This is a genomic window from Cytobacillus oceanisediminis, from assembly GCF_007830235.1.
Lineage (GTDB): Bacteria > Bacillota > Bacilli > Bacillales > Cytobacillaceae > Cytobacillus > Cytobacillus oceanisediminis.
The window spans coordinates 53,853-111,523 of the sequence record NZ_VLKI01000011.1 but is presented as its reverse complement, the minus strand read 5'-3'; the positions used below and the strand labels follow the sequence as shown (position 1 = coordinate 111,523).

Annotated in this window: 50 protein-coding genes and 1 other annotated feature (1 of these 51 only partly in view); of the genes, 36 read left to right on the top strand and 14 right to left on the bottom strand. The window is 42.1% G+C overall.

The window, feature by feature from the left end; genetic code table 11:
• Positions 1–105, top strand: the 3' portion of a protein-coding gene (locus IQ19_RS17510) for a sporulation protein Cse60 (RefSeq protein WP_144543654.1). Its footprint begins 78 nt before the window's first position; 105 of the gene's 183 nt are visible here — the last part of the coding sequence; the start codon falls outside the window, past its left edge; the stop codon is at positions 103–105.
• Between the two features lie 31 nt (positions 106–136).
• Here IQ19_RS17510 and IQ19_RS17505 read toward each other — a convergent pair whose 3' ends face one another.
• On the bottom strand, positions 137–1,405 hold the full coding sequence (locus IQ19_RS17505; protein WP_144543653.1) for a BaiN/RdsA family NAD(P)/FAD-dependent oxidoreductase: 1,269 nt from the start codon (positions 1,403–1,405) through the stop codon (positions 137–139).
• 672 nt (positions 1,406–2,077) lie between these two features.
• Here IQ19_RS17505 and IQ19_RS17500 point away from each other — a divergent pair.
• On the top strand, positions 2,078–3,694 hold the full coding sequence (locus IQ19_RS17500; RefSeq protein ID WP_144543652.1) for a putative polysaccharide biosynthesis protein: 1,617 nt from the start codon (positions 2,078–2,080) through the stop codon (positions 3,692–3,694).
• Positions 3,695–3,734: 40 nt separating this feature from the next.
• On the opposite strand, the gene IQ19_RS17495 is transcribed toward IQ19_RS17500, so the two are convergent.
• Positions 3,735–3,953 (bottom strand): hypothetical protein, encoded by a 219-nt coding sequence (locus IQ19_RS17495; protein ID WP_110066356.1) that lies wholly within the window; start codon positions 3,951–3,953, stop codon positions 3,735–3,737.
• 117 nt (positions 3,954–4,070) lie between these two features.
• Here IQ19_RS17495 and IQ19_RS17490 point away from each other — a divergent pair, with 117 nt between their 5' ends.
• On the top strand, positions 4,071–4,790 hold the full coding sequence (locus IQ19_RS17490; RefSeq protein ID WP_144543651.1) for a pseudouridine synthase: 720 nt from the start codon (positions 4,071–4,073) through the stop codon (positions 4,788–4,790).
• 66 nt (positions 4,791–4,856) lie between these two features.
• Here IQ19_RS17490 and IQ19_RS17485 read toward each other — a convergent pair whose 3' ends face one another.
• Entirely contained in the window at positions 4,857–5,078 is a 222-nt protein-coding gene (locus tag IQ19_RS17485) for a DeoR family transcriptional regulator (RefSeq protein WP_026041817.1), read from the bottom strand.
• A gap of 464 nt (positions 5,079–5,542) precedes the next feature.
• Between IQ19_RS17485 and IQ19_RS17480 the strand changes: the two genes are divergently transcribed.
• The 6 genes from IQ19_RS17480 (at position 5,543) to dat (ending at position 12,560) form a co-directional block, all read left to right on the top strand.
• Positions 5,543–6,817, top strand: a complete 1,275-nt coding sequence (locus tag IQ19_RS17480) for a M48 family metallopeptidase (protein ID WP_144543650.1) — start codon at positions 5,543–5,545, stop codon at positions 6,815–6,817.
• A 370-nt stretch (positions 6,818–7,187) separates the two neighbouring features.
• A complete protein-coding gene (locus IQ19_RS17475) occupies positions 7,188–7,907 on the top strand; it encodes an ABC transporter ATP-binding protein (protein ID WP_144543649.1) in 720 nt (239 codons plus the stop codon).
• Positions 7,894–9,081: an ABC transporter permease gene (locus IQ19_RS17470; protein WP_144543648.1), complete on the top strand. Its 1,188-nt coding sequence runs from the start codon at positions 7,894–7,896 to the stop codon at positions 9,079–9,081. The genes IQ19_RS17475 and IQ19_RS17470 overlap by 14 nt, the downstream gene beginning before the upstream one ends.
• Before the next feature lie 46 nt (positions 9,082–9,127).
• Entirely contained in the window at positions 9,128–10,168 is a 1,041-nt protein-coding gene (locus tag IQ19_RS17465) for an ion channel (RefSeq protein ID WP_242021035.1), read from the top strand.
• 15 nt (positions 10,169–10,183) lie between these two features.
• Entirely contained in the window at positions 10,184–11,602 is a 1,419-nt protein-coding gene (gene pepV, locus IQ19_RS17460; RefSeq protein ID WP_144543647.1) for a dipeptidase PepV, read from the top strand.
• A gap of 88 nt (positions 11,603–11,690) precedes the next feature.
• Positions 11,691–12,560: a D-amino-acid transaminase gene (dat, locus tag IQ19_RS17455; protein ID WP_144543685.1), complete on the top strand. Its 870-nt coding sequence runs from the start codon at positions 11,691–11,693 to the stop codon at positions 12,558–12,560.
• 168 nt (positions 12,561–12,728) lie between these two features.
• Here dat and cysK read toward each other — a convergent pair whose 3' ends face one another.
• Positions 12,729–13,661, bottom strand: a complete 933-nt coding sequence (cysK, locus tag IQ19_RS17450; protein WP_144543646.1) for a cysteine synthase A — start codon at positions 13,659–13,661, stop codon at positions 12,729–12,731.
• Between the two features lie 288 nt (positions 13,662–13,949).
• Between cysK and thpR the strand changes: the two genes are divergently transcribed.
• From thpR to IQ19_RS17425, 6 genes are all read left to right on the top strand, one after another.
• Positions 13,950–14,525 carry an RNA 2',3'-cyclic phosphodiesterase gene (thpR, locus tag IQ19_RS17445; RefSeq protein ID WP_144543645.1) on the top strand — a complete coding sequence of 192 codons (576 nt, stop codon included), beginning with the start codon at positions 13,950–13,952 and terminating at the stop codon, positions 14,523–14,525.
• Between the two features lie 65 nt (positions 14,526–14,590).
• Positions 14,591–15,574 (top strand): nuclease-related domain-containing protein, encoded by a 984-nt coding sequence (locus tag IQ19_RS17440; protein ID WP_144543644.1) that lies wholly within the window; start codon positions 14,591–14,593, stop codon positions 15,572–15,574.
• Positions 15,575–15,603: 29 nt separating this feature from the next.
• Complete coding sequence (locus tag IQ19_RS17435; RefSeq protein WP_242021034.1) at positions 15,604–16,344, top strand: diacylglycerol/lipid kinase family protein; 741 nt, start codon at positions 15,604–15,606, stop codon at positions 16,342–16,344.
• Positions 16,345–16,348: 4 nt separating this feature from the next.
• Positions 16,349–16,570, top strand: a complete 222-nt coding sequence (locus IQ19_RS28600) for a hypothetical protein (protein WP_242021033.1) — start codon at positions 16,349–16,351, stop codon at positions 16,568–16,570.
• Positions 16,567–18,714, top strand: a complete 2,148-nt coding sequence (gene pulA / locus IQ19_RS17430) for a type I pullulanase (RefSeq protein ID WP_144543643.1) — start codon at positions 16,567–16,569, stop codon at positions 18,712–18,714. Before IQ19_RS28600 ends, pulA begins: the two co-directional genes overlap by 4 nt.
• Before the next feature lie 504 nt (positions 18,715–19,218).
• Positions 19,219–19,992: a phosphotransferase family protein gene (locus tag IQ19_RS17425; protein WP_144543642.1), complete on the top strand. Its 774-nt coding sequence runs from the start codon at positions 19,219–19,221 to the stop codon at positions 19,990–19,992.
• Between the two features lie 2 nt (positions 19,993–19,994).
• Here IQ19_RS17425 and IQ19_RS17420 read toward each other — a convergent pair whose 3' ends face one another.
• Complete coding sequence (locus IQ19_RS17420) at positions 19,995–20,273, bottom strand: YtzH-like family protein (protein WP_144543684.1); 279 nt, start codon at positions 20,271–20,273, stop codon at positions 19,995–19,997.
• Positions 20,274–20,642: 369 nt separating this feature from the next.
• On the opposite strand from IQ19_RS17420, the gene trmB reads away from it, so the two are divergent.
• A complete protein-coding gene (gene trmB, locus IQ19_RS17415) occupies positions 20,643–21,281 on the top strand; it encodes a tRNA (guanosine(46)-N7)-methyltransferase TrmB (protein WP_144543641.1) in 639 nt (212 codons plus the stop codon).
• Between the two features lie 118 nt (positions 21,282–21,399).
• Complete coding sequence (locus IQ19_RS17410; RefSeq protein WP_144543640.1) at positions 21,400–22,245, top strand: YtnP family quorum-quenching lactonase; 846 nt, start codon at positions 21,400–21,402, stop codon at positions 22,243–22,245.
• A gap of 21 nt (positions 22,246–22,266) precedes the next feature.
• On the opposite strand, the gene IQ19_RS17405 is transcribed toward IQ19_RS17410, so the two are convergent.
• A complete protein-coding gene (locus IQ19_RS17405) occupies positions 22,267–22,581 on the bottom strand; it encodes a PepSY domain-containing protein (RefSeq protein WP_144543639.1) in 315 nt (104 codons plus the stop codon).
• A gap of 372 nt (positions 22,582–22,953) precedes the next feature.
• Here IQ19_RS17405 and IQ19_RS17400 point away from each other — a divergent pair, with 372 nt between their 5' ends.
• Together IQ19_RS17400 and IQ19_RS17395 are read left to right on the top strand one after the other, a co-directional pair.
• On the top strand, positions 22,954–24,027 hold the full coding sequence (locus tag IQ19_RS17400) for a M42 family metallopeptidase (protein WP_144543638.1): 1,074 nt from the start codon (positions 22,954–22,956) through the stop codon (positions 24,025–24,027).
• A 199-nt stretch (positions 24,028–24,226) separates the two neighbouring features.
• On the top strand, positions 24,227–24,739 hold the full coding sequence (locus tag IQ19_RS17395; protein WP_144543637.1) for a DUF84 family protein: 513 nt from the start codon (positions 24,227–24,229) through the stop codon (positions 24,737–24,739).
• 23 nt (positions 24,740–24,762) lie between these two features.
• Here IQ19_RS17395 and IQ19_RS17390 read toward each other — a convergent pair whose 3' ends face one another.
• Entirely contained in the window at positions 24,763–25,209 is a 447-nt protein-coding gene (locus IQ19_RS17390) for a YtoQ family protein (RefSeq protein ID WP_144543636.1), read from the bottom strand.
• Between the two features lie 162 nt (positions 25,210–25,371).
• On the opposite strand from IQ19_RS17390, the gene IQ19_RS17385 reads away from it, so the two are divergent.
• The 4 genes from IQ19_RS17385 to IQ19_RS17370 all read left to right on the top strand — a co-directional run bounded on the left by IQ19_RS17385 (position 25,372) and on the right by IQ19_RS17370 (position 28,775).
• Complete coding sequence (locus IQ19_RS17385; protein WP_144543635.1) at positions 25,372–25,884, top strand: hypothetical protein; 513 nt, start codon at positions 25,372–25,374, stop codon at positions 25,882–25,884.
• Positions 25,885–26,325: 441 nt separating this feature from the next.
• A complete protein-coding gene (locus tag IQ19_RS17380) occupies positions 26,326–27,348 on the top strand; it encodes a PTS sugar transporter subunit IIC (protein WP_144543683.1) in 1,023 nt (340 codons plus the stop codon).
• Positions 27,345–27,662 (top strand): thioredoxin family protein, encoded by a 318-nt coding sequence (locus IQ19_RS17375; protein WP_144543634.1) that lies wholly within the window; start codon positions 27,345–27,347, stop codon positions 27,660–27,662. The genes IQ19_RS17380 and IQ19_RS17375 overlap by 4 nt, the downstream gene beginning before the upstream one ends.
• Before the next feature lie 312 nt (positions 27,663–27,974).
• Positions 27,975–28,775 (top strand): DUF1444 domain-containing protein, encoded by an 801-nt coding sequence (locus tag IQ19_RS17370; protein ID WP_144543633.1) that lies wholly within the window; start codon positions 27,975–27,977, stop codon positions 28,773–28,775.
• Between the two features lie 32 nt (positions 28,776–28,807).
• On the opposite strand, the gene IQ19_RS17365 is transcribed toward IQ19_RS17370, so the two are convergent.
• Positions 28,808–29,767 (bottom strand): nuclease-related domain-containing protein, encoded by a 960-nt coding sequence (locus IQ19_RS17365; RefSeq protein WP_158638846.1) that lies wholly within the window; start codon positions 29,765–29,767, stop codon positions 28,808–28,810.
• Positions 29,768–30,191: 424 nt separating this feature from the next.
• Here IQ19_RS17365 and IQ19_RS28595 point away from each other — a divergent pair, with 424 nt between their 5' ends.
• The 4 genes from IQ19_RS28595 to murC all read left to right on the top strand — a co-directional run bounded on the left by IQ19_RS28595 (position 30,192) and on the right by murC (position 37,078).
• Positions 30,192–33,584: a DNA translocase FtsK gene (locus IQ19_RS28595; protein WP_242021032.1), complete on the top strand. Its 3,393-nt coding sequence runs from the start codon at positions 30,192–30,194 to the stop codon at positions 33,582–33,584.
• A gap of 161 nt (positions 33,585–33,745) precedes the next feature.
• On the top strand, positions 33,746–34,843 hold the full coding sequence (locus IQ19_RS17355; RefSeq protein ID WP_144543631.1) for a nicotinate phosphoribosyltransferase: 1,098 nt from the start codon (positions 33,746–33,748) through the stop codon (positions 34,841–34,843).
• Between the two features lie 63 nt (positions 34,844–34,906).
• Positions 34,907–35,563, top strand: coding sequence for a hypothetical protein (locus tag IQ19_RS17350; protein ID WP_144543630.1), 657 nt, complete (start codon positions 34,907–34,909; stop codon positions 35,561–35,563).
• A gap of 219 nt (positions 35,564–35,782) precedes the next feature.
• Complete coding sequence (gene murC / locus IQ19_RS17345) at positions 35,783–37,078, top strand: UDP-N-acetylmuramate--L-alanine ligase (protein ID WP_144543629.1); 1,296 nt, start codon at positions 35,783–35,785, stop codon at positions 37,076–37,078.
• A 350-nt stretch (positions 37,079–37,428) separates the two neighbouring features.
• Here murC and IQ19_RS17340 read toward each other — a convergent pair whose 3' ends face one another.
• The gene (locus IQ19_RS17340; RefSeq protein WP_144543628.1) at positions 37,429–38,544 is read right to left on the bottom strand and encodes an aminopeptidase; all 1,116 of its coding nucleotides are present in this window, start codon (positions 38,542–38,544) and stop codon (positions 37,429–37,431) included.
• A gap of 227 nt (positions 38,545–38,771) precedes the next feature.
• On the opposite strand from IQ19_RS17340, the gene IQ19_RS17335 reads away from it, so the two are divergent.
• The 3 genes from IQ19_RS17335 (at position 38,772) to ytxJ (ending at position 40,203) form a co-directional block, all read left to right on the top strand.
• Complete coding sequence (locus IQ19_RS17335; protein ID WP_144543627.1) at positions 38,772–39,257, top strand: DUF948 domain-containing protein; 486 nt, start codon at positions 38,772–38,774, stop codon at positions 39,255–39,257.
• Positions 39,258–39,279: 22 nt separating this feature from the next.
• Positions 39,280–39,804 carry a YtxH domain-containing protein gene (locus tag IQ19_RS17330; protein WP_144543626.1) on the top strand — a complete coding sequence of 175 codons (525 nt, stop codon included), beginning with the start codon at positions 39,280–39,282 and terminating at the stop codon, positions 39,802–39,804.
• Positions 39,805–39,873: 69 nt separating this feature from the next.
• Entirely contained in the window at positions 39,874–40,203 is a 330-nt protein-coding gene (gene ytxJ / locus IQ19_RS17325; RefSeq protein WP_144543625.1) for a bacillithiol system redox-active protein YtxJ, read from the top strand.
• Positions 40,204–40,231: 28 nt separating this feature from the next.
• Here ytxJ and pilM read toward each other — a convergent pair whose 3' ends face one another.
• Positions 40,232–42,409: a pilus assembly protein PilM gene (pilM, locus tag IQ19_RS17320; RefSeq protein ID WP_144543624.1), complete on the bottom strand. Its 2,178-nt coding sequence runs from the start codon at positions 42,407–42,409 to the stop codon at positions 40,232–40,234.
• 270 nt (positions 42,410–42,679) lie between these two features.
• On the opposite strand from pilM, the gene IQ19_RS17315 reads away from it, so the two are divergent.
• From IQ19_RS17315 to motS, 4 genes are all read left to right on the top strand, one after another.
• Entirely contained in the window at positions 42,680–43,756 is a 1,077-nt protein-coding gene (locus IQ19_RS17315) for a bifunctional 3-deoxy-7-phosphoheptulonate synthase/chorismate mutase (RefSeq protein WP_144543623.1), read from the top strand.
• A 497-nt stretch (positions 43,757–44,253) separates the two neighbouring features.
• Entirely contained in the window at positions 44,254–45,252 is a 999-nt protein-coding gene (gene ccpA, locus IQ19_RS17310) for a catabolite control protein A (protein WP_144543622.1), read from the top strand.
• A 306-nt stretch (positions 45,253–45,558) separates the two neighbouring features.
• Positions 45,559–46,377 carry a flagellar motor protein MotP gene (motP, locus tag IQ19_RS17305; RefSeq protein ID WP_144543621.1) on the top strand — a complete coding sequence of 273 codons (819 nt, stop codon included), beginning with the start codon at positions 45,559–45,561 and terminating at the stop codon, positions 46,375–46,377.
• On the top strand, positions 46,367–47,101 hold the full coding sequence (motS, locus tag IQ19_RS17300) for a flagellar motor protein MotS (protein WP_144543620.1): 735 nt from the start codon (positions 46,367–46,369) through the stop codon (positions 47,099–47,101). The genes motP and motS overlap by 11 nt, the downstream gene beginning before the upstream one ends.
• A gap of 198 nt (positions 47,102–47,299) precedes the next feature.
• On the opposite strand, the gene IQ19_RS17295 is transcribed toward motS, so the two are convergent.
• From IQ19_RS17295 to IQ19_RS17285, 3 genes are all read right to left on the bottom strand, one after another.
• Positions 47,300–48,472 (bottom strand): acetoin utilization protein AcuC, encoded by a 1,173-nt coding sequence (locus tag IQ19_RS17295; RefSeq protein ID WP_144543619.1) that lies wholly within the window; start codon positions 48,470–48,472, stop codon positions 47,300–47,302.
• Positions 48,469–49,116, bottom strand: coding sequence for an acetoin utilization AcuB family protein (locus IQ19_RS17290; RefSeq protein WP_144543618.1), 648 nt, complete (start codon positions 49,114–49,116; stop codon positions 48,469–48,471). The genes IQ19_RS17295 and IQ19_RS17290 overlap by 4 nt, the downstream gene beginning before the upstream one ends.
• 319 nt (positions 49,117–49,435) lie before the next feature.
• Positions 49,436–50,068, bottom strand: a complete 633-nt coding sequence (locus IQ19_RS17285; RefSeq protein ID WP_144543617.1) for a GNAT family N-acetyltransferase — start codon at positions 50,066–50,068, stop codon at positions 49,436–49,438.
• 224 nt (positions 50,069–50,292) lie between these two features.
• Between IQ19_RS17285 and acsA the strand changes: the two genes are divergently transcribed.
• On the top strand, positions 50,293–52,011 hold the full coding sequence (gene acsA / locus IQ19_RS17280; RefSeq protein WP_144543616.1) for an acetate--CoA ligase: 1,719 nt from the start codon (positions 50,293–50,295) through the stop codon (positions 52,009–52,011).
• Between the two features lie 375 nt (positions 52,012–52,386).
• Here acsA and IQ19_RS17275 read toward each other — a convergent pair whose 3' ends face one another.
• Positions 52,387–55,281 carry a transglycosylase domain-containing protein gene (locus IQ19_RS17275; RefSeq protein ID WP_144543615.1) on the bottom strand — a complete coding sequence of 965 codons (2,895 nt, stop codon included), beginning with the start codon at positions 55,279–55,281 and terminating at the stop codon, positions 52,387–52,389.
• A 606-nt stretch (positions 55,282–55,887) separates the two neighbouring features.
• Positions 55,888–56,113 (top strand) — a binding site (T-box leader).
• Between the two features lie 104 nt (positions 56,114–56,217).
• Here IQ19_RS17275 and tyrS point away from each other — a divergent pair.
• Entirely contained in the window at positions 56,218–57,477 is a 1,260-nt protein-coding gene (gene tyrS, locus IQ19_RS17270; RefSeq protein WP_144543614.1) for a tyrosine--tRNA ligase, read from the top strand.
• Positions 57,478–57,671 lie beyond the last annotated feature (194 nt).

Below are 57,671 nucleotides of genomic sequence, written 5' to 3'. Positions count from 1 at the left end.
GAAGAGAAAAAGCTGCTGGATATAAAGTATAATGTGGCAGCAGTCCAGGAGGATGAAGACGAGCAGATTTACTGTTTTTCTGCAATGGTCATATATAGAGCCTGATGCATGGCAAGCATCAGGCTCTTATTTTTTCCTAAACGTTGTTTGCGGAGCCTGCAGCGTTAATCCCTGCAAGTCTGCCTGTCACGAGTGCGGATGTAATATTGTATCCGCCTGTATAGCCGTGTATATCAAGGATTTCTCCGCAGAAGAAAAGGCCATCCATCATTTTCGAAGCCATCGTTTGTGGTTCAACTTCTTTTACGGATACACCGCCGCCGGTAACAAAAGCTTTATCAAGCGGCAAAGTGCCGTTAACAGTAAACTGAAAGGATTTGCAGCCTTTTACAAAGCTTCTGACTTTTTCATTGGAGATATTGGCACCCTGTGCAGAAGGATCAATTCCATTTTGGTCAAGAAGAAACAGCAGGTATCTTTCGGGCACAAGCCCTTTCAAAAGATTCTTAATGCTTTTCTTCGGTTCATCCTTAATCATTTTTGAAACTTCCTGGAATAAAGGTTCTTCCTTTGTGTCTGGAACTGCATCCAAATTCATCGTAACTTCTGTCAGGTTCCATTTTTTCATTGCTTTCACTACATACTGGCTGCAGCGCAAAACGGCTGGGCCGCTAATGCCGAAATGGGTAAAAATCATATCCATCTGGTGGGTGATAAGCGCTTTTCCTTTAGGATTCAAAACACTAAGCGCCACACTTCTAAGCGATAATCCCTGCAGCGTTTTTTCTTTAATAAACCTTTCCGCAGAGGTTAATGGAACCTCCGTTGGGAAAAGATCGGTTATTGTATGACCAGCTTTTTCCGCCCATGCATAGCCATCACCGGTTGAACCTGTATGCGGAACTGATTTTCCTCCGACCGCTATGACCACAGCATCTGTATCATAAACATCGCCTGTTTTTAATTCTACTGATTTCACCCTGCCATTTTCATAATGGACATCACGGATTGGGCTATTGGTTTTAATATCCACCTTCAACTCATTTAGCCTTGTAATCAAGGCATCGACAACAGACTGGGCTTTATCTGTTACGGGGAACATCCTCCCATGGTCTTCTTCTTTTAGCTTAATGCCCAGATTTTCAAAGAACCTAATAATATCTTCATTGCTAAAAAGGGAGAAGGCGCTATACAAAAATCGGCCATTGCCTGGGATATGCTTAATGATTTCGTCTACTGGCAGCCTATTTGTGACATTGCATCGACCTCCGCCCGAAATCGCGAGCTTCCTGCCAAGCTTGTCCCCTTTATCGATTAAAAGCACCTTTGCTCTCTGTTCGGCTGCTCCAATGGCAGCCATTAATCCTGACGGCCCTCCGCCAATTACAATTACATCATATTTCATATTTTCACCAACTTATCTTGATTCGCTTTATCGCAGATTAACAGACAGTAATATCCCCATCTCAAGACTTTTAAGAAAGGCTCTGTTAACCTTGCCTGTTGATTTCCGCTCAAGAAGCTCAGCGAACCGCGGGCGGTCCGGGAGCCTCTTCAGCGCCTTGCGCCTACGGGGTCTCCCTTTGATCCGCACTCCCGCAGGACTTTGAATAAGCATCCTTGAGTGAACACCGCACGAAGAAAATGCGAATGCATTTTCGAGGATCTCCCGCCTTCCACTCCAATCAACAAAGTGCAAAAATTAACATTAAGCTTTAACACAGCCTTAATAGAACAAGTAAGGCTAAGGGATAAACTTCCAGTAAGTGCCCGATTGGTTCAACTAACCATCAGTGTGGGATGGAGAAAACCTATCTGATGGAAGTTTCACTTTATTAGCAATACCTCTATTATAATGCAATTGCCCCTTTTCTAAAAATAAAGCCGTTATATACAGGTTTTGTAAGTGGCATTTCTTCGTCAAGAAGAGTACACTACAAATAGTGTGTCTAAAAATATAGAAAAATGACGAAATCTAATATTATTTATGCTAAAATCATTGTCTCAATTAGCTTTTGCCTTAACATACAGTTTTCACATAGATTGCAAGCTGCAGTTTTTTTAAGGAAGGGATTATATGTCATCTAAGCTTCTAAAGGGAACCTTCATTTTAACGCTCGGGACGATTATTTCAAAGGTTCTTGGTTTGTTTTATGTTATTCCTTTTTACCATATTGTCGGGAAGGAAGGAACCGCGCTTTATTCCTTTTCGTATACACCTTATACGATCTTTATTAGTATTGCGACAGCGGGTGTGCCGCTGGCAGTTTCAAAGTTTATATCCAAGTATAACGCTATAGAGGAATACGCAGTCGGCAGAAAGCTTTTTAAATCAGGCTTGGTAATTATGCTGGCCAGCGGAATTCTTTCATTTTTAATCTTATTTATGATGGCTCCGGCAGTGGCCGAAATGACGCTTGCAGGAAAAGATGTAGAAGTCAGCGTCGAGGATGTGACCACCGTAATCCGTGCGGTTTCGTTTGCACTTATTATTATACCGTTCATGAGCTTGATAAGAGGTTTCTTCCAGGGCCATCAGTCGATGGGGCCTACAGCGGTTTCACAGGTTGTGGAACAAATTGTCCGGATCCTGTTTGTTCTTGCTGGCGCGTATATTGTCTTAAATGTAATGAAAGGCTCACTTACCACCGCTATCAGTGTTGCTACCTTTGCTGCGTTTATCGGAGGGCTTGGTAGCCTTGGAGTTCTATTGTGGTATTGGTATAAGCGCAAGCCTCATTTGGACAAACTGCTTGAGGATGATAAAGGAACGGTCGATATATCCCTTAAAGATATTTATAAAGAAATCATCCTTTATGCAGCTCCCTTTGTGTTTGTAGGTCTTGCAAACCCGCTTTTCCAGTTTATCGACCAGATTACCTTTATGAGAGCTATGTCATCTATCGGTGAGAAAGCAATTGCGGTAGCCGCATTCTCTGTCCTCAACTTCGAAACGCATAAGCTAGTCATTATTCCTGTTTCATTGGCAACAGCCTTTTCACTGACGCTTGTTCCGAGTGTAACAAAGGCTTTTATGGAAGAAGACAGGTCTGATTTAAACCGCCAGCTCAATCAGACGTTTCAGGTGCTTCTGTTTCTGACTCTTCCTGCCGTAGTCGGCTTATCCTTGCTGGCGGAACCGATCTTTACTTTATTTTACGAGCATAAAGAGCTGGGAACTGAAGTATTACGAACATATGCGCCAGTTGCAATCCTATTTGCCTATTTCTCAGTTACGGCAGCAATTTTGCAGGGAATCAATGAGCAGCGCTTTACGATTCTCAGCTTGCTCACAGGTTTGCTAGTAAAACTGTCCTTGAACATTCCGCTTATTAAGCTGTTTGAAACACAAGGAGCGGTTTTTGCAACGGCACTTGGCTATACTGTGGCAATCTTAATAAATCTTTATGTAATTAAAACCTATGCCAAATATCCGTTTAAGCTTATCTTAAGAAGAGGCATGCTGATTGTATTATTTACATTCTGTATGTTCATCGTAACAAGCATTGTTTATAAAATTTTAACAATCTTCTTATCGCCGGCAGCGGATTTACAGGCGATAATCATTGTCGCCATCTGTGCAGCCGCTGGAGCGGGCATCTATTTCTATTTGAGTTTCAGAACAAAGTTAATCTATATCCTGTTCGGGTCAAGAGTTGATAGAATGATGAAGAAGCTAAGGCTGAGGGCATAATAAGAAAGGTCTCCGTAAAATGGAGACCTTTTCGCTTAATTTAATACTGGCCATAGCCGCCATCACCGATGCCGAGACGCCTTTCAATCCGGTCAAGCCTGCGGTTCAGCCGGTCAACCTGCCGTTCAAGCCTTTGCACCTGGCGTTCCAGGCGATCAAGACGTCTATCTGTATTGCCGCCTCCCGGATAACCAGGATAACCTGGCGAAATACCGGGAAGAGGAATATATATGCCTTGCCCTTGCTGGCGAGGGTACATACTAATCATCTCCTCTTTCATATTGATTCGAACTTATGATATTAGTCTATGTATAGCGGGCGGATGTGACATGGACAAAAGCCCATGTAAATTGTTTATAGAATTGGAGGGTCAACTATGAGAATTGATAAAATGCTGGCCAATCTGGGCTACGGCAGCCGAAAAGATGTTAAAAAGCTTTTAAAGGATGGAGCTGTAACCGTTAACGATGAAAAAGTGAAAGACCCGAAGCACCATGTAAATCCTGAGGAGGACACCGTAGTCATAAATGGTGAGAGAGTTGAGTATAGGGAATTCATTTATTTAATGATGAACAAACCGCCTGGCGTAATCTCGGCAACCGAGGATTCCCAGTTTGAAACAGTCGTGGACCTGCTGGAAATGGAGGACCTTGTCTTTTCCCCGTTTCCCGTTGGGCGCCTCGATAAGGATACAGAGGGCCTTTTGCTGCTGACGAATGACGGCCAGCTCGCACATCGGCTGCTTTCTCCCAAGAAGCATGTTCCTAAAACCTACTTCGCGGTCATTGACAGTGAAGTAACAAATGATGATATTGCCGCATTTAAAAAAGGAGTCATCTTGGATGATGGCTATGAAACCAAGCCTGGAGTGCTGAAGATTTTAAAATCGGGCATAACCTCTGATATTGAATTAACCATTACAGAAGGAAAGTTTCATCAGGTGAAAAGAATGTTTGAGGCTGTCGGAAAAAGAGTCATTTATTTAAAAAGGCTTACGATGGGACCGCTTGAGCTAGATGATACATTGGAATTGGGTGAGTATCGGGAATTGACCGAAGAAGAGCTTCTAATGCTGCTCAATTATGAAGTGAAATGAAGACAAAAAAAATCGCCGTTACAGCGGGCGATTTTTTTCGATCTATTATGTTGGTTATCTTTTGTGTTAAGATGACATCTTTACTTTCTTTTGTGTAATCGTCCATTTGCCTCTGCTTGGGCTTTTAACCAAGTCATTATATGCAAGGACATTTAAATCTCTTTGTATGGTGCGAGGAGTAATACCAAATTCCTCTACAAGCTCCTGAGTTGTTACAGTTCCGCGCTTACTAATAAACATGTAGACGGATTTTACACGGTTTAACATCCGGTTAGTTGAAGGTTTCAAAAAACCACTCCCTATCCTTTTTTCAAACCCCATGGCAATTCCCTGCAACCGACAGCTACATTGAAGGAATAGTTCCTTCAAAACTATGTAGTTTTCTTTTCCCCAGACAACCCCTTTGTATTCTGTTTTTTTAAGTCTAGATGTCATACCTCTGACTATATTGTAACGCTATTATCTGATAATTTCTACTTTAAGGAAGCAACTTTACAAAATATTTATAATGCTTCCTGTTTTATAGTCTGTACATCCCCCTCCTTTTTAATGTATGTTCATTTCCCTTTATTTAGAGAGTTAAACATTCATTAAAGAAATGGCCTCTTACTATACCTTATGGTGCAGGAGGGTGTTCTTATGTACTGAAAATTCAAAAAACAGTAATTAATTTTCCTGTATCCTAAAATTTGTTTTTTGATTATAATCAATAGGTAATTTTGAAAAGGGCCATATGAAAGGGAGAGAGCGTTATGGAAGATCACTCGCTGAGGGATCGGCTGGTATATCCAAAGGAAAATGTTTATTTTGCTTTAGTTGTTTTATTTAGTATTCTGTCTTATATTCTTCTCGCATTCTCGGTAGTTGGGATTATTATTATTCTGTTATTAATCTTTGTTTCTGTCCTTCTTCATGGAATAATGATGGGCGGCATCAGGAGAAACGGAGTAAGAATAAGTGAAAAGCAATTTCCCGAGATTTATGAAAAAGCAGTATTAACCGCAAAGGAGATGGGTTTGGCAGAGCTGCCCGATATTTATGTAATAGAGTCCCAAGGGGTTTTAAATGCCTTTGCAGCTAGGTTTTTCAGAAAGAATATGGTTGTTTTATATTCAGGTATTTTTGAACTGATTGAGAGAGGGGCAGAAAAGGAAGTACTATTCGTCCTTGCCCATGAATTTGCCCATTTAAAAAGAAAGCATGTGCTCATAAGTATTCTTCTGCTTCCGGCCATGTGGATTCCCTTTTTGGGAAATGCCTATCTAAGAGCATGCGAATATACGTGTGATCGATACGCAGCCTATTTTATAAATTCGTTAGAGTCATCAAGAGATGCCTTGGCCATGCTCGCAATTGGGAAAGAGCTTTACCCTAAAGTCAATATACAGGTATATATGGAACAGCTTCAAACCGAGACCGGTTTTTTTGTCTGGCTAAATGAAAAGCTGTCTACTCATCCGCATCTCCCAAAAAGAATTTATGCTTTATCAACGTTCTTTGCTGAAGATGCCACATCAGAATTGAAGGAACCCAAGGGAAAGGTATGGCTCGGAATAGCAGGTTCTATCCTGACTGCTATGATTCTCACAGGCGGAATTTTTGCTGGCTTTAAAACACTTGAAAAGATGGAGTTATGGACTGAAACGGTTCTTGGAATCGAGGGTGCTACCCCACTGATGAATGCCGCAAGTGAAAATGATACTGAAATGATTCACACTCTGTTGGCTGAGGGCGCTGATGTGGAGGAAACCGATGCAGAGGGTTCTACTGTCCTTCATTGGGCTGTTTATAATGGTCACCTTGAAAGCGCCTCCCTGCTTCTTGAAAATGGTGCTAATCCCAATACGATAGATAGCTATGATTCATCTCCTTTAATGAGTGCTGTATTTAATGAAGATGTTGAAATGTCTCAGCTTCTCCTAGAATTTGGCGCAGATCCAGCTTTGAAGGATTCGGAGGGCTACACAGCTTATGATTACGCGAAAGACTACGGCAATAAAGAGTTAATGAAGTTGCTGCAGCCTTAACAAAACTGCTCCCGTTTACGGGGCAGTTTTTTTGTACAGTCAATTAAACATTTTAGCGGTGTTAAAGCTACTTGTTGATTAAACACTGTGTTGAATGGATCGTATGGTGCGAACTCCTCGAAAATGCATTCGCATTTTCTTCGTGCGGTGTTATTCAAAGGTGCCTTTTCAATGTCCTGCAGGAAAAGCGTACCCAAGGGAGGCCCCGCAGGCGTAAAACGCGAGGGGGCCCCCGGAAGCCCGCAGTTCGCTGAGTGCCTGTAGCAGAAATCAACACCTAAGGTTAACAGACCAAAATTCTTAAAAGAATATATGAAAAATAGTAAACCTTTTCCAATCTCATCCGTACAAATAGTCAGGAGGAGAGAAAATGAATTTATTAAATGTAGATATTGCCTCTGCAGGCTATGAAAATGAGAAACCCATCATAACTCAAATTCATTTTGATTTGAGGGAAGGCGAGCTGATCGGCCTGATCGGACCAAACGGAGCAGGCAAAAGTACGACGATTAAGGCCATCCTGGGATTGCTGGAGCATAAAAAGGGATTAGTGGAATTCAAGGAAGGGGTTAAATACTCTTATATTCCTGAACGGCCCGTCTTTTATGATGAATTGACACTCTGGGAGCACTTGGACTTTGCGGCTGCTGTAGAAAGAATTCCTGATAAAGAATACAAGAGCAGGGCAGCAAGCCTTTTGGAACAATATAAGCTGGCTGAGCATGCCCATAAGTTCCCCGGGACTTACTCAAAAGGAATGCAGCAAAAGGCTATGCTGATTCTCGCCATGATTGCTAAACCGGATGTATATATTATTGATGAACCGTTTATTGGCCTGGATCCCAATGCCATGAAACTGTTTCTTGAATCAATTGAAAAAGAGAGGAGAAGAGGCGCAGGGGTTCTTATGTCTACACATGTTCTTGATACGGCAGAAAAAGTTTGCAGCCGCTTTTTGATTGTACATGAAGGCCAGCTCAAAGCATCGGGTACCTTAAGTGAGATTAGGCAGCAATGCAATCTTCCGGCAGGCTCACTCTATGCTTGTTTCCATCAAATTGCAGAGGGATCCAGCAATGAAGAGCACTGATCTCTTTTTTAGAAGGCTAGTCAGCAGCTGGAAATATCAGTATGGCATTTTCCGTTCGATCGCAGATTGGACGATCTTGCTGTACATCATTATTCCGGGAGCAGCCATTTTAGCGATGATGTACCGTTCCTGGTGGGCTGAAACGCCTGATTGGATTGCAAACTTGCCCCTATTCCTGATCTTCTTTTTTCTTTATATATTTTCATGGATAGGAAATATCCGGCCTTTTGTTCAGGAAGCTGATAAAGTATTTCTTGTTAAAAATAGGAATCTCTATTTGGGAATGAGAAAATGGGGATTTGCTTATTCATTACTTTTCCAAACGGTTTGCACAGTAGCAATGATAGTTTTTCTATTGCCCTTTTTAATGAACAGATACCTTTTGGAATGGAGCCAAATAATTGCTCTGCTGATTTTTTTCATTGCACTGAAGTGGACGATTATGACAGTTTCCTATCATTTGAAGAGGATTGAAAAGAAATTAAAAAAATATGCTCTGGGCTTTTTGCTGTTTGTCTTATTTAGCTGGTTCAGCCAGCTCGTATATTCCCTTTGGGACCTCGGAGCAGTCATGCCTGTTTATATCACATCGGTGATTCTCCTGGCAGGTACGTTTGGGCGAACATACCAGCTATTAAATAGGGTTTCGACCATGGATTTTGAAGTTAAGCTGGAACAGGAGGAAAAAACAAAGTACATTCAATGGATCTTTATGATGGCTCCTGAAATCGAAAAGCCTGCTTTTTCAGTGCATACCAAACCGCTGCTTTTTCGAAAATCAAAACGGATCTTTAAAAAGAGGACACCCTTTACCGGACTGATTGAATTATTTCTAAAGATATTTATCAGGAACCCATCGTATATCTTCAGTTATTTTCAAATTATATCCATAAGCGCTGCCGGCATCATCATTATTCCGCCTATATGGATAAAAGCAATTGTTTTAGGCATATTCCTTTTTCTAGCCTACTCGTGGCTGTCCATTACCTGGGATAAGGCCATTATGTCCCATCCTTTTACAAAAAAATATAGTGAAAAGGAATTCTACTATTCTGCCAGGAAAAGGACTGTGTGGGCATTATTTATATTGGCCATTATGTTATTGGGGGTGGTGCTGGCATGTTGGCTAATCGTTTTATCAAACCTCGGTATTCTTGAAGGAATTGGAGCTTGAATTTTATTTTAGAGGAAATTACTATGGGGATTCCTTTATAATAATATTGTCAGATGAGGGGGGGGAATGGACCATTTTATTCAGAAGATTCCTTAAAAGGCTTTACACACTGAATAACTGGCTGATTTTTATTTCCAGCGGCTTTTTGATTATTTTTAGTGCCATTGTTATGACCATAATAGAACCGGAGACTTTTTCGAATTACTTTGATTCCTTTTGGTGGGTAATGACCACTGTAACGACTGTCGGGTATGGCGATTTCTATCCTGTATCCGTTGCCGGAAGAGTGTATGCTGTATTTTTATACTTGATTGGGATTGGCCTTATCGGGATTGTGATTGGAAAATTAGTCGAAGGCTTTGCTCAATTCCGTATAAAGCAAGAGGAGGGCAAAATGAGTTATAATGGGAAAAATCATATTGTAGTTGTCGGATGGTCTAAAAAAGCCGAGCACGCACTTGAGGAAATCAGGCTAGCAGACCCCAGCAAAGAAATTGTGCTGATTGCCATGCTGGAAAAGACGCCGGTCAAGCATGATAATGTCCACTTTGTCCATGGAGATGCAGCTGATGGAGCAGTACTGGAAATGGCCAATATTAAAGAGGCGAAAAGTGTTATCATATTTGCGGATGATTCAATTGAAGATAACCAGCTGACAGATGGGAAATCTTTATTGATTGCCACTGGAATCGAACGTCTCGCAGGCGACCTTCATATAACAGTGGAAATAAAGGTTGAGAAGCATATGGATCTATTCAAACATGTATCGGTTGATGAGTTTATCATTTCGGATGAAATGATCTCCAGAATGGCTGCGCAAGCGGTCCTTTCCAACGGAGCGACTACCATATATTCGCAGCTGATGAGCCGTAAAGTGGGGGAAGATTTATATCAAATTCCTGCATCGCCAAAATGGGTAACCTACAGGGATGCCTTTCATCGCTTGCTTGAAAAGGGGGCAACCTTAATCAGTTCGGGGCAGGATATGAATATTAACCGCCGGCTTGATGAGAAGATACCACAAGGAGCTATTTTATATATTATTTGTGATCAGGATACATACTCAAAATTGACAGCCGAAAAATGATAGGGAGGAAATTCGATGAACGTGCTGGATTGGAAAAAAGAAGTTGATAAGAGAAAAGACGCTTTAATTGAAGATGCTCAAAAATTGCTTAGAATTAAAAGTCTCCTGGATGAAGAAAAGGCCACAGACAATGCTCCACTTGGAGAAGGGGTAAAGGAAGCTTTGGATTTTATGCTGGAACTGGGTGAAAAGGATAGCTTCACAGTAAAAAATGTCGGCAATTTGGCAGGCCATTTGGAATTCGGTGAAGGCAAAGAGATCGTAGGAGTTTTATGCCATGTTGATGTTGTTCCTGAAGGAGACGGGTGGACAAGCGATCCATTTGGCGCAGAAATCCGGGATGGAAAGATTTTTGCCAGAGGAGCGATTGACGATAAAGGCCCGACAATGGCTGCTTACTATGCCATGAAAATAGTTAAAGAAATGGAGCTGCCGCTGAGCAAACGTGTCCGCATGATTATTGGAACAGATGAAGAAAGTGATTGGCGCTGTGTGGAACACTATTTTAAACATGAGGAAATGCCGTCAATGGGATTCGCTCCAGATGCAGACTTCCCAATCATATACGCGGAAAAGGGAATATCTGATTTTGACCTTGTTCAAATGGGCAAATACGATGGAACGGAAAGAGAGGTTTTAGCGGAAGTAATCTCTTTCCAGTCAGGCAGAAGGTACAACATGGTACCGGATTTTGCAAGGGCCAGCCTGGTTGTCCACTTCGAACAAACAGAAGTAGTACAGAGGTATATCGATTTTCTAAAAAAGTCGGAGCTCAAGGGGAAATATTACATTGATAATGGAGAATTGATTCTCGAGCTTCAGGGAGTATCCGCTCATGGAATGGAGCCAGACAATGGGAAAAATGCCGGTATTCTGATGGCATCATTCCTGGCCTCCCTTCAAATAGATGATAAGGCATGTCAATATTTTCAATTTGTATCCCGCTATTTATGCGATGATTCCAGAGGAAGAAAGCTGGGGATTGCCTGCTCAGATGAAATTACAGGCGATTTAACCGTTAATGTCGGCAAGCTTTCTTATACGCAGGAGAAAGGCGGCCGTCTAGGCTTTAATGTGCGCTATCCTGTTACAAATGATATGGCAGAAACAAAAGACAAGCTGCAGTCCCTGATCGAAAAAGAGCATTTCAGATTAGAGAATTTTACTGATTCCAAGCCGCATCATGTGGAAGAGGATGATTTCCTTATTCAAACGCTAAAAAAAGTGTATGAACAGCAGACAGGCGATAAGGCAGAGCTTTTATCCATCGGCGGCGGCACCTACGCCCGCTCCTTGAAGTCAGGTGTTGCATTTGGTCCTCTATTCCCAGGCCGGGAAGACATCGCCCACCAAAAAGATGAATATATGTTTATTGAGGACTTGCTAAAAGCTACAGCTATTTATGCACAGGCTATTTATGAGCTTGCGAAATAGAGCTAAAACCTGATATGATGGCTGAAAGAATTTACACAATCAGAAAATATCTGATACGAGAAACCAGATACGGGGAGTGGCAGTGAGTATGGAATATGTCATTTTGAATGGGGAATTTATCGAGCGTTCCGAAGCAAAAGTCGATATTGAAGACCGTGGCTATCAATTTGGTGATGGCGTATATGAGGTTATCCGGATATATAATGGAAAAATGTTTACAGCAGATGAACACCTTGAACGTCTGCTTGATAGCGGTAAGAAAATAGACTTGAACATACCTTATACCGTTGGAGAGCTAAAACAGCTGCTTGAAAAGATGATCTTGAAAAATAAGATGGAGCTGGGAATTGTTTATATGCAATTTACAAGAGGCGCCTCTCCACGAAACCATGCTTATCCTGGCGCAGATGTGCTGCCTGCGTTTACTGCCTATACTCGTAAAGCGGAAAGGCCGGTTGACAGCATGAAGAATGGCGTAAAGGCTCTCCTGATCGAAGACATTCGCTGGCTCCGCTGTGATATAAAGAGCCTTAATTTGCTTGGCAACATTATGGCCAAGCAAAAAGCGGCGCAGTCCGGCTGTTATGAAGCTATTCAGCATCGCGGAGACACGGTAACAGAAGGAAGCTCATCGAATATCGCTATTGTAAAAGAAGGCAAGGTGTACACCCACCCCGCCACTAACCTGATTCTTAACGGCATTACCCGCCGGAAAATCAATGAGATCTGCCATGAAAATGGAATTGCCGTAGAAGAATCAGCTTTTACGCTAGAGGGCTTAAAACACGCAGATGAAGTATTTATGTCCAGTACGTCTGCCGAAATTACACCTATCACAGAGATTGAAGGGAAGCCGGTTGGCAGCGGAACTCCAGGACCAGTCACAAAAAGTTTGCAGGATCTTTTTGAAAAAGAAATTGAAAAGCAGTGCGGCAACATGCCTGTAAAATTAAGATAGTGTAGAGTAGCCGGTCAGCCCGGCTGCTTTTTATTTTCAGATTATGCCGGAATGGGAAATCACACCAGAGCGCTGAGTGCCCATATATATAGGGATATCTTGAAAAATGAGGTATGAACATACCAGCCAAACTAAAGACCCCGAAATCTCTCCGGGGTCTTCAAATTTTTATTCAAATTGAAAAAGATCGCTTGAAAGATATCTTTCTCCTGTATCACAAACAATAAATACAACCACATCCTCAGGCTTTAGCCTTTTGGCCACTTGGATAGCAGCATAGCAGGCTGCCCCTGATGAAGGGCCGACAAGAATGCCTTCCTCCCTTGCCATTCCCCGTGTTGTATCATACGCTTCTTCATCCTTAATTTGATGAATTTCGTCATAAACATCTGTATTTAAAATTTCCGGTATGAAGCCAGGGCTTGTGCCTACCAGTTTATGTCTGCCTGGTTGTCCGCCGGATAGTACAGGTGAACCTTTTGGCTCAACGACGTGCACTTCCAAGCCAGGATAATGCTCTTTTAATACCTCGCCTGTACCTGTGATGGTGCCGCCTGTTCCTGCAGTTGCCACGAATGCAGAAAGATTTTTGCCAATTTGTTTCATGCCGTCGATGATTTCCAGTGCGGTTGAATGTCTGTGTGCATCGGGATTTGCACTATTTTCAAATTGCATTGGTACAAAGCTGTTTGGAATTTCGGCAGCAAGATCATTTGCTTTTTTAATGGAACCCGGCATTTTATCATCACCAGGTGTCAGGACCACTTCTGCACCATAGGCTTTTAAAATATTGATGCGTTCCGCCGTCATCGTATCCGGCATAACAAGAATAGCCTTATAGCCGCGGGCTGCAGCGTTCATTGCCAGCCCGATGCCTGTGTTTCCGCTTGTCGGTTCAATAATGGTTGAGCCGGGTTTAAGCTTGCCCGCTTTCTCTGCTTCAACAATCATGTTAAAAGCAGCACGGTCCTTTACGCTTCTGCTTGGATTGTAAAATTCAAGCTTGGCATAGATGCTTGCACCGTTTTCAGGGGCAAGTCTGTTTAGTTTTACGAGTGGAGTATCTCCAATTAAATCTGCAAGATTATTGACTATTTTCATCTCTGACTCTCCCTTTCGTATAAAGGTGGGTATTTTTTATAACAAGCTAGCTAGGGCGTGAATATCCGTTTTGTCTTCTTGTTATTTTGTGTGGCTCTGTTTAATTCCATCCTCAATAAGGAAATCTATAATTATGTTATATCATATTCATCATACCTAAAACAGACTATTCCAATCAAATCAAAGGGATTTAGGGGGGATCTAACAGAATTGGCAGGCTGCCATAAAGTATCTGCCATTTTTATGTGATGTTTGATAAAATAGGTAAAAATATGGAGGTAGAATTAGGTGAAAAATCAGAATGCTCATTTTTTCTTTGCGGTCAAAATACCGGCTGAGACAAAGAAAAGGCTCAAAGAATACATTGAGGATTTAAAAGGGAATATCCACTTTAGCCGCTGGGTTCATCATGAGGATTATCATATTACGTTAGCATTTCTTGGTTCGGCGCCTGAGGACAAGCTCCGGACGGCTGAAAAGCTGGTGGCTGAATCGATTAAAGGTGAACAGCCGTTTCCGCTATACATTAACCGGCTAGGTATCTTCGGAAAAGAAAGTACGCCAAGAATTTTTTGGTGCGACACTCAACGGGAAGAGCGGCTGCATACTCTTAGGGACAAAGTTTTTTTCGCATGCAAGAAAGCAGGATTCGAACTTGAGACAAGACCTTTTAAGCCCCATATTACGATCGCGAGAAAATGGGCAGGCATCGATTCATTTCAGAAAAGCATGCTGGGTGAATATAACCCTTTTCGTGATAACCTGCTTGAATTTACCGTTTCAGAGGTTGTCTTATATCAGACACACTTAGATAAAATGCCAAAATACGAAAGTGTTGCCATCTTTCCGCTTTTGGCGGAATAAAATTAGATACATAACCATTTAAAATAAATAGATAGAAGTTATTTATGAAAGCAGGGCTAGGAGAAATGGGACAGTTAATTAAATTGCAGGACTATGTTTCACGTTATGAACAGGATATTTTTGTTTATCCTTCCCGTTTTGTCAGGCTGAAAAAACAGCAATGGGATAAGTGGCATAAAGTATGGGATTCAAATGAAACCTTCAGCTTTGAACCGGAGTCACCGCTGGCAAACAACGGTGGAGACTGGCCTGAGGAAGAAAAAGAACCTCTTATGGATAAATTGAAGGGTCTATTAAAGCGTGGGAAAAATGAGGCCGAAGAAGTATATAGTCCTCAAGAACTTCTGAAAGAAGAAAAAAAGGCTGAGGATCCGTTTGATTTTGAAGCTTCCTTTACTGTGCGTCCGGAAACGGTCGATAATTTAAAACATCAGTTCCTTGATCAGCTATACCGTTTTCAAATGAAGTGGGCCACATCTACTCTAACGGAAAAGTCTTTTCCTGATAAACGATACTATTATGAAGAAAACCTAAAGTATTTTTTGCAGAGATTTCCTGATACGTATCTTGTAATGTACAATCCTATCTTTCTGCTGAAACAGGCACCCGTGGAAACAGAATCAATCTTAATAAGTCCGACGGAGGTTTGGTGCATCAGCTTTCTTGAAGCAGAAGATTTAGCTGTGTTTTCAGGTTCAAAGGATAGATTCTGGATCAAAAAGGGATCAGGGGAAGAGAAAAAAATTCTTAATCCTTTGCCTGCTTTGAACAGGACGGAAAAGATTGTCCGTAAAATATTTGAGCTCCATGATCTAGAATTGCCGATTCAAAAAGCCGTCATTAGCCGAAACGGGTATATTGATTATCCAACTGCCCCTTTTGGTGTTCAGCTTATTCAAAAAAGAAATTATGAGCAATGGTTTCAAACAATGAGAAACCAGCGTTCCCCTCTAAAGCATATTCAGCTTAAGGCAGCCCAAGCCCTGCTTCAATATTGCCAGACTACATCAATCAGGAGGCTGGAGTGGGAGCATCCGGATGAGCAATAAAACCTTCACGGCAGTTGAGGGCTGATCATATGCAATCAACTATTTTCATTATTAATCCACAGGCAAAGAACGAATATTGCCAGAAAGTCTGGAAGAAGGTTGAACAGGTGCTGCAGAATGAAAAAATATCCTATTCTGCGAACTTCACAGAATATAGCGGACACGCCAGGAAACTGGCCAGATCCTATGCAGAACAAGCAATTGGCCAGAGATTATGTATTATTGCGGTCGGCGGGGACGGAACCCTTCATGAAGTTGTTAATGGGGCTGCTATGTATCCGAATGTGACTGTTGGGTTTATTCCCGGGGGCTCGGGGAATGACTTTTCCCGCGGGTTTGGAATCCCTAAAGATCCTGTAGCGGCACTATTTGCGATATTAAAGGGAACAGATCATGAGCCAGTCAGAACCGATGTAGGAATAATCAGACACACAGGAGAAAACGCAACATATTTTATTAATAATATGGGTGCAGGCTTCGATGCCCAGATTTCAGAAAAAGTTAACCGTTCAAAAATTAAAGGGCTTTTAAATCGATTATCCCTGGGGAAATTTATTTATGTTCTTTTTCTGATAAAAGAGCTTTTTGTCTATAGATGCTCAGCTCTTGAAATCGAGATAGACGGAAAAAAGCAATCCTTTGATTCTGCCTGGTTTGTAACCGTATCCAATCAGCCGTTTTATGGAGGCGGCATGAAAATATCCCCAGATGCAAATCCCTTTGACGGAATTCTAAATCTTACGGTTGTCCACAATATATCAAAGGGTTAAGCTATTGTTTGTTTTTACATCTGTTTTTAAAGGAAAGCATGTAGCATTCAAAGAAGTAGCGGTTCTTCAAGGTAAAACGATTAGGATCCGTTCTTCACATCCTATCCCTGCCCATGCTGATGGGGAACCTCTTGGATGCACTCCATTAACTGTATCTGTATGCAGGAATGCAATTCCAGTAATTTTGAAAAAAGAAGAGGAAGTAAAGGAGATGAACCCGAAATGATATCAATTGAACGAAACTATTATGCCTATTTAGATGAAATGCAAATCATTACAATCTTACTTCCTTTCCAATATCATCAAGGTCGTTCATCAAGGTTCTCCCTGCTGGCAGGTACGGAGGAAATTCCGATGCAGATATTGAATAGCATACCGATTGAGGAGTCCATTAAATATACATGCAGGATTGATCATGATTTGGTGATAGGGGAACAATACTGGGTTGTGAACGAATATGGCGAAAAAACTGATCTGCAAATTGGGGCTGTTATTCGAACAGAACCTTTTGACGAAAAATTTTACTATGAAGGCCCGTTGGGGTTTTCTTATAGCAAAGACAAGACCCTCTTCAGGCTCTGGGCTCCCACTGCAACAAAAGTTAAGCTCAAGCTCAAATCAGCTGTGAATGAGGATGCTGAAACAGTGGAGATGGCCAGAGGGGAAAAAGGAGTCTGGAGCTGCAAGGTTTCGGGCGATCTCGATCAGCATCTATACTCTTTCCTGGTTTGTGTAAATCTTGAATGGAGAGAAGCGATTGATCCCTATACAGTTTCCGTTGCGGTTAATGGAGAATATGGGGCAGTGGTTGATCTGGAAAGCACTAAAAAAGTTAAGCCTGAGCTCCCTCCTCTCCTGCAGCCGACAGATGCAATCATTTATGAAACGCATATCAGGGACTTTACGATCCATCCAGGAAGCGGTGCCACAAGGAAAGGCATGTACCTTGGAGCCGGGGAGGTAAACACAACTGGAAGTGACGGCCAGCCAACCTGCCTTTCCTATGTAAAACAGCTGGGCATAACGCATATCGAATTCCTTCCTTTCCATGATTATGAAGGAGTGGATGAAAGAGGCCCGAAAAGGGATTATAACTGGGGATATAATCCTTTGCACTTTAATGCGCCTGAAGGAAGTTATTCCACTGATCCTGCTGATCCTTATTCGCGGATCAGGGAGTTAAAGGCGATGATCCATGCTGTTCATTCCGAGGGCATAAGAGTGATCATGGACGTGGTCTATAACCATGTCTATATCAGGGAAGATTCTTCTTTTGAAAAAATTGTGCCCGGTTACTTCTTTCGCCATGACGAATTCGGAATGCCTTCAAATGGTACCGGGGTCGGAAATGACTTTGCTTCAGAACGCCTGATGGCCAGAAAGTTTATTCTTGATTCAGTCGAGTATTGGATGAAGGAATATCAGCTCGATGGGTTCAGGTTCGATTTAATGGGTATACTCGATATCGAAACCATGAACAGGGTCCGTCAAACTGCAAATTCAATCGATCCGACTGCCATTATTATCGGTGAAGGCTGGGACTTAAATACTCCGATTCCGGATGAGCAAAAGGCAAGCATCCGCAATCAGGATAAGCTTCCCGGGATTGGCCAATTTAATGACTGGTTCCGGGATTCCATTAAAGGCAGCACTTTTAATTTGTATGATAAAGGATATGCATTGGGGAATGAGCATTACTATGAAGCCGCAAAGCAGGTTTTAGCCGGCAGCATCGGCCTTGAAAAAAAGGAAAAGGGTATTTTTCTGTCTCCCTCCCAATCAGTAAATTATGTGGAATCACATGACAATCATACGCTTTGGGATAAAATTCTGGTGTGCTCAGAGAGAGCGGATGAAAACATTCAGCAAAGAAAGCATCGCCTTGCTACGGCTATGGTGCTTCTTTCGCAGGGGATTCCGTTTCTGCACAGTGGCCAGGAATTTTTCCGGACCAAAGAAGGGAACGGAAACAGCTACCGTTCGCCGGATTCTATTAATAAGCTGGACTGGGAGCGGAAGATTCATTTTTCCGAGAATGTCCAATATATTAAAGGAATGATCGACATAAGAAAAAATATCCCGCTTTTCAGGCTTGCCAGTGCGGATCTGATCCGAAGGTCCATGCGCTTTATTGATGTTAAGAAGCCCTTGATTGGTTTTGTTTTAAACAGTCCAGAAAAATATGCTGAGTGGAGCCGGGCTGCTGTAGTGTTCAACCCTTCTATGGCAGAGGAGGCGGTAATACTCCCGGACGGGGATTGGGAACTTCTTGCGAATGGGCAAACCGCAGGGCTTATACCTAAGGGGGAAATTACCAAAAATTTAACCGTAAAGCCGATAAGCACTTATGTAATGGTTTGCAGGCATTAACATAAGGAGGCAGGGCTGATAATCCTCCTTTCTGCAAACATTATCCTTATATAGAAAAAACAGCAGGAATTGGGCGAATGTTCTTCTTTTTTTCGCTCAATATTCCGGAAACCTAAATAGATACACTTGACGAAAAAAGCTAGTAAGAATAAAATTTATAAAGATGGCTATTGTGAGAATTTGCATCAATAGCTCTTTTTTTATTTTACGATATCAATCCGCGTTCCTTGAAAGAGGCGCCTCATATAAAATATATTCGCCTGTTTACCCTGTGTGGTATAGGTGCATTGTTTGACTTATTTTGTGCGAATGAATGGTTTTTTGAAATATAACTTTACTTAATGCATATGTGTGTTTACTATTCGGTAATAGAAAGCTTTTTCTGGATAGGCCTTTCCTGATCGGCCGGAAGAAATAAGTTTTGATTGCCAAAAACCAGGGCTTACGTTTTTCAACTATAGCTATTTTCGAAAAGATAGCTTACTAAATTGCAGGTGAACAATTTTGGAACATTTATTTGGACATGACTGGGAGATTGTTCCCGCCGGAGGTGCGACGGGGGAAGCCTTTTATGCCCAGCATGAAGAGCAAAGGCTATTTTTAAAAAGGAATTCCTCGCCATTTCTTGCGGTTCTTTCTGCAGAAGGCATCGTCCCGAAGCTTGTATGGACGAAAAGGATGGAAAATGGGGATGTCATTACTGCTCAGCAATGGTTAAATGGAAGAGAGCTTAAAGCAGGGGACATGAACCAGGAAAGCGTTGCAAAGCTGCTAAAGAAAATTCATTCTTCAACAGCTTTGCTGGGGATGCTTACACGGCTGGGAAAGTCTCCGCTGCAGCCTGAAACACTATTGCATATGATTGAAGAAGAACTTGATTCTGATCTAAAGCGTCAGCGGGCTGTCATACAATCGATTGATTTCCTGAAGAAAGAGGTTGCTAATATCCATTGTGAGGAAAAAACGGTTTGCCATTGCGATGTGAATCATAACAACTGGCTGCTTTCGGAAAACAACCAGCTGTACCTGATTGATTGGGATGGAGCCATGATTGCCGATCCGGCCATAGATTTAGGGATGCTGTTATACTGGTATATCCCAAAAGAGGAATGGCCTAATTGGGTAGAACGTTATGGCATTGAATTGACTGATGATCTAATTCTGCGAATGAAATGGTATGTCAAAGCCCAAACATTGACCTCTATCCAATGGCACAAAAATAAGTTCAGGTACCAGGAAATGGATAAATGGATTTCCTTTTTGGATGAACTGCTTTAAAATCAAGAAAACTGATCAATGTCATGAACCCATTGCGATAATTCGTTCTGATGGGATTCAATATGATTATCCAACTGGGAAGAATTGATTCCATGCTGACTGTACTCATATATTTCTCCTAATACTGTTTTGACATTTTGATTAATATTGCCGTTTACCATTAAAGATTTAACCAATCGTTCCAATTGTTCACATTCTGAAATAGAGCCACAGCAATCTGTCTGGTGATTGCTTAATATATCTTTTAATAAATTTAACTGATCCTGCTGCCCAAGCGGCATTTGCAAACACCCTTTCATCCTGAATCTGAAGATATAAAAAGTGAAACTCCAACTGCTGGTTTGTTGAGCCAATTGGGGCTTTTGCGGGCACTTTGCCCCTTCCGCCTCTTTGATTCGCCGACTGAATTTTTTGGGGAACTTACTGCCCGTTAATGCGGGAAAAACAAAAAGGAATTCACCTCTAGGTTGTGGATTCCTTTTTTTATTTATTCATGCCGCCTGCCGTAATTTATTTGTTCAAGGGCGAATTGGTTAAACTATAATGATGAGCAATAAATCACTTGAGACAACAGGCAAGGTAAAATAAAGTTGCACCACTGCAATTTGCATGATATTGTTTGAACGATATTAATTTTTAGGAGTGTCAATATGCGACAGCGAAATAAACCGTGGGCTAAGGATAAATTAGCCGAGTATCCTCAATATGTGATCTCTGAACCTGAAAAATATAAAGGGAAATGGAATGAAGCATTCAATAAGAACCAGCCGCTTCATATTGAAATTGGAACAGGCAAAGGCCGTTTTATCACAGGAATGGCAAAAGCCAATCCGGATATCAATTACATCGGGATTGAACTGGCTGAAAGTGTTATTGTCACGGCTCTTGACCGGATCATTGAAGAAGAACTGCCTAATGTAAAGCTGCTAAATGTAAATGCGAATGATCTGCAAGAGCATTTTGATAAAGGCGAGGTCGACCGTGTATACCTCAACTTCTCAGATCCCTGGCCGAAAAAACGTCATGCAAAGCGCAGGCTGACATACAGAAGCTTTCTGGAAATATATGAAAACATTCTCGTAGATAAAGGAGAAATTCACTTTAAGACTGATAACCAGGGCTTATTCGAATCTTCTCTTATGAGCTTTTCAGAATACGGCATGCTGCTGACTTATGTGAGCCTTGATCTGCATAACAGCGATTATGAAGGCAACATTATGACTGAATACGAAGAGAAGTTTTCATCTAAAGGAAATCGCATTTACCGATGTGAAGTGCAGTATAGATAAGCTAGAGTCTATCCCTTTGGGTAGGCTTTTTTTTAATCCGATAAATAATTTAAATATTTCTACAAATGAACGCTTAATGTTACTATAAAGTTAGATCACTGGTTTGGAGGAGAGAAATATGGAAACATTGGAACTGCAAAACATAAAGCTGACCTGGCTTCGCGGCGGGGTGACACATCTTGATGGAGGAGCAATGTTTGGGGTTGTTCCTAAGCCATTATGGTCAAAAAAATATCCATGCAATGACAAAAATCAAATCGAATTGCGGTCAGATCCAATTCTGATTCAAGCTGATGGCAAAAGTATTTTAGTGGAGTCCGGATTGGGCAATGGTAAGCTGGATGAAAAACAGAAGCGCAACTTTGGGGCTCTTGAAGAGTCTAACGTTATACAGGATCTGGCTGAGCACGGCTTATCTCCTGAAGATATCGATTATATTCTAATGACGCATCTTCATTTTGATCATGCATGCGGTCTGACAAAACCTGCAGACGGCGGATTTGTTTCTGTTTTCCCGAATGCCAAAATCATTGCCTCAGCTATTGAGTGGGAAGAGATGAGAAACCCGAATATTCGGTCAAGAAATACATATTGGAAAGAAAACTGGGATGCCATCCAGAATCAAGTAGAGGTCTTTGAAGGGGAATGGACGCTTGGCCCTATTAAAATGGTACATACTGGCGGCCATAGCGACGGGCATTCTATCCTCGTCATAGAAGACGGCAACGAAATGATTGTCCATATGGCTGATATCATGCCAACACATGCACACCAAAATGTATTATGGGTACTGGCTTATGATGATTATCCAATGGATTCAATCAGCGCCAAACAAAAATGGATGGAATACGGATTGAAAAATAACGCCTGGTTCACCTTTTACCATGATTCATTTTACCGCGCAGTCAAATGGGATGAGACAGGGAAAAGCTTTACAGGTAAAGTAGAAAGAGAGCGCAAATAAAAATCCCCATTCGGGGATTTTTTAATGCAGCGGAAAAACGTCCAAAATAGCTCCAGTCCCTGCATCGGCAATAAATTCGTACTGCTCGGCTTTTTCACCGGAAAACCTTGAAATGCCGCCTTTATATACCTGGTATTTCAAATGTCCCTTCTCATAGGGCTCAGCCTTCATTTGAATCCACGAGCCGCTGATCGGCCCCTCCTGTTTGAATGCTTCCTTTGCATTTGCCAAGGCTTTCTCCGGAGAAACGGAAGCATTTTGTGATAGCAGTTCCCTTGCAGCGTACCCGCTGGCCAAACCAACCCCTACGCCTAAAATAAATGATTTCCAGTTCATAAATGTACCTCCCAAAGCATGATAAAAAAGCGGATATTTAAATAGTTTTTTGAAAAATTCGAATAACTGTTGCCCACCTCTATCTTACCAAAAAAAGGCTAACACTAAAATAAATAACGTATTGCAATAAAGTGAATATCCATCCCCTGCTAATGTTAGTTGAGCGAGTTGGACGTTTACGGGCAATTGATCCTTGCTTTGACTTTTTTACTCTTGAATCTTTTAAGAGAGATCCTTGCTATCCGTTAATGCGGGGTATATTTTGATTATCGAAGTTTGCTGTCTGAAATGTTGGCAAGCCGTATGAAAGTTCTGTAAAATAGAAATATACATAATCAAACCAATCTATGCAAGTGTTAAAGGAGCAGAAAAATGAACGAAAAAACATTGCAGCTTTTTAAAACATTGACAGAATTGCCTGGAGCACCCGGAAACGAACATTTAGTACGGAAATTTATGCGCGAGCAAATCAGCCAGTATACGGATGAAGTCGTCCAGGATAAGCTTGGCGGCATCTTTGGAGTAAGAAGAGGCGATGAAAACGGCCCGACTGTTATGGTAGCAGGCCATATGGATGAAGTAGGTTTCATGGTTACCTCCATAACGGATAATGGCATGATCCGTTTTCAGACGCTTGGCGGCTGGTGGAGCCAGGTACTGCTTGCGCAAAGAGTCCAGATCATGACGGATCATGGCCCGGTTACGGGTGTTATTGGTTCGATTCCTCCGCACCTTTTGGATGAGGCAAAGCGCAGCAAGCCGATGGAAATCAAAAATATGCTGATTGATATTGGTGCTGATGACCGAGAAGACGCGAAAAAAATCGGCATCAAGCCAGGGCAGCAAATTCTTCCGATTTGTCCGTTTACGCCAATGGCAAATGAAAAGAAAATACTGGCCAAGGCATGGGATAACCGCTATGGCTGCGGTTTGGCAGTTGAACTTTTGGAGGAAGTACAAGCCGAAACGCTGCCAAATATCCTATACTCCGGAGCGACTGTGCAGGAAGAAGTAGGCTTAAGAGGTGCACAGACAGCCGCAAATATGATCAACCCTGATATTTTCTTTGCTTTGGATGCGAGCCCTGCCAACGACATGACCGGCGACAAAAATGAATTCGGCCATTTAGGCAAGGGAGCCCTTCTCCGCATTCTGGATCGTTCGATGGTAACTCACCGTGGAATGAGAGAATTTGTTCTTGATACAGCTGAAACTCACAACATTCCATATCAATATTTTGTATCGCAGGGCGGAACAGATGCAGGCAAGGTTCATATTTCCAATGAAGGTGTCCCAAGTGCAGTTATCGGCATTTGCTCCCGTTATATCCACACCCATGCTTCAATGGTGCATGTGGATGATTACGCTGCAGCAAAAGAGCTGCTTGTAAAGCTTGTTAAATCATGTGACCGTTCTACTGTGGAAACAATTCGCCAAAACAGTTAATTTTTTTAGAGGCAGCAGATGCTGTCTCTTTTTCCATTGAAATAGAAAATATAATTTGAACTTTGGGAATTGACTAGCTACACAGGAAACGCTACGTCAGCATACTCATCGTACGACCAACAGCGTGAGTTTTTGGGAGGACGTGGCGAGTCTGCGTTCCACGGTCAAAGCGCTTGCGCTTTACCAGAAAGGAGATCTTATGAAAATCATTATTGGTTCAAAAAATCCCGCTAAAATTATGGCAGTGCAAACAGCTTTTAGCGATTATGAAGCAGAAATCATTTCGAATGATGTGCCATCAGGTGTTAGCGACCAGCCTTTTTCTGATGAAGAAACCATTAAGGGTGCAATCAACAGAGCCTTTGGAGCGCTTGAAATATCTGGCGGCCAAATCGGCATTGGCTTGGAAGGCGGCGTGCAGAAAACAGAGTACGGCCTATTCCTATGCAACTGGGGCGCACTGGCAGAGGAAGGCAAGTCTCCTATTATCGGAGGAGGAGCAAGGATTCCGCTTCCGGAAGAAGTTTCGGCAAGACTGCTTGCTGGTGAAGAGCTAGGCCCGGTTATGGATGATTACGCTAAAAAAGTTAATGTTCGCAAAAATGAAGGGGCGGTAGGGATCTTTACAAATGGTCAGGTAAATCGGTCAGAAATGTTCTCCCATGTTATGAAATTGCTAATTGGACAATACGAATATAGAAAAATGGGGTAGCCCTATGGCTAACCCCATTTTTCTTATTCGGTCTCAAAAATATAGGATAATACTTTTAATGCCTGGTTAACCGTCTCAACAGTAACATTTGCTTTGCTTGAAAGTTCCTTTAAAGGATGGTGAAGCTCCTTTGGGCGGATCAGGATCAGCGGCTTGCCCAGAGTGACAGCTGCGCTCGCATCCATAGCGGTATTCCACTGTTTATACTTTTCTCCAAACAAAGCAATCACAAGGTCAGATTTCTGCATAAGAAGCTGCGTTCTTAAATTATTAATGCTTGAAGCCGCTTCATCCCGGAAGATGGCATCAGGCTGTTTCCCAAGGATCTCCTCACCAATCATGTCAGAACGGTCATGGTTCTCCATTGGCCCTGCAAAATGAATGGGAAGCTGAAGAGATTTTGCTTTCTCTTTTAATTCCCCCCGCCAATTGGAGTGAATTTCGCCCGCTAAATATACGGTTATTTCCATAATATTTCCTCCTTTATGCATGATTCTTATATTTTAACATTTCTTCTAAGAAGTAACGCACTGAAAAGGCTGTCATTTCCAACATGAAGGGTTGTCAGACTATTAAGAAGAAATGTATGATAAGTAAGGATAATAGATTTCCTGGCAAGGGGGGACTTTAGTATGAATAAAAAATTCACCGCAGCCTTGCTCTTAGTTATTTCATTTTTACTGCTCAGTGCATGTTCAGCATCATTAGAAGAAGAGCAAACAGCCGCAAAGAATACTGCAGAGGAAGCATTCAACAAAACATCTGAAAAGACCAATCATAAGAACGAAGATATAGAATATTATTTGCCTTTCGGGGTGGAAGTAAAAGAGGAAAGTCCTAATAATATCATTTTAAAAAACGGATCAAAAACGTATATTCTTTTTTACAATCCTCATGAAGGCCCGGACAGCAAAGTTGTCTACGATGCAACGATCAAGCAGAAAAAGGATTATGATGTTAATGAAACCTATACCAAAGATGGACATAGGGGATTTCTGTTGATCAACAGCGATAAAAAAGACGAAAATGAACTGATCGTTGGAATTGGCGGCGTAAAAATATCCACTCAATCCAAAACCAAGCATTTATCATCTGACGCCGCTACCATGATGGAGATTGTCAACTCTGTCAAGGTAACGAACTAAAACGAAGGGCATTGCCCTTCGTTTTTTATTTTGGATATCCGTATTAGATTAGTTTTAAATAAAAGGCTGTTTTCGCAAACTTTGTTGCTTTTTAAACAAGTAGTGAGGAATGGTTGATTTCCGCTTCAGGATGCTCGCTTTCCGCGGGGCGGGCGGTGAGCCTCCTCGGTGCGCAGCACCTGTGGGGTCTCACCTGTCCCACTCCTCCCGCTGGAGTCTCGCACCTTGCGCTCCAATCAACCAACCTTATTTATTAATGTTTTATTTACAAAATCTATTTATAAACAACAATCTTTTATAACAGAGCCAAATAAAAAAAGGTAAAGTATCATAGAATGCCCTCCGGAAAAGAAGAATAACATTACGATTAAAATATGTATAACAAGTGTCTTGACATGTGTTATCTTTATAGTTGTAAAACGTATACATAGGGGGATAATGATGAGAGCCTTTCTTGATAGAAAAGGGGTTACCCTTTCAGCCAAGGTATATTTTATTGATGCATTAAGCAGTATGGCGCTTGGGTTATTTGCTTCATTGATCATTGGGTTGATCATTAAAACAATCGGGGACCAATTAGGATATAAATATCTTACAGAGATGGGCGTATTGGCTATGGGGCTTATGGGTCCTGCGATTGGAGTCGCGGTCGCATACGGATTGAACGCGCCTCCGCTAGTTATATTTTCAGCGATTGCCAGCGGGGCAGCCGGGGCAGCACTTGGCGGACCAGCAGGAAGCTTTGTGGCAGCACTTATTTCAACGGAAATTGGAAAGCTGTTCAGCAAAGAAACGAAAGTTGATATTATTGTTACACCGCTTGTCACGATTGCTGTTGGATATATTGTGGCAACTTTGATTGGACCTGGAATTGATTACGGAATGAAAAGCTTTGGCAGCCTGATTATGTGGGGTACGGAGCAAAGGCCTATTATTATGGGCATCATTGTAGCTGTATTAATGGGGCTGGCTTTGACTGCTCCAATTTCTTCAGCTGCTATTGCACTCATGCTGGATCTGCATGGACTTGCCGCCGGGGCCGCAACGATCGGCTGTGCGGCCCAAATGGTCGGATTCGCGGTCAGCAGCTTCAGGGAAAATAAAGTTGGCGGATTTATAGCCCTGGGTATAGGGACTTCCATGCTTCAGGTAGCCAATATTATCAGAAATCCGTGGATTCTCATTCCGCCAACTCTGGCAGGAGCGATCCTGGCACCTTTTGGAACGACCCTTTGGCTGATGGAAAATAACGCTGCCGGAGCAGGCATGGGAACAAGCGGGCTCGTTGGACAGATTATGACTTTTACTACGATGGGGTTTGGTTCGGACATTTGGATGAAGGTAATCGTATTGCATTTTATTGGACCTGCTCTTATTAGCCTGATATTATCTGAATATATGAGGAAAAAGGGTTGGATTCAATACGGAGATATGAAGATTAATACAGGGGGAGAAAAGAAATGAAAAAATTAGAATCAGCAGAACAATTTAATGAAATGCGCGTCAGCGGAAAACATATATTCATGTTTTCAGCTGATTGGTGCCCGGATTGCCGGGTTATTGAACCGGTCTTACCTGAAATTGAAGCAAAATATAATGATTATAATTTTATCTATGTAGATCGCGATCAATTTATTGATCTCTGCATTGAGCTCGATATATTCGGCATTCCAAGCTTTATCGGCTTCAAGGATGGCCAGGAACTTGGGCGCTTTGTCAGCAAGGACAGAAAAACACAGGAAGAAATTGAGAACTTTATTGAAACACTTGAAAAATAAGATTGTCTTTATTTAAAAGCAGTATGAAACCCTTAACTTTGATAACTGTCTAGCTCCAGCGCCTACCCCCCTCGAGGTCACAAGCCAATCCTCCCAGAAAGGGAAGAACACCTTCCCGTGAGGCTCCCTTGTGCTTGAGGTCCGCAGGATGCGGGTCATACAGACGTTGCCACAGGACGTGGCGATTTTAGTCTGCGTTCCGCTTGATCAAGGCGCTTTCTCTTTTCCACCCTCCGGCGTCTCTTTTGAGAAGGAGGGTTTTTTAGTGTAAAATGTTAATCGGAATCAATCCCCATAAGGAGGGGCTTATATATGAAAATGGACAGCAAGAAAATGAAGAACGAATTGGAAAAGCGGTTAGCAAAGGAAAATCGTATTTTCTCCTTTGACAGGGAGAAGGATCAGCTCCGCATTGAAAATAAAGAGACAGGCAAGGGAATTACCATTTCACTTCCAGGCATCATTGCCAAGTGGCAGGAACAAAAAGAAAAGGCTATTGACGAAGTCGTTTATTATGTGGAGGAAGGCCTAGAAGCGATGGTGGAAGACGCCCGCTTGTCAGGGCATGAAAAAAACATTTTTCCTGTGATCCGCTCCACCTCATTTCCAAGTGAATCACAGGAAGGTGTTCCCTTCTTAACGGATGACCACACAGCTGAAACACGAATTTATTATGCGCTTGACCTGGGCAAAACCTATCGCCTTATCGACAAGCAGCTTATGGAAAAAGAGGGCTGGGTTCCGGAGAGAATTAAAGAAACGGCGTTATTTAATGTTCGGTCTCTGCCTACAGATATGAAGACGGATACCGTTGCCGGCAATACTTTTTATTTTTTAAATAAAAATGATGGCTATGATGCCAGCAGGATTCTGAATGAGGCTTTTATAAAAGAGATGGAGCGAAAAATGGAAGGTTCCATGGCAGTTGCAGTTCCACATCAGGACGTTTTGATAATTGCCGACATTAAAAATGAAACTGGCTACGATATACTAGCCCAGATGACGATGAGCTTCTTCGCGAGCGGCCGGGTGCCTATCACCTCCTTATCTTTTTTATATGAGGATGGAGATTTTGAACCGATTTTCATCTTGGGTAAAAATAAAAAGAAATAGGCTTTTACGGGATCACAATTTGTGGTCCCTTTTTATTTTCTAAAATAAATTTTGCCTTTATTGGATCCGGAGGAAGATAGGTTTAGTGATGAGAGCAGGCGGGTAGCAGTCTGTGGGTCGGATAGCATTAGAAAGTTTCTGAATTCGCGATTCGTAATGGAAGGGTGGATTAAGGAGAAGTAGTCATCGATGGCTTCTCTATGGGCATTTTTATTTTTGTGGCTGCACTGTATGCAAACCCAAGTGCCGTGTTTGCGTACCATAGATAGCCGGTTACATTTCAGGCAATAGACGCCACGAAGAATTTCAGTTTCTTTGATATCGTAATATTGTAGGACTTGGAAGCCCTCAGGAATATGATTTTTGTTTAGTCTCTTGTTCAATTTTTGCAGCTCTTTCTGGCTGAGGATTTGTTTAAGATGATTGTCGGCGAGTTGCTGTATTTTATCCTCCAAATTATAAAGATGAGTAACCCTATCGTAAATAGGTGAATGTTTGTTGGTTTTTAGAACGGTAGAGGGAGAAGTGATAACGATAAGAAATTGAATAGGAAGAGAAAGTTTCAGGTGATGGTTAAGCCAATTGGCTAGTTGGTGCTGCTGGCGTCTGGCTTGAACGAGAGGATTCGGGAAGCCTGTTTCGGAATCAGAGGATGTGCGGATAAGCTGGTTAAATTCTTGATCAAAAAACAGTGTTCCATAAATGTTTTTCGTTTCAAGGATAAGGGCAAATTGATTATTGATGAGGAGGGAATCGATTTGGAAGTACTGCTTCCCATTCGAGAGTCGAAGGTCATTGAGAATCAAGAAATCATCGGTTAAGGGATGATTTATTAAAAATTGATCTAAAGCTTTTTCACCGCGGTAGCCTGCGCGTCTTTTAAATAAATCTTCTTCAATACGGGACCGCTTGAGGTGGTCATAGGGAAGCCTTCTTAATAAAGCTTCCAGATAGGTAATTTTTATCGGTGTTGAACGTTCTTTTAGGATCAATATATCACTCCTTTTTCATTTTTCTAAATTAAAATTCTGGATAAAGGGTGAATTTCCTTCTTTTGATAATTAGGTGGCCTCTTTTTTGAGATATCAACGAAAAATAACAATATATCAACAAATTTTTTAATATATCAACGAAAAATCGGATATATCAACGAAAAATCGGATATATCAACGAAAAGGGCCAATATATCAACGAATCGCTATAATTGCCCTGGGTAATAAGTCTGATAGCAATTCCTGTGAACCTTTCATCAGGTATTGAGTCGAAAGTATGCCTTAAACCTGCTGTTCGTTTGTAAATTTACCCATTCTGCCTTTAAATGGACTCATTCTCGCATTTATTATTCAAAAACGGTAAATACCTGATAAAATAAGAAAGATAGACTAATAAAGTTTTAAATAGAAAGAGTTGATATAAATGAGCTGGATTAAAAAACTTTTCCATATGTTCAAAACCGATGATGATGAATACGAAAATATAGAAGAATATGATGAAGAACGCGGGCATGAAAATATACAGCCGCCTAAAAGTTCAAAAGAAAGTTCAAGAGAGAGTTCAAGAGATGTTGATGCTAAGGTGGTTTATCAATATCCGAAAGGCCAGTTCCGTTTTCCGGTAATTCCTGACGGTGAAGGAGAAAGCGAGAAAAGAAGGCCGAGACCCCGCCCTCGTCCGGTTGAAAAACAAGAGGCCCCTGCGCGAAAGCCAAAAAAGCGGCAGCCGCGCAGTGTCGAACGTGAACACCAGAAAAAACCTGCACCTCCTGCAGCTAGGGAGGAAAAAATACTGACCCGGAATGAAAGGGAGGCGGTTAACAAGAAGAGGCCTTTCCAGCCAACTGAAATTCCGTCACCTATTTATGGGTTTGAGAGACGTAATTCAGGTGCTTCAAAAAATAAATCAGAGACTGAGACAAATGAGTTTAAACCTAAAGAGCTTACATATGATGAGATTATGCGCAAAATACAGCAAAGACCGCCCCGAAAGCCGAAGAGTACTGCAGAAAACGTAAACCAAGAAGAAAAGGGTGACACCATTTCCGATAAAATCGAGGCCTTTCACACACAGGCAGCTGCACCGGAAACGGAAGAACATACAGTGAACAAATATACAATCGGCGAAGCTTCTGACTTAATGTTCGAAATTCCGGAAGAAGACGGCGCTCCAAAGCATCATTCTGAGACTAATCAACCCTCAGGGGCAGAGCTGCAGGAAGATCTATCCAACCAGGGCGAACCAGAGTTAATAAACGATGAAGGGGCCAGATTTGAACCAGCTTCGAAAAATAAAAACTCTGCCAAGACAAACATAAGTGATCTGCTGGAATACGCTCTTTTAGAAGAGGCAGCTTCCAAGGTACAGGAGAACAAGCAAGAAATTACAGTAGAAGTTTCTAAGCCAAGAAGGGAAAATCATCATGCATCCTTAGCCTCTGAGGATGAAGTGAATGTTCCAACGGAGGTGCAAACCGACACTGACTTATCAGACATATCTTTTAAAGAGGAGGTGCAGGCGCAATCCAATGAAACCGGCCATAACCATGAAGGCATCAATCATTTTAACAGTTCTATGGATGAACCTTCATGGGAAGCCAAGCAAGCAGAAGAAGATGAATTAAAACCAGAAGATTTAGAGCTTACTTCCGAAATAGAAGAAATAACTCATAAGCCAGAAAGCAGCGAGCGCCTACAGCAGGAATCTGAAGCGATTGAAGAAGTACAGGAAAAGCCCGAGATGGCAGAAGAAGTACTACATGGGACAGAAGCTTTTGGAGAAGAACAGCCAGTTTCCGGAATCATCCCAAAAGAACAGCCGGAACCTGAAATCATTGAAGAAGCTAAGCCTGAACAGCTGGAAGAATTTGAGCTACCAGAAGACCCTATAATAGAAACCATTTCAGCATCAAGCGAGCTTGAACAAGCAGCTTCAAACACTGTGCATCCCGTTCAATCAGCTGCATCAGAACAGAATGAAAGTAAGGAGCAGGAGCGGGAAACGGCTTCATCTGACTCTTTAAAAACAGAACCCGACGCAGAGGATGGCTCATCAAATGAAGGTCAACAAGAGAAAAAGCCTTCAACCAGAGGGACTATTCCGTTCAACGTCATCATGCTTAATAATGACAGGAAAAAACTAAATCAGCAAAGAGAGATTGCTAAGCCAGCGGTATCACAGAACAAGCCTGCAGAAGAACAGCAAAAAAAAAGTAATATCACCAGATTCCCGTTGGAGAGTATCCAGCAATCGGCTGCAGCTGTAGAGCAAGCTGAGGATCAAAGCAATGTTCATGCAGAAACAACTCGCCAAGCTGAAGAACGGTCATCACAAGCATTTGAAGACAAGCAGCCTGAAGGAACTACTCTCCAAGAGGAAGATGAAATCTCTTATTATGAGTTTCCGTCCAAAACGCTGCTGACGCCGCCTGTAATCAAAGAAGAGACTTCCGATTGGCTGTATGAACAGGAACAAATGTTAAACTCAACATTGAAAAATTTCAATGTCAGGGCAAGGGTAGTCAATGTAACGCAAGGGCCGTCTGTTACGAGATTTGAAGTACAGCCGGAACCTGGGGTAAAAGTGAACAAAATTACGAATCTTTCAGATGACATTAAACTTAGCCTTGCTGCCAGGGATATCCGGATTGAGGCACCAATTCCAGGCAAGCATACAATTGGCATCGAGGTTCCAAACCAAAGCAGCCGGCCTGTTTTTATCAGCGAGATTATCAACACGCCGGAATTTCAAAATAGCGAATCCCCATTAACGGCTGTATTGGGGCTTGATATCTCCGGAAAGCCGATTGTAACCGACTTAAGAAAGATGCCGCACGGATTGATTGCCGGGGCAACTGGTTCGGGTAAAAGTGTCTGCATTAACACAATCCTTGTAAGCTTGCTGTACAAAGCAAGCCCCGAGGAACTGAAACTGCTGCTGGTTGATCCAAAAATGGTTGAACTTGCGCCATATAACCGGATCCCTCATCTAGTCAGCCCAGTCATTACTGATGTAAAAGCGGCTACGGCTGCTTTGAAATGGGCTGTTGAAGAGATGGAGCGCAGATATGAATTGTTTGCACATGCAGGGGTAAGGGATATTAACCGTTTTAATGAATTGGCAGAAGAGCATAAACGCTACTCAGAAAAACTGCCATTTATGGTCATCGTGATTGATGAGCTGGCAGACTTAATGATGATGTCTCCAGCGGATGTGGAAGAGGCGATTTGCCGGATAGCCCAAAAAGCGCGGGCATGTGGAATTCATCTGATTATCGCTACCCAGCGTCCATCAGTAGATGTCATTACAGGATTAATTAAAGCAAATGTTCCAACCAGAATTGCTTTTTCAGTATCATCCCAGATTGATTCCAGAACCATTATCGATATAAGCGGGGCTGAAAAACTGCTGGGCCGCGGAGATATGCTTTTCCTTGAAAATGGAACTTCCAAGCCAGTGCGTCTGCAGGGCACATTCGTTTCTGATAAAGAAATTGATGATGTGGTAGCACATGTACGCAGGGAACGCGATCCGGACTATTTATTTGAACAGGAAGAGCTTTTAAAAAAAGCCCAGGTAGTTGAAGAAGAGGATGAATTGTTTTTGGAAGCATGCGAGTTTGTCGTTGATCAGGGAGGGGCTTCCACTTCCAGCCTGCAGAGACGGTTCAAAATTGGCTATAACAGGGCAGCCCGCCTGATTGATATGATGGAGAAGCAGGGCTTTATTTCTGAAAATAGAGGCAGCAAGCCAAGGGACGTCCTCATCACTGAAGCCGACCTCGAATCTATACAAGACACTAGTACATTAAATTAATACATGGTATTCTTTACTTGCATGTTTTAAATAATAGATATAACTACTTTTATAAAATAAGAAAGCTTTCTGAAACTGGCCAGCTTTAGAGCGTGCCCCTTGAAGAGGCCAAGACCAGCAGGCACAATTGCTTTCTTTAATGTTTGTGAGGAGCTTTAGGGATGAAGGAAATTGAGATGAAGGTAAAAGGGGAAATTAAACGTCTGACAAACCAGACATTTAAATTCGATGAACGTGTGAGGGATGGCTGGTTTTCAGCAGTTTATTTTCTCAAGACTAGGGAAATCGTTAAGAAATATCATGAGGATAAAATTGTAACAATGCAATTTTTCCAGAAAAATCATGCCGTTTTGTGCGGGACCGATGAAGTGATTGCCCTGCTTAAAACCTTTGCGGACCGTCCGGACGATTTGGAAATTTATTCTTTGAAAGATGGAGATAAGATTTCGCCCTTTGAAACAGTACTGACGATTACAGGAAAATACCAGGACTTCGGTTACTTGGAAGGTATCATTGATGGAATTCTGGCCAGAAGAACCTCGGTCGCAACGAATGTATATAATGTGGTTAAAGCTGCAGGGACTTCAGGGGTTCAAAAACAGGTCATTTTCATGGGAGACCGTGATGACCATTATATTACCCAGGCTGGCGACGGATACGCAGCCTTCATTGGGGGGGCAACTGCCCAAGCTACGCATGCTATGAACGAATGGTGGGGCAAGAAGGGAATGGGGACAATGCCCCATGCTCTTATTCAAATGTTTGAGGGTGACATTGTAGCAGCCACAAAGGCTTATCAGGAAACTTTTCCGGAAGATGAACTGGTTGCTTTGGTTGATTACAATAATGATGCAATCACAGATTCATTGAAAGTGGCTAGGGCATTTGGAGACGAACTTAAAGGTGTACGGGTAGATACTTCGAGAACCTTGATTGATCAGTACTTCCTAAGGAACCAGCATCTGCTGGGAACGTTTGACCCTCGCGGAGTTAATGCTGAGCTGATATTTGCTTTAAGAAAAGCATTGGATGATGAAGGCTTTGGCCATGTGAAAATTGTGGTTAGCGGAGGATTTACTGAATCGCGTATCCGCGAATTTGAAGAACAGGGTGTCCCTGTTGATACCTATGGAGTGGGAAGCAGCCTCCTGAAAATCACAACAGGGTTTACCGGCGACAATGTCATGATAGATGGAAAACACGCAGCCAAGGCTGGACGGCGGTTCCGCCCGAACCCGCGCCTTGAAAAGGTTGAATAAGTCAGGGGCAGGTGCAATCAGCATACCGATTAATATTTACAAACAGAGTAAGGAGCATCCTGTATGGAAATGGAAGGCTCAATTTTGGATCTTAATTCTTTCCGTGAGACCAAGCAGCTTCAAGGAGAGAAAAATGCAGTTCATTTATACACACTAGCCGAAGATTACACTGAACGGACCGCAAATATCAGAGAGAAAGTCCGGGCAAAGCATCTATTCCGAAAGACGCTCGGCCTTCCTCCTGAAGCTGCTTTTACGTCATTGCAACATGAAGTGTTTCAGAATTGGTTCCTATTTGATTATAAAACGATCCAAGGTTCAACGATGTTCAGTCTCTTCTTGAAAAACAATTCCCGGCAGCTTTCAGAGCCCGATTTAATCCAAGGGGCTCTCTTTTTAACATCTGCCATGGAACCGGTTAGGGTCGTAAAGATTGATTGTACCGTAATAACCGCTGTTGGGGCAGAATCTGAAAGTCCTTTTCAAATGAGGCATATGCATGGGGATCTGCCTGATATGTCAACGTGCGAATGGTTATTCATCAGAAAAATTCCGATACAGATGTTTGATTTTGCGATGGGGCCGGTTTTGCCTGTTAAGGATAAAGTTATAGTAGATAGAATGCTGGATGCCTATTCGGAGGCAAAAAAAAAGTTTCCTGAACTAACCTGGAGAGCCTTTTTAAAAACAAATGTTTTATATTTTTTATTTGGGGAATAAATAGCTGGCAATACGTTACATAGTTTTTAAATATAAATAGTGTTATAATGATGCAATACGTTAAAGTGTTTGTTCATAAAGGGGACAAAAAAGCCGGACTTTCTGAACATACATATTAGTAACACAGTCAGTGAAGCATGTCCTCAAAGGGGATATGCGCAAATCTAGATATATGTCATATACTGTTTTACAGATATACGATGGTTGGAGGTTCTTTATATGACTATTTACCATTTCGTAGGTATTAAGGGGTCTGGAATGAGTGCTTTGGCACAAGTTCTGCATGATATGAATTATCAGGTTCAAGGCTCCGATTTTGAGAAACACTTTTTTACTCAGGAGGCCCTTGAAAAATCAGGAATAAAGATCCTTCCCTTTCAAAAGGAAAATATACAGCCGGGCATGACGGTAATCGCCGGAAATGCATATCCGGACACGCATGAAGAGATTGAGGAAGCAATGAAGCTTGGCTTGCCTGTTGTGCGTTACCACCGTTTTTTAGGTGACTTCATGAAAAAATTCACAAGCATTGCGGTGACTGGGGCTCATGGGAAGACGTCCACTACAGGTTTGCTTGCGCATGTGATGAGGGGCGCAAAACCAACTTCATTCCTAATTGGAGACGGAACGGGGAAAGGGGACGAGGAAGCGGAATATTTTGTATTTGAAGCTTGTGAATACAGAAGGCATTTCCTTTCTTACTTCCCTGATTATGCGATTATGACGAATATTGATTTTGACCACCCTGATTATTTTGCCAACATTGATGATGTTTTCTCTGCATTTCAGGAGATGTCATGGCAAGTGAATAAGGGGATTTTTGCATGCGGAGATGACGAGCAGCTGCAAAAAATTCAGGCTAAAGTGCCAGTCGTATTTTATGGTTTTGGAGAAGACAATGATTTCCAGGCGCGCAATGTGGTGAAAACAACGGAAGGGACCACTTTTGACGTATTTGTCCGTAACACCTTCTATGAAACATTCTCTATTGCAGCTTATGGAGATCATAATGTATTGAATTCCCTGGCTGTTATCGCTCTTTGCCATTATGAAGAAATAGATGCAAAGATTGTTCAGGAGCAGCTTCTTTCCTTTGAAGGTGTAAAAAGAAGATTCTCTGAAAAAAATGTGGGATCACAGATCATCATTGATGACTATGCTCATCATCCGACTGAAATAAAAGCTACTGTAGAAGCAGCAAGGCAAAAGTACCCGGAAAAGGAAGTTGTAGCTGTATTCCAGCCTCACACCTTTACAAGGACTCAAGCGTTTCTTGATGATTTTGCAGCTAGCCTTAATTTAGCCGATAAAGTCTATCTTTGCGAAATTTTCGGCTCTGCACGTGAAAACCACGGAAAGCTCACGATTGATGATTTAAAAGCTAAAATACCAGATGCAGAGATTCTGAGCGAAGAAGAAACAGTTGTTTTAAAAAATCATGAAGATAGCGTTATTATGTTTATGGGAGCCGGCGATATTCAAAAGTTCCAGCAAGCATATGAAAACCGGCTATAATAAAAAAGGATGCGCCATATATGGCAGCATCCTTTTTTATTTAGGGCGTTTTCGTAAACTTTGTTGCTATTTACAAAATGAAAAGAGCGGTCGATTTCCGCTTTAGGATGCTCAGCGAGCCGCGGGGGAGGGCGGTAAGCATCCTCGGCGCTCCGGGCCTGCGGTGTCTCTCGCCTGTCCTGCTGCTCCCACAGGACGCCTGCATAGGCATCCTGATTAGACACCGCACGAAGGAAATGCGGATGCATTTTCGAGGATCTCACACCTTCCGCTCTAATCAAATTATTTATCAGCTGCTTCCTTTACAAACACCTATTTAAAAACAACAATCTTTTGAAAAGTACCTTTATTTATTTCAAATTCTCAGGATTTAGAGCTTCCAGTTCAGGGATCACAAAACGGCCGTCTTTGCGGATTAATACATCATCAAAATAGATTTCCCCGCCGCCGTAGTCTGGGCGCTGGATGTTAACCATATCCCAGTGGATGTTGGATTTGTTGCCATTGTATGCTTCGTCATAGCATTGGCCCGGTGTGAAATGGAAGCTTCCATCAATTTTTTCATCGAAGAGGATATCCTGCATCGGATGAAGAATAAACGGATTGACCCCTATGGCAAATTCGCCGACATAGCGTGCACCTTCATCTGTATCAAAGATTTTATTAATTCGTTCGCTGTCATTGGCTTCCGCCTCAACAATTTTGCCGTCTTTGAATGTCAATTTTACATTTTCGAAAGTAAATCCATGGTATGGAGACGGAGTATTATACGTGATAACCCCATTAACAGAATCACGTACCGGAGCCGTATAAACCTCTCCATCCGGAATATTCATCTGGCCCGAACACTTGATAGCCGGAATGTCTTTAATAGAGAAAGACAAATCTGTTCCAGTTCCAGTAATTCTTACCTTATCGGTGTTATTCATCAATACCACAAGATTGTCCATTGCTTGGTCCATTTTGCCGTAATCCAAATTACAAACATCAAAATAGAAATCTTCAAATGCTTCAGTGCTCATTTTAGCTAACTGAGCCATGGAAGAGTTAGGGTAGCGGAGAACAACCCACTTCGTCTTTGGCACACGAATCTCTCTATGAACCTTTTTGCCGATTGTAGAACCATGAATTTTCATTTTATCATCAGGCACATCTGCATGTTCGTTAATGTTATCCCCTGCGCGGAGTCCTATGTATGCGTCCATCTTGCCCATCACATTGGCTTCAAACTCAGCCATCATATTGAATTGCTCCTCCTGTGCCCCTAACAGCAGGGAACGGTCAACCTGATGGTCTTTTAATAATACAAAAGGATATCCTCCTGCTGCATATGCTTCCTTAACAAGGGCAGTTACGAGTTCTCTTTGCAGGCCGAAATTTTCAATAAGGACTTTTTCGCCTTTTTGCAGCTGGACTGAATAATTGATCAGGTTCTTTGCCAGCTTTTCAATACGAGGATCTTTCATTGCCTAAATCCCTCCAAAAAATATTTTTTCCGACAAATCTTATTGTAACCGAAATTAAAGATTTTGTTGAAACTTTTCCTAGTATGCTAAGATTTAGTTTGGTAAGGAAATATAGGAATTATTGAAGGAAATTGGGTACTGGAAATGGAATCTATTAATGTACGCCTGGTTTAGAGGCAGTGCATCTGGGTAAAAAGTTAGTATACAGATAACCGGAGGTGTATGAAATGGAAATCATTTTATATTTGAGTGTGGCAGTAATTGCTATCGCATTCCTGGTTTTAGTCATTTATTTGGCCAAAACGTTAAAATCTTTACAGGGAACATTAGATAATGTATCTCACACGCTAGCAGGTCTTGAAAGGCAATTGGATGGAGTAACAAAGGAAACAACGGTCTTGCTACATAAGACCAACACGTTGGCAACAGACATTCAGCAAAAGTCTGAAAACTTGAACAGTGTAGTAACGGCAGTGAAAGAAGTAGGGGACTCTGTCCGCAGATTTAATGGATCTATTCAGAAAATCACATCTTCTGTAAACACACAGCTTGAACAAAATAAAGATAAAATTTCACAGGTGGTACAGTGGAGCAATGTTCTTCTCGAAATTAAAGATAAGTGGAAAATGAGAAAAGATGACCCTTATCAGTACAATGTTGACGAGAAGCAAATGCTACCGCCCGAACGCCAAAGAGAAAGAGCAAGATACTAGAAATCGAGGAGGAAAAAGAAGAATGAATAGCCAGGACCGTAAACAATTTGATGTAAACCAGTCAAAATCAGAGGAAAATATCAATACGAAAGACTTTATGATCGGCGCTTTAATCGGAGGCATGGTTGGCGCTGCAACTGCCCTATTCCTTGCTCCTAAATCAGGCAAAGAGCTTCAGAGCGACTTAAACGAAAAAGCGTCTGTCTTAAAAGAAAAATCAGGCCAGTTTCGTGAAACAGCAATGACAAAGGGAACTGAGCTGGCGAGTGTGGCAAAAGAAAAAACAAATGCCATTACTCAAACAGTTTCCAAGCAATCAAATGGGTTAGTCAATAAAGTAAAAAGCCTTAAAGAGGGGCAGAATGCCAATGGACAAGCTTCTGAAAATGGCGCTGCTGAAGGGGACGCCGAATATGCTTCAGAAAGCATCAATGATGAAGGATTTCAGTCAGAAGGCAATGCACCAGTAAATGATGCAGAAATTCAAATGAAGCTTGAGGAAACAAAACAGGCTTTTGACGAAACGGAACAAAAGTACAATCAATAAATTTGTCTTAAAAACGGTGAAGTGATACTATTACTTCACCGTTATTTATTTTATAAGAGGAGGTTCAGAATGAAAAAATTTGATAGCAATGAAGCATTTGATCAAGCCGTTAAATCAGAAGAGCAGCTGCTGCTTTTAAAACACAGCTCAACATGCCCTGTCAGCGGAGCGGCTTATGAAGAGTATGAAAGCTTTGCAAATGAGCATAAAGATTTGAACATTTATTATTTAGTAGTCCAGGAGGATCGCCCATTATCCAATCATATCGCGGAGACTTTTCATATTAAGCATGAATCTCCCCAGGCTATATTGTTTAAAAATGGGGATGTAGCATGGCATGCTTCCCATTGGAAAATTACATATGACTCCCTGGAGAAAGCTTTTGAAGAAAATAGATAAAAAACATCCGAATTCGGATGTTTTTTATCTATATAGGCTTTAGATTCGAGCTCTTCTTATTAATGGCAGGCCAGACGATTTTTAGATCATCACCAGGTTCTATAGGGTCATGAAAAGTCGTTTTTTCCCCATTTCTTAAAAGAACAAATTTTCCGGTTGAATCTCTAGGCATTTCAATCTCTACGTGGTTAAATAAGTCTTGGAAAATAAAGGGGATTATTTTTTTGTGTACGACAGTAAGTACATCACCATCATAAATTCTGTCATTTTCTGATAAGGCTGTTCCTTCTCTTTGGAATTCGGTCATGGTTCTGGAAAGCTCTACTTTTTTTCCATTGAATATAACAGGGATGCTTTGCGTTAGCATTAGCTGCTTAAATTCAGCCATTTCTTTTACAGTTGGTGTACCTCTTCTTTCAATCAAAAGATTGTCCCCATGTTCAATCGTTTTGTGATGCTTTACCTCCATGCCGTTTCGGAGGACTTTTCCGGAAAGGCGCGGCAGGAAGGTTTCTTTTCCATTCATTTTGAGCCGAAAAGGCTTTAGCTCTTTTAGCAGTTCTTTTAAGTCTAAGGCATTTAGGATTTCTTCAACTGTTTCAGGAATCCTGCATTCTATTTTATCCCTATCCCTTAAAACCTGACCTGCTGCAGCTGGTATTCCATTACAGGTGATTTCAGTCTGGATGGTATAGTTATGGCTATTAATGGTCACAGACTTAACAGGAATATCATCAATTAAATCCCCAATCCGTACTTCAGCGGGAAGGCCGTCCCTGCCTCTTTTAACCGTAATTTGGTCTCCAGCTGCAACTTCTTCATCCAATGAACTTGAAATCCCATTCCGTAAAATAGCTGGAGCTTCCCCATAGCTGCCCGGAATTGTTATATTTTGTGCATTTACGCTAACAATCATGGCAAGGCCCGGTTTTCCATATAATTTATTCATCTTAACGCCTGCGGCCAAAAGACAATCTCCTACTGTAAGTTTTTTAACCTCAAATAAGCGGACAGGCTGCTCATTGACGTAGACAGTACAATAGTGGACAGGAGATTTTTGTGCAGCAATGGCAATCCCAATTGGGGTGACAAGTTCCGGTCCTTTGTCAATCATGTGCGAGACAGTCAGCCCATTTATAGCGTCTATTCCCCGGATAGCAACCCTGTTCTCAGGTAGGCTTAGTTTCCGGGCTATTCTGGCAGGAAGATTTGGAGTTAAGCTTCCGCCTCCTACAAGCATAACGGCTTTAGGGGGCCTGTTATTCAAACTCAAGATTTCGCTGCAAATGGAATCTGCCAGGCGGTCCAATGCCGGGGAAATCTGTTCAACAAGATCCTCTTTGCTGATCTCCGTTTCAAATCCAAGAATATCTGTCACTGTAATGGTATCATGGACATGAAGATCTCTTTTGGCTTTTTCGGCTAACGGAAAATCCAACAGCAGCTGGTCGCTGACAGCCTCTGTTATTTCATCGCCTGCTACAGGCACCATGCCATAAGCAATAACAGTTCCGATGTCTGTAATGGCAATATCCGAGGTACCTGCCCCAATGTCTACAAGAGCAACATTTAATCGCCTCATGGACGGCGGGATAAGTACATTAATCGCTGCAATCGGCTCAAGGGTTAAAGCCTCCATTTCAAGCCCCGCTCTCTGGAGAGCTGAAATAAGGGACTCCACTACAACCTTTGGCAAAAAAGTAGCAATAATTTCTACTGAAGCCTCTTCTCCCTGCTGGTCAATCAAATTGCCGATTTCTTCCCCATCCAGGCGGTAGTAAAGAACAGAATAACCTACACAATAATAATAATAGCTTTTTTCAATTTCATGTTTTGCGGCAACTATTGCCTGGGCCCGCTGAACAGCGCTTAATTCAAGATGAAGGATATCCTGTTTTTGCATCATCGGCTTTCCGTTAATATTAATGGAGGATTGGGCCCTCTCTGTTCTTAAAGCTCTCCCTGCTGCAGCGACACATACTTTTTTTAGAGGGCCATGTTTTGCTTCAAGTTCATCCCTGATTTCTGATATAATCCTTGAAACAGCTAAAACATCATGGATTTGCCCGTCTAACATTGCACGTTCAGCATGCTCCTTTAGTACAATATCTTTAGCATGATATTGGCCCTCGTGTTCTTCAAGAATAATGCCAACCACAGAACGCGTACCGATATCCAGTGCAAAAAGCTTTTTTTGATCGTACAAAGCGATACACCTTCTTTGTTTTATGCCATAAAATGGCTTAATAGCGCTTTATTACTTAAAAGCGTTTAATTAATAAAGAAATTTTTCGTGACATGTCTGAATAATTCATATATAATAACCCTAATTATAAAAAATGTATCACATATCCAGATGCCGTAAAAGAGAAAGAATGGAAATGTTTAACTTGGCGAATGATAAAATATATTCGCTCAGCATGTTTCTTATCAAAAAGTGCGGCTCTAATTCAGATTCGAAAGGAAGGGACAGGAAATGAGCAATAATGAGCTAGATAAACTGCGGGATCGAGTAGATGAGCTGAACCTTCAGCTTTTATCATTGATCAATGAAAGAGCAGAACTTGTTCAAGAAATCGGAAGAGTAAAGGAAACACAAGGGGTTTATCGTTATGATCCTGTCCGCGAACGCAACATGCTGGACTTGATAAAAGAGCATAATGACGGTCCATTTGAAAACTCAACGATTGAGCATATGTTCAAGGAAATTTTTAAAGCAGGCCTTGAGCTTCAAAAAGATGATCATCGAAAAGCGCTTCTTGTTTCACGAAAAAAGAAGCCTGAAAATACAATTGTTGATTTAAAGGGAGAAAAGGTGGGAGACGGCAACCCTCATTTAGTGTTCGGTCCTTGTGCGGTTGAATCTTATGAACAAGTTGCGACAGTTGCCGAAGCTGTTAAAGCGAAAGGCCTTAAGCTTCTGCGCGGCGGTGCTTATAAGCCTAGAACATCTCCATATGATTTCCAGGGACTTGGCTTGGAAGGGTTAAAAATATTAAAAAGAGTGGCAGATGAATACGATTTGGCTGTAATTTCTGAAATTGTAAGCCCAAATGATATTGAAACTGCTGTCAATTATATTGATGTAATCCAAATTGGTGCAAGAAATATGCAAAACTTTGAACTTTTAAAAGCAGCTGGCGCTGTAAACAAGCCAGTTCTTTTAAAACGCGGTATTGCAGCAACCATCGAAGAATTCATTAATGCAGCAGAGTATATTATGTCCCAAGGAAATGGACAAATCATTCTTTGCGAGCGCGGAATCCGCACATACGAGCGTGCAACGCGAAATACCTTGGATATCTCTGCAGTGCCAATTCTGAAACAGGAAACACATTTACCGGTACTTGTTGATGTAACGCATTCAACTGGACGCAGAGATTTGCTTCTCCCTGCTGCTAAAGCAGCATTGGCAATTGGAGCGGACGGCGTAATGGCCGAAGTACATCCAGATCCAGCCGTTGCCCTGTCAGATTCAGCGCAGCAAATGGATCTTAACCAATTTGATCAATTTATGTCTGAACTGCAATCCTCGGCTTTGCTAAGAGTATAAATCGTAATGCATGGAGCCTTCTGCTAATCAGCAGAAGGCTTTTTCGTTGTTTGAGGCTCTGTTAATCTTGGGTGTTGATTTCCGCTGCAGGCACTCAGCGAACCGCGGGCTTCCGACGCTCCTGGCGTTCTTCACCTGTGGGGTCTCCCTAGGTACGCTTTTCCCGCAGGACATTGGATTAGTGTCCTCAAATAAACACCTCACGAAGAAAAGACGAATGCATTTTCGAGGATCCCGTGCCCTCCGCTCCAATCAGTACAGTGCTAAATCATCAGTTATCTTTAACATAGCTTTGTGAAGAAAATCCAAAAACAAGCTTTTTTTCAAAAAAACAAGCCTTGACATTGCAGCAAATCCTGGACTGTCGTATGATTAAATACATAATTGAACATGTGTATCCAATCACAAAATAGGATAAAAAATGAGTAGGTTATGTAGTGTTGCTGTAAAATAAAAAGTAATAGAAGTGACCGCTATTCGAAGAGGGAGTGACAGTAATGAATGTAACAATATACGATGTGGCAAGAGAAGCGAATGTTTCAATGGCAACGGTTTCTCGTGTCGTAAATGGAAATCCAAATGTAAAGCCCGCAACAAGAAAGAAAGTAATGGAAGTAATCGACAGACTTGGATATCGTCCAAACGCTGTAGCACGCGGACTGGCAAGCAAAAAAACAACGACAGTCGGAGTTATTATACCCGATATCTCAAGTACTTTTTTTGCAGAACTGGCTAGGGGTATTGAAGATATCGCAACGATGTACAAGTACAATATCATTCTGAGCAACTCTGACCAAAATGTCGAGAAAGAGCTGCACTTGCTTAATACTATGCTTGGAAAGCAGGTAGATGGCATTGTATTCATGGGGGGCAATATTACATCAGAGCATGTTGATGAATTTGAGAAGTCTCCAGTTCCGATCGTTCTTGCAGGTTCAATTGAAGAGTCAGGCAAAATTCCATCCGTTAATATTAATTATGAACAGGCAGCATTTGATGTAACGAAGTCGTTTATTGAAAAAGGCCACAAAGAAGTTGCGATTGTTGTGGGCCCTCTACGTGAGCCAATCAATAAAGAAAAGAAACTGGCAGGCTATAAGCGTGCGTTGGAAGAAGCTGAAGTTTCCTATCGCGAGGATTTGGTCGTTGAAGGAGATTATACGTATGATTCAGGAATAGAAGCTTTTGAAAAGCTATTGGAAGCTGACCCAAGGCCAACAGCGATCTTTGCGGGATCAGATGAAATGGCCCTGGGAATTGTCCATGGTGCCGAAGATAAAGGCTATAAAATTCCTGAGGATTTTGAGGTCATCAGCTCCGATAATACCCGATTGGCATTGATGGTGCGCCCTCAGCTGACTTCTGTTGTACAGCCGTTATATGACATTGGAGCCGTTGCGATGCGCCTTCTTACTAAATTGATGAATAAAGAATCAGTGGATGAACAAATTGTCGTACTTCCTCACCGAATTGAGGAACGGGACTCAACAAAATAATAAACCTGCCGATATAATAGAAAAGCGGAGGTGCCCCGATCAGCCCAGACAAGAGCTGGAGGGCCAGAAGTTGAAGTGTTCTGGACTTCTGGACCGAAGTGACCTCGAGCTGCTCTAAGCATCATTCTACGAATCATGCTTCTCTCAAGATAATCAGGAAGCAAATTCAGGGATGAAAACTGGCTAGGCGCTGCAGCTAGACAAAGGGTAGAAAAGAGAAACGCCTTACAGTTTAAAGTGGAAGGCGTTTCTTTCTGCCATTCATCTATTTATTACTATCTATATAAACGATCAGGGAGAGAGAAAATGAGGAAGTTTGATGTGTTAACGCCAGTGGGGCTATTGATTGGCCTGGCGATGCTTATCTTTGGGATAATTTCCAATGGGGGAACCAGTGGGTTCTTTTCGTTTATTGATCCTTCTTCCATGCTGATTGTTTTAGGCGGTCTAATAGCGGGGCTGCTTGTAAGTTTTCCTTTAAAAGATATCAAGCATATGGCTACTGTTATTAAACAGGTCTTCTCCAGCGAAGAACAAAGTATTGGCAGGCTAATTGGGATATTTGTACTCCTTTCCGATCGCGCTCGCCGGGAAGGGCTTTTATCGCTTGAAGCTGAAGTAGAAAAGGTGGACGATGCTTTTATCCGAAAGGGTATTTATCTTGCCGTCGATGGAATCGAGCCTGATGTCATAACGGACATTATGCATGCTGAAATTACAGCGATGGAAGAAAGGCATCGAAAAGGCAGAAGCATTCTCGAGAAAGCAGGGGAGTATGCTCCAGCATGGGGGATGATCGGGACGCTGATTGGTCTTGTCCTCATGCTGAAAAATCTAAATGATCCTTCTACGTTGGGTCCTAATATGGCAATTGCCCTATTAACTACTTTATATGGTTCGCTTCTGGCCAATCTGGTGTTTCTGCCAATGGCAGCAAAACTTGCTTTAAAGACTGAAAAGGAAGTATTTTTAAAGCAAATCATTATTGAAGGAGTAATCGGGATTCAATCCGGACAAAATCCAAAAATCCTTGAAGAAAAGTTAAGTGCATTTTTATCTTCCGAAGAACGCAGAGAATTGGAAGAAGTCATCAACGCAGGGGAGGCACTGGAATATGAAGCTTAGGCGAAGGCCTCCTGAGCCTGCTAAGGGTGCCCCTAGGTGGATGGTTACATTTTCAGATCTTGTCACACTGATATTAGTATTTTTTATATTGCTCTTTTCCATGTCGCAGATTGATATGATCAAATTTAAAACGATTTCCGAGTCATTCCGTGATAGGCATGTACTCGATTTTTACCCTTCTATTATTCCCAATGAGCATCCAGCGAGCATGGAACAAAATGATCAAAATGCTGGGGAAGAAAGCGACTCCCTTGATCAGCTGTTAATGGAAATCCAGACATTTTTAGATCAAAACGGCCTTGAAGATGTTATTGTTGCAAACAGGACCGAACGTGGTGTTGTCCTTGTCCTTCAGGAACAGGTGTTATTTGAATCCGGAGAAGCCAGCCTAATTGATCGCTCCTATCCATTTCTGGACAAAGTCGGAACAGTCCTATCAAGTATGCCAAACCTGGTAAAAGTAGAAGGCCATACGGATAACCGGCCGATTACGACATACAGATACCCTTCAAATTGGGAGCTGTCAGCGGCCCGGGCCAGCACAGTGATAAGATACTTAACAGAAAACCATAAGCTTGAGAGCCGCAGGTTTATTGCTGTTGGCTACGGAGAGACCCGACCGGTAGTCCCCAATTCCGGACCGGAAAATTGGGAAAAAAACCGCCGGGTTGAAATCATTATTTCTGATCCGAAATATGATGAGGAAAGTTTAATAAATAATTAATAGCTGGTCTGGCATTTGTCAGGCCTTTTTTATTTTGAAAGTGGAGATTTGGCCGGTATTAAAGTGTTTTTGTCCGGTAAATATGATCAATGGACCGGTATTTAATAGAATTTGGAGGGTAAATGTTCGTTTTCAGCGGTAAAATAGAAAAAAGGCTGACAGCCGGATTCAAATACAACCGTTTGTCAGCCTTTTCATTTACATGGACTCAGTCATTTTCCTATTTCTTATAGGATATAGAACTTTGTCCAATGTTTGGGCGTTTTTTTCTGTTATTTCACTTTTTCGAGGAATCGGCGGATAAAGATCATCAGGATCGTCCCATTGAAGGGGAAGGGGCACAGGAGCATGCTTCTTCCAGGTGTTTATCCATTCTAAAGGCAGATTGCCATAAGACTTTGAGTTTTCAGTCATTTCAAGCCATATCATGGCCCAGGCCCGGGGAACCACACGCCATATATCATAGCCGCCGCCGCCGACAGCAATCCATTTTCCATCGCAATACTCATGTGCCATTTCATGTGCCAGTTTAGGAATCTCCCTGTATATTTTCATGGTTGATGACAAATGGGTAAGGGGATCCAGATAATGTGAATCTGCACCATTCTGAGTGAGAATTACGTCAGGCTTAAAGAATTCAGCGACCTCACGAAAAGCTGTCCTGTAGGCATGGAGCCAGGAATCATCTTCTGTAAAAGCATCCACTGGTATATTGAAAGAAAATCCGTATCCCTTTCCTTGCCCACGTTCATTTACATTTCCTGTGCCCGGAAATAAATAGCGTCCTGTTTCATGGATGGATAAGGTACATACATCAGGATCATCATAAAAGGACCATTGGACACCGTCTCCATGGTGAGCATCTGTATCGACATACAGTACCTTGGCTTTATATTTTTCCTGAATATATTTAATGGCAACAGAGCTATCATTATATATGCAAAATCCTGATGCTTTTCCGCGAAATCCATGATGCAGTCCTCCGCCGAGGTGGAGAGCATGCTTTGCCCGCCCGCTCATGACCTTATCTACGGCAGCCAGAGTCCCTCCTACCAGCAAGGAGCTTGCTTCATGCATATTTGGAAAAATAGGTGTATCCTCAGTCCCCAATCCGTAATTTTCTCCAACATCTTCAGGAAGCTGTCCCTGGCCGGCGAGTTTAACAGCGTTCACATAATTTGGATCATGGATCAGGTGAAGTTCTTCTTCAGTAGCTGGGCGAGGAGGAACGATTTGATGATCCTCAATCGCTTTCATATTTTTAAGCAAATCGAGTGTCAGTTTGAGCCTTAGCTGGTTAAAAGGATGATTTTTGCTGAATTTGTAGTTCAGCAGCTCTTCCGAATATACAAAAATTGAATCATGAGTCATAGAGAAATCCCCGGCAGGTTTGGCCATAATACTGCAAAGCCGGCTTTTTTCAAATCTTCAATCACAAGGGTGGGATTCATGGTTTGCACTCTTAACACTAAAATTTTAAATTTCTCATCCTTTTTATCCGGATAAACAAGGACACTCTGTATATTTGCTTTCCTTTTGCAAATCACTTCTGTAACTTCAAAGAGCATGCCGGCCCTGTTAGGCACTTTTACCTCAATTTGCGACCCAGGCTGATGTGCGCCTGTCAATTGGACCAGGGTGTGAAGAAGATCCGTTTCAGTCACGATTCCAACAAGCTTGTTATCTTTTAATATAGGAAGACAGCCAATGCGGTGCTCATAGAAAATAGCAGCAATTTCTTCTGCAAAATCAAGGGGATGCCCCGAAATGATTTCTGTTTTCATAATTGTTTCCAAAGGTTTCTGAAGATCTTCCTTAAATAACTCTGTATGAAAAATAGATGGAGTGGCATCCCGGATATCCCTGTCAGTGACAAGGCCTACCAGCTTATTCACATGATCAGTTATCGGCAAATGGCGTACTTTATTTGCACTCATTATTTTTATGGCATCCGCTATACTATCATCCTTTGTCAGTGTAGTGACATCCGTTTTCATAATTTCTTCAACAATCACTTTTAGAGCCTCCTTTATTGAACTTATATGGAGTTTCCACGCACACCAGCACTGGAGCGGGAACAAAGCGTATTTTTTAACATTGAAGCAATTTTTTTAAATATTAAGCTCTGTTAAACTTGTCTGTAGATTTCCGCTTCAGGGGCTCAGCGAACCGCGGGTGGTCCAACGCTCCTCGGAGCCTTGCGGCGGCGGGGTCTCCCTTTGACTCGCTTCACCGGCCGGAGTCTCGCACCTTCCACTCCAATCAACAGAGTGCCAACAATGAGCTTTAACATAGTCTCATATTATATAATCATTGGTTTTCTATGATAGTTTATTAATACATAAAGCGGTTCATAAAGCGCAGACGGTCGAATTGCTGGACCGATTCCTGGTCTACTCTTTTGCCGATTCTCGCCATCAGGCAATTTGCAGGATGGGAGCTGATTTCCGGGTCGTCTGTGGCATACCATTCCAGGCCGCCTGCATTCATCATCTTTTCCATAATCTTACGATATTCCCAAACATTCAGTCCGGTTCCCTTTAGATCCCAATGCCAGTAATATTCTGTCGTAATAATGATGTAGTCTTCCATCGCATCATCCATCATTGAGACTTTTAATAGGTTCTTGCCTGTTCCAGAACCGCGAAATGCCGGAATTACTTCAATGGCACCAAGTTCTATTAAATTTTCCATTTTTCCCTCGGACCATCGCTCAAGGGGATCCGGGTACAAATAAGTTACATAGCCGACAATGGTGTGCCGGTCTCTGGCAATTATAATTCTTCCCTCCGGCAATCCAGCAATTTCAACCAGAGCTTTATGCTGCTGTGCTGGTGGCCTGAAAGCTACCAGATGTTCATGAAACTCGTAATCTGCGAGTTTTTCAGGTGAGATAGGCCCTTCGATAATTAATTTACCATTTGCTGTTTTTAATTCTTTAGCATTGTACGTTTTTTTATGTTCCATTTATTCACCGCCTAAAAGACATGATCAATGTACTATCTATTATACATAAAAACTATCTATATAAAGCGCTTTCACATAATTTTCTGGTTAATTTGAAAAACTTTGTGACAATTCCCGGAATGATGCATAAGAATTATTTTTTAGCTGCAATATTTTAAAAATTGAGAAAAAATAATATTTATACTATAATAATATCAAATCACAAAAAAGGGGGATATCAATATATGAAAGTGGAAGCGCTGCCAGTGACGCAAGGGGAGTTTAATTTAAAAAGCTATGACGAGTTATATAAGAATTTCAACTGGGCGGATGTGGAAAAAGAGTTTTCCTGGAAAGATACAGGCCGAATGAATATGGCCTATGAGGCAATCGACCGCCATGCGGAATCATTTAGAAAAAATAAGGTTGCCCTTTATTATCGTGACGGAGAAAGAAATGAAAAGTATACTTTCAAAGAAATGAAAGAACTTTCCAATAAAGCTGGAAATGCTCTGAAGACATACGGCGATGTGGAAAAAGGAGACAGGGTGTTCATTTTTATGCCTCGTTCCCCTGAATTATATTTCGCTGTTTTGGGAGCCATCAAGCTTGGTGCGATTGTCGGTCCATTATTTGAGGCTTTCATGGAAGGCGCTGTCCGTGACAGGCTTGAAGACAGTGAAGCAAAAGTCTTAATCACTACTCCTGAGCTTTTGGAACGGGTTCCGGTTGATCAGCTGCCAGCTCTAAAGCATGTTTTCCTTGTAGGCGATAATGTTGAGGAAACAGGCTCTTATGTTGACTTTAATAAAAGAATGGCTGAATCAAGCCGAAAGCTTCCTATCGAATGGGTTGATGGAAATGATGGATTAATTTTACATTATACTTCCGGTTCCACAGGCAAGCCAAAAGGTGTGCTGCATGTACATAATGCAATGATTCAGCACTACCAGACGGCTAAATGGGTATTGGATCTTAAGGAAGAAGATGTGTATTGGTGCACTGCTGACCCAGGCTGGGTTACCGGAACATCATACGGCATTTTCGGTCCGTGGCTTACAGGAACATCTAACCTGATTGTCGGTGGAAGATTCAATCCTGAGACATGGTACAAGATGATTGAAGAATATGGCGTTACTGTTTGGTACAGTGCTCCAACAGCTTTCCGCATGCTGATGGGTGCAGGGGATGAGGTTGTTAAGAAATTTGATATGAGCAGCCTTCGGCACATCTTGAGTGTTGGTGAGCCATTAAATCCTGAGGTAGTCAGATGGGGCATGAAGGTGTTCAATTTGCGCATCCATGATACATGGTGGATGACAGAAACGGGTGCACAGCTGATCTGTAACTATCCTTGCATGGAAATTAAGCCTGGTTCCATGGGCAAGCCTATTCCTGGAGTCAAAGCTGCCATTGTTGATGACCAGGGAAATGAACTGCCGCCAAACCGCATGGGTAACCTTGCTATTAAAAAAGGCTGGCCTTCGATGATGCACACGATTTGGAATAACGAGCAAAAATATGAATCGTACTTTATGCCTGGTGACTGGTATGTATCCGGTGATTCAGCTTATATGGATGAAGAAGGCTACTTCTGGTTCCAGGGACGTGTGGATGACGTTATCATGACATCCGGCGAACGTGTAGGCCCGTTTGAAGTAGAAAGCAAGCTGATCGAACATCCGGCAGTTGCAGAAGCAGGAGTAATCGGAAAGCCGGATCCAGTTCGCGGAGAAATTATTAAAGCGTTTGTAGCATTAAGAGACGGCCATGAGCCATCTGAAGAGTTAGTGGAGGATATTCGCCAATTCGTTAAGAAAGGCCTTGCAGCTCATGCAGCTCCGCGCGAAATTGAGTTCCGTGACAAGCTTCCAAAAACTCGAAGCGGTAAAATTATGCGCCGCGTCTTAAAAGCCTGGGAACTAGATCTCCCAACTGGCGATCTGTCTACAATGGAAGACTAATAGAAAGAGAACCGCTTATAGTGAAATGCACCCCAATTCTTAGACAAGACTAACAATTGGAGGTGCATTTCGATGGCCGCGGTTCTCTTTTTTTGGTTTGCGCAGCAGGGAAAACATGAATAATTGTGAACTTAACGAATAAAGCAGAAAAACTTGCGAATAAAGTGGGGAATTTTACGAACAAACGATAAAAATTAGCGAACAAATTTTAAATTTAGCGAACAAAGTGCATAAACTAGCGAATAAATAGGAATCTCCAGCAGCTAGTTGGAACACTGAATAAGTCGATACCGAGCTTTGATAAATAACTAATAAAAAAAGCTGACTTTCGAGCCTTTACCGGCTTGAAAATCAGCTTCACTTTTAAATATTTAATTAGTTTGTACTGCCTTCTCCTTCTCCGCCTCCATCACCAGGTTCTACTGGCTTTTCAGGATCCGGTTTTTCTTCGGCTGGAGGGTCTGCAGGTTTTTCCTCTTTGGGTTTCTCTTCTTTAGGTTTTTCCTCTTTAGGCTTTTCTTCTTTTGGTTTCTCTTCTTCAGGCTTTTTGCCGATTTCAACCACGTTTGAAGGCTTGGATTCCTTCCCGGCAATATCGACGGCTGTTACGTGTATAGCACCATTGCCAGCCTTGAAGCTTAGAGACGATCCAGCTTTTACTGTACCGACTTTTTTGCCGCCGCTATAGATGCGGTAGCCAATAACATCTTTTTCTGGATGGGCACCCCATGTTACGGTCTCGCCTGAAGCTTTAATGTTTAGGGCGGCAGGAGCCCTGCCGTTATCCTCCAGTTTGTCGCCGGTAGTTAAAATGCTCTTCCAGCGCTCTTTATTAGGAATAAGATCGCCTGGATTTGCTTTAATGCCAAATAATTTTTCAATATACTCTGGATTCAGTACTAATCCTGGTTCTGTAAATTCTTCAGGAGTTGAATCAAGAGCCATATATTTTTTGTCGCCAATTCTCACAAGTTTTCCATTGCCAAGGCTATCGTCCACTTTTGTTGGAACAAACTTCGCGTTGAATAAGTCTGTTTCAACGAGGCCAGCCTTTGAGCATGCATCAGAAGGCAGCAGGCCAGAAATAGCGCAGAAGGATCTTCTTACGATCCCCCCAGGCATTTTAAAGCTTGTGCTAGGGTCGACAAGATCAGGCGCAACATCATATGCTGCATTCATGAGATCTGCCCATAGATAATTATTCCGCAGGCTGTAGCTTAATGCGCCGGGAGCTTTTAAAGACTTAGGTGTATCATAGCCGGACCAGATCCCGAAAGTGACATTCGGATTGGTTGCAACAAACCACGCATCGTGGAAATCTACGCCTGTTCCTGTTTTCCCTGCCCAGTCAGAACTGAATTTCAATCTATTTCTAACGGAAGTGGCTGTTCCGCTGTTAATAACATCCCGCATCATATCAATTGTTAAGTAAGCCGTCTGCGGGCTGAATACATCAACAGGCTTGACTTCATACTGATAAATAACCTGGCCGTTTTTATCAGTGATTTTTTCAATCATATAAGCATCAACAAATTTACCGTCATTGGCAAAGGTGCTGAATGCATTTGTATTTTCTTCAACTGTTACCCCATATTCCAATGAACCAATGGCTGTGGACAAATTCGTATAGTCCGGGCCAATCATCGAAGTAAAGCCCATCTTTTCCAGGTAGGCAGCAGGTCTTTGTCCGACTATGTCCTTATATAGCTTAACAGCCGGAACATTGTAGGAATACTTTAATGCTTCTCTGGCAGAAACCAGACCGCTATACGTTCTGGTATAGTTATTTGGCCAAGGCCTGTTCAATCCTGGAGCAAGGTATAATGGCACATCCGGTAAAATTGTTCCAGGAGCTGACTTTCCTAGCTCCATAGCAGGTGCATACACCAGCAGCGGCTTCATGGTTGAACCATTTTGCCTTACAGCGTTTGTAGCATGATTCAATTGCTCACGCTTGTGATCGCGTCCGCCGACAAAGCTGATAATTTTCCCGGTCTTATTTTCAATTAAAATAGCACCGACTTCTACAGGCTCCATGATTTGCTTGTTCTCACCCGTTTCAGGATCCTTAACTGTCTCTGGTTTGTCAGGTCCGTAATAAGGGTAGTTATCTTTTACCTGCTGCATTTTATCATAAATATCTTTGTTAATCGTTGTATGAATCTGATAGCCATTTTGGCGGATTGTCCGGTCTGCAAGGGTTCTATATTCCTCGCGGAGTGCGTCATCTTCTTTTAAGTCCTGTTCTTCATAACCATCGTTTTTCGCCAGAATCTTGGTCATGATGTTTACTGCACGCTCTTCAATTTCAAATGTTAAGTACGGATATTTTTCTAAAGGACTTGCTGAAGGATCTGCAAAATCCTTTGTCAGGTCGTGCGCCAAAGCTTCTTCATATTGTTTCTGGTTAATCTTGCCATCGTCGTACATTCTTTTCAGAACGGTTTGCATCCTTGAGAACCCTGGTTCCAAATTCTCTTTAACTGTTCCTTCCCTCGTAAAAGGAGTATAGCCGAATGGGCTCTGGGGAAGCCCCGCAATGAAAGCAGCCTGAGGCAAGGTCAATTCCTTTGCGCTTACCCCAAAAATGCCCTTGGCAGCTGCTTCAACACCCGCGATATTCCGGCCGGAAGCATTTCTTCCAAAGGTGGAAACATTCAGGTATGCTTCTAGAATCTCTTTTTTATCAAAGAATTTCTCAAGGCGCAATGCCAATAGTATCTCTTTTGCTTTTCGCTCAAAAGATACTTCATTCGTTAAGATTTGGTTCTTAATCAGCTGCTGTGTCAGTGTGCTTCCGCCGGACTGAACAGATGAATTTGTTACTTCCTGGAACAGGGCACGCATAATCGCTTTTGGCACCACTCCGTCATGCTCGTAAAAATATTCATCTTCCGTAGCCACAACTGCGTTAATCAAGTGGTCTGAAACATCCTCAAGCTTAACTTCCTCCCGTTCAAGGTCGGTCCTTAGCTTGCCCAAATACACATTATCCGCAAAGTAAACTTCCGATGTTTCTGCATAATCATATATATCCTTTTTCATGCTGGCATAGGACCGAATTGGCTCATCCTTTACAAGTGAGGCAAAGTAACCTGCTCCCAAACCTCCAGCAAACGCACCGCCAATTACAGCCAAAATGATAAACAGCAAGGCTAAATTCCAGACAACCTGGTAAGTTATGCTAGCCCCTTTTGCTGCTTTTTTATTGCCGAAGAGACCTGGAGTTTGCCTCAGTTTATCAATAAGTATTTGAAACTTTTCTTTCATCGTATCAATCCCCCTAAAATCACATCTATTATAGCATAAAGTGAAACTTCCAACAGCGAGTTTTCCACTGTTGGTTAGTTGAACCAATCGGGCTTTTACGGGCAGTTGTTCGGAAAAACTAACTGAATACCTATCAGAAGACTACTTTTCTGAAGTTACTGCCCGATAACCTGCGATAAAGTGAAACTTCCAACAGCAAGTTTTCCGCTGTTGGTTAGTTGAACCAATCGGGCTTTTACGGGCAGTTGTTCGGAAAAACTAACTGATTACCTACCAGAAAACTACTTTTCTGAATTTACAGCCCGTTAACCTGCGATAAAGTGAAACTTCCAACAGCGAGTTTTCCGCTGTTGGTTAGTTGAACCAATCGGGCTTTTACGGGCAGTTAGTTCGGAATATCCTAATCTTTAATTAAATATATAGTCCTTTTTCCGAATTTACAGCCCGTTAACCTGCGATATTGCGACATATTAATTGACAAGGTTCGCCATTTATCTGAAATTTCCTTTTTTTGAACAGGTATTTGACATTTGGCTGATTTTTATGATAAAAATGGTTTATCTTAGTCATAGACGTAAGAAGCATAATTTCTGTTTCAAAAATACTATATAGGCATTGATGGGAACCCAGTAATGCTTCTATCCCTGTTTCAGAAAGCCGGCGGCCGCTGCGAGCCGGTACAAATAGAAGGGTGAATTACCTCCCTGAGCTTTCACTGTCAACCTGCTCAGCAGTCATAGCAGTGAACGGTTATTCCGTTATCTTGAAAGAGTGGAGGGCATTTGTCCTCAATTTGGGTGGTACCGCGCAATATTAATCATGCGTCCCTGCATATGTGCAGGGGCGCTTTTTGTATGTGGGAATCGCCCCCATCTTTGCCTGGAAAAATTGCATTTTAACCATTTAGTAACAGTTTAATCTAGGAGGAATTTAACAATGAATGTACTTGAAGATTTGCAATGGAGAGGGATCGTCTACCAGCAAACAGATGAAGAGGGGATCCAGAATACGATTGATAAAGAAAAGATCTCTTTATACTGTGGTGTGGACCCTACCGCAGACAGTATGCATATAGGGCATCTGCTGCCATTTTTAACTTTAAGGCGTTTTCAAAAAGTGGGACACCGCCCGATTGTTCTCGTTGGAGGAGCTACCGGTTTAATTGGAGATCCGAGCGGCAAAAGCGAGGAGCGAAAACTGCAGACATTGGAGACTGTTCAGCATAATGTGGACTGCATCCAAAACCAACTGAAAAGGATTTTTGATTTTGATAGTGAAAATGGTGCTATCATGGTGAACAACTATGATTGGGCAGGTTCCATGGACATTGTTACTTTCCTCCGTGATTACGGAAAACATGTGGGAGTCAACTACATGCTTGCGAAAGATACGATTTCCTCCAGATTGGAAACAGGGATTTCTTTTACTGAATTTACTTACACCATTTTGCAGGCAATGGATTTCCTTCATTTATTTGAGAATCATAACTGCAAGATGCAAATTGGGGGAAGCGACCAATGGGGCAATATTACGACAGGTCTTGAGCTTATCCGTAAAATGGCGTCGGAAGGTTCAAAAGCATATGGCCTGACAATCCCGCTTGTAACAAAAGCAGATGGAACCAAGTTTGGGAAGACGGAAAGCGGAGCGATCTGGCTTGATCCGGAAAAGACATCTCCATACGAGTTCTACCAATTCTGGATTAATACTGCTGATGCTGATGTTATTAAATACTTAAAGTTTTTCACATTCTTATCTCGCGAAGAAATTGAAGAACTTGAAAAAGCAGTTCAGCAAGAACCGCATCTGCGTAAAGCACAGAAAGCCCTTGCGGAAGAAATGACTCGCCTGATCCATGGCGATGAAGCTTTGGAGCAGGCAATTAAAATTACTGCTGCCCTTTTCAGCGGAGACATTAAGAATCTATCTGCTTCTGAGATTAAACAAGGCTTTAAGGATGTTCCTTCCTATGAGCATTCAGAGGGCGGAGAAGTTGGTATTATTGATTTACTGGTTGCGGCAAAAATTTCACCATCTAAACGCCAGGCCCGTGAAGATGTTACAAATGGTGCCGTTTCTGTAAATGGTGAGCGTGTAACAGAGCTTGATTATGTTCTTTCGGAAAAAGACAGGATTGAAGGCCAATTTACCGTCATCCGCCGCGGAAAGAAGAAATATTTCTTAATTAAATACTAAAATGAAAGCCCTCCGGTTGAAGGAGGGCTTTTATGCTTATTCGCAACTTTGCGGGAATAATCCAGTTGTTAAACTCGTTGATTAACGACGAAAAAATGTACAGGAGATCAAAAATGGTAGATAATCCGGTTGATTAACGACGCAAACATGCCCCTGGTGATCAAAATGGTAGATAATCCAGGTGATTAACGACG

Coding starts and splice junctions, on each gene's coding strand:
- IQ19_RS17385 (WP_144543635.1), top strand. CDS start 25,372: ATGAATAAAAAATTCACCGCAGCCTTGCTCTTAGTTATTTCATTTTTA.
- tyrS (WP_144543614.1), top strand. CDS start 56,218: ATGAATGTACTTGAAGATTTGCAATGGAGAGGGATCGTCTACCAGCAA.
- IQ19_RS17335 (WP_144543627.1), top strand. CDS start 38,772: ATGGAAATCATTTTATATTTGAGTGTGGCAGTAATTGCTATCGCATTC.
- acsA (WP_144543616.1), top strand. CDS start 50,293: ATGAAAGTGGAAGCGCTGCCAGTGACGCAAGGGGAGTTTAATTTAAAA.
- IQ19_RS17440 (WP_144543644.1), top strand. CDS start 14,591: ATGGGACAGTTAATTAAATTGCAGGACTATGTTTCACGTTATGAACAG.
- IQ19_RS17490 (WP_144543651.1), top strand. CDS start 4,071: ATGAGAATTGATAAAATGCTGGCCAATCTGGGCTACGGCAGCCGAAAA.
- murC (WP_144543629.1), top strand. CDS start 35,783: ATGACTATTTACCATTTCGTAGGTATTAAGGGGTCTGGAATGAGTGCT.
- IQ19_RS17340 (WP_144543628.1), bottom strand. CDS start 38,544: ATGAAAGATCCTCGTATTGAAAAGCTGGCAAAGAACCTGATCAATTAT.
- IQ19_RS17420 (WP_144543684.1), bottom strand. CDS start 20,273: ATGCCGCTTGGGCAGCAGGATCAGTTAAATTTATTAAAAGATATATTA.
- IQ19_RS17475 (WP_144543649.1), top strand. CDS start 7,188: ATGAATTTATTAAATGTAGATATTGCCTCTGCAGGCTATGAAAATGAG.
- IQ19_RS17505 (WP_144543653.1), bottom strand. CDS start 1,405: ATGAAATATGATGTAATTGTAATTGGCGGAGGGCCGTCAGGATTAATG.
- IQ19_RS17295 (WP_144543619.1), bottom strand. CDS start 48,472: ATGACTCATGATTCAATTTTTGTATATTCGGAAGAGCTGCTGAACTAC.
- IQ19_RS17470 (WP_144543648.1), top strand. CDS start 7,894: ATGAAGAGCACTGATCTCTTTTTTAGAAGGCTAGTCAGCAGCTGGAAA.
- IQ19_RS17405 (WP_144543639.1), bottom strand. CDS start 22,581: ATGAACTGGAAATCATTTATTTTAGGCGTAGGGGTTGGTTTGGCCAGC.
- motP (WP_144543621.1), top strand. CDS start 45,559: ATGAGGAAGTTTGATGTGTTAACGCCAGTGGGGCTATTGATTGGCCTG.
- trmB (WP_144543641.1), top strand. CDS start 20,643: ATGCGACAGCGAAATAAACCGTGGGCTAAGGATAAATTAGCCGAGTAT.
- IQ19_RS17395 (WP_144543637.1), top strand. CDS start 24,227: ATGAAAATCATTATTGGTTCAAAAAATCCCGCTAAAATTATGGCAGTG.
- IQ19_RS17275 (WP_144543615.1), bottom strand. CDS start 55,281: ATGAAAGAAAAGTTTCAAATACTTATTGATAAACTGAGGCAAACTCCA.
- IQ19_RS17330 (WP_144543626.1), top strand. CDS start 39,280: ATGAATAGCCAGGACCGTAAACAATTTGATGTAAACCAGTCAAAATCA.
- IQ19_RS17410 (WP_144543640.1), top strand. CDS start 21,400: ATGGAAACATTGGAACTGCAAAACATAAAGCTGACCTGGCTTCGCGGC.
- motS (WP_144543620.1), top strand. CDS start 46,367: ATGAAGCTTAGGCGAAGGCCTCCTGAGCCTGCTAAGGGTGCCCCTAGG.
- IQ19_RS17285 (WP_144543617.1), bottom strand. CDS start 50,068: ATGGAACATAAAAAAACGTACAATGCTAAAGAATTAAAAACAGCAAAT.
- IQ19_RS17400 (WP_144543638.1), top strand. CDS start 22,954: ATGAACGAAAAAACATTGCAGCTTTTTAAAACATTGACAGAATTGCCT.
- IQ19_RS17375 (WP_144543634.1), top strand. CDS start 27,345: ATGAAAAAATTAGAATCAGCAGAACAATTTAATGAAATGCGCGTCAGC.
- IQ19_RS17355 (WP_144543631.1), top strand. CDS start 33,746: ATGAAGGAAATTGAGATGAAGGTAAAAGGGGAAATTAAACGTCTGACA.
- IQ19_RS17480 (WP_144543650.1), top strand. CDS start 5,543: ATGGAAGATCACTCGCTGAGGGATCGGCTGGTATATCCAAAGGAAAAT.
- pulA (WP_144543643.1), top strand. CDS start 16,567: ATGATATCAATTGAACGAAACTATTATGCCTATTTAGATGAAATGCAA.
- IQ19_RS17315 (WP_144543623.1), top strand. CDS start 42,680: ATGAGCAATAATGAGCTAGATAAACTGCGGGATCGAGTAGATGAGCTG.
- IQ19_RS17380 (WP_144543683.1), top strand. CDS start 26,326: ATGAGAGCCTTTCTTGATAGAAAAGGGGTTACCCTTTCAGCCAAGGTA.
- pepV (WP_144543647.1), top strand. CDS start 10,184: ATGAACGTGCTGGATTGGAAAAAAGAAGTTGATAAGAGAAAAGACGCT.
- IQ19_RS17350 (WP_144543630.1), top strand. CDS start 34,907: ATGGAAATGGAAGGCTCAATTTTGGATCTTAATTCTTTCCGTGAGACC.
- dat (WP_144543685.1), top strand. CDS start 11,691: ATGGAATATGTCATTTTGAATGGGGAATTTATCGAGCGTTCCGAAGCA.
- ccpA (WP_144543622.1), top strand. CDS start 44,254: ATGAATGTAACAATATACGATGTGGCAAGAGAAGCGAATGTTTCAATG.
- IQ19_RS17435 (WP_242021034.1), top strand. CDS start 15,604: ATGCAATCAACTATTTTCATTATTAATCCACAGGCAAAGAACGAATAT.
- IQ19_RS17500 (WP_144543652.1), top strand. CDS start 2,078: ATGTCATCTAAGCTTCTAAAGGGAACCTTCATTTTAACGCTCGGGACG.
- IQ19_RS17495 (WP_110066356.1), bottom strand. CDS start 3,953: ATGTACCCTCGCCAGCAAGGGCAAGGCATATATATTCCTCTTCCCGGT.
- IQ19_RS17370 (WP_144543633.1), top strand. CDS start 27,975: ATGAAAATGGACAGCAAGAAAATGAAGAACGAATTGGAAAAGCGGTTA.
- IQ19_RS17390 (WP_144543636.1), bottom strand. CDS start 25,209: ATGGAAATAACCGTATATTTAGCGGGCGAAATTCACTCCAATTGGCGG.
- ytxJ (WP_144543625.1), top strand. CDS start 39,874: ATGAAAAAATTTGATAGCAATGAAGCATTTGATCAAGCCGTTAAATCA.
- cysK (WP_144543646.1), bottom strand. CDS start 13,661: ATGAAAATAGTCAATAATCTTGCAGATTTAATTGGAGATACTCCACTC.
- IQ19_RS28595 (WP_242021032.1), top strand. CDS start 30,192: ATGAGCTGGATTAAAAAACTTTTCCATATGTTCAAAACCGATGATGAT.